General features: G+C 68.7%; 53 protein-coding genes (2 of these 53 only partly in view). 29 read left to right on the top strand and 24 right to left on the bottom strand.

The genetic code is table 11. The features are described from left to right. Together DXZ73_RS39020 and DXZ73_RS01185 are read left to right on the top strand one after the other, a co-directional pair. Positions 1-368: the 3' portion of a hypothetical protein gene (locus DXZ73_RS39020; RefSeq protein ID WP_240351053.1), read on the top strand. 304 nt of this gene lie to the left of the window's left edge; 368 of the gene's 672 nt are visible here — the last part of the coding sequence; its start codon lies off the left edge, out of view; its stop codon occupies positions 366-368. Positions 369-370: 2 nt separating this feature from the next. Continuing rightward, positions 371-712 (top strand): nuclear transport factor 2 family protein, encoded by a 342-nt coding sequence (locus DXZ73_RS01185; RefSeq protein ID WP_162889939.1) that lies wholly within the window; start codon positions 371-373, stop codon positions 710-712. A gap of 1,008 nt (positions 713-1,720) precedes the next feature. Here DXZ73_RS01185 and DXZ73_RS01180 read toward each other — a convergent pair. Further along, entirely contained in the window at positions 1,721-2,917 is a 1,197-nt protein-coding gene (locus DXZ73_RS01180) for a hypothetical protein (protein WP_116209202.1), read from the bottom strand. Between the two features lie 405 nt (positions 2,918-3,322). After that, entirely contained in the window at positions 3,323-4,558 is a 1,236-nt protein-coding gene (locus tag DXZ73_RS01170) for an IS4 family transposase (protein ID WP_116209201.1), read from the bottom strand. 159 nt (positions 4,559-4,717) lie between these two features. Here DXZ73_RS01170 and DXZ73_RS01165 point away from each other — a divergent pair, with 159 nt between their 5' ends. Next, the gene (locus DXZ73_RS01165) at positions 4,718-6,373 is read left to right on the top strand and encodes an IS1182 family transposase (RefSeq protein ID WP_275898559.1); all 1,656 of its coding nucleotides are present in this window, start codon (positions 4,718-4,720) and stop codon (positions 6,371-6,373) included. Positions 6,374-6,409: 36 nt separating this feature from the next. Here DXZ73_RS01165 and DXZ73_RS01160 read toward each other — a convergent pair whose 3' ends face one another. Then, positions 6,410-7,321: a helix-turn-helix transcriptional regulator gene (locus tag DXZ73_RS01160; protein ID WP_116209199.1), complete on the bottom strand. Its 912-nt coding sequence runs from the start codon at positions 7,319-7,321 to the stop codon at positions 6,410-6,412. Positions 7,322-7,493: 172 nt separating this feature from the next. Here DXZ73_RS01160 and DXZ73_RS01155 point away from each other — a divergent pair, with 172 nt between their 5' ends. Further along, positions 7,494-8,474, top strand: coding sequence for an aldo/keto reductase (locus DXZ73_RS01155; protein WP_116209198.1), 981 nt, complete (start codon positions 7,494-7,496; stop codon positions 8,472-8,474). Between the two features lie 595 nt (positions 8,475-9,069). Here the strand turns inward: DXZ73_RS01155 and DXZ73_RS01145 are convergent. Together DXZ73_RS01145 and DXZ73_RS01140 are read right to left on the bottom strand one after the other, a co-directional pair. Further along, entirely contained in the window at positions 9,070-9,399 is a 330-nt protein-coding gene (locus tag DXZ73_RS01145) for a hypothetical protein (RefSeq protein WP_162889937.1), read from the bottom strand. A gap of 297 nt (positions 9,400-9,696) precedes the next feature. Continuing rightward, entirely contained in the window at positions 9,697-10,986 is a 1,290-nt protein-coding gene (locus tag DXZ73_RS01140) for a sensor histidine kinase (protein WP_162889936.1), read from the bottom strand. Between the two features lie 646 nt (positions 10,987-11,632). Between DXZ73_RS01140 and DXZ73_RS01135 the strand changes: the two genes are divergently transcribed. Continuing rightward, positions 11,633-13,222: an alanine/glycine:cation symporter family protein gene (locus tag DXZ73_RS01135; RefSeq protein WP_116209194.1), complete on the top strand. Its 1,590-nt coding sequence runs from the start codon at positions 11,633-11,635 to the stop codon at positions 13,220-13,222. A 312-nt stretch (positions 13,223-13,534) separates the two neighbouring features. Here DXZ73_RS01135 and DXZ73_RS01130 read toward each other — a convergent pair whose 3' ends face one another. The 3 genes from DXZ73_RS01130 to DXZ73_RS01120 form a co-directional block, all read right to left on the bottom strand. After that, positions 13,535-13,945, bottom strand: a complete 411-nt coding sequence (locus DXZ73_RS01130; RefSeq protein WP_116209193.1) for a hypothetical protein — start codon at positions 13,943-13,945, stop codon at positions 13,535-13,537. 14 nt (positions 13,946-13,959) lie between these two features. After that, positions 13,960-14,550, bottom strand: coding sequence for a MarR family transcriptional regulator (locus DXZ73_RS01125; protein ID WP_162889935.1), 591 nt, complete (start codon positions 14,548-14,550; stop codon positions 13,960-13,962). A 581-nt stretch (positions 14,551-15,131) separates the two neighbouring features. Beyond that, positions 15,132-15,563: an OsmC family peroxiredoxin gene (locus DXZ73_RS01120; RefSeq protein WP_116209191.1), complete on the bottom strand. Its 432-nt coding sequence runs from the start codon at positions 15,561-15,563 to the stop codon at positions 15,132-15,134. A 964-nt stretch (positions 15,564-16,527) separates the two neighbouring features. On the opposite strand from DXZ73_RS01120, the gene DXZ73_RS01115 reads away from it, so the two are divergent. The 3 genes from DXZ73_RS01115 to DXZ73_RS01105 all read left to right on the top strand — a co-directional run bounded on the left by DXZ73_RS01115 (position 16,528) and on the right by DXZ73_RS01105 (position 20,215). After that, on the top strand, positions 16,528-18,762 hold the full coding sequence (locus DXZ73_RS01115; RefSeq protein ID WP_162889934.1) for a nitrate- and nitrite sensing domain-containing protein: 2,235 nt from the start codon (positions 16,528-16,530) through the stop codon (positions 18,760-18,762). Continuing rightward, the gene (locus DXZ73_RS01110; protein ID WP_116209189.1) at positions 18,755-19,204 is read left to right on the top strand and encodes a roadblock/LC7 domain-containing protein; all 450 of its coding nucleotides are present in this window, start codon (positions 18,755-18,757) and stop codon (positions 19,202-19,204) included. The genes DXZ73_RS01115 and DXZ73_RS01110 overlap by 8 nt, the downstream gene beginning before the upstream one ends. 72 nt (positions 19,205-19,276) lie before the next feature. After that, a complete protein-coding gene (locus DXZ73_RS01105) occupies positions 19,277-20,215 on the top strand; it encodes an ABC transporter substrate-binding protein (RefSeq protein ID WP_338059103.1) in 939 nt (312 codons plus the stop codon). Between the two features lie 59 nt (positions 20,216-20,274). Here DXZ73_RS01105 and DXZ73_RS01100 read toward each other — a convergent pair whose 3' ends face one another. The 4 genes from DXZ73_RS01100 to DXZ73_RS01085 form a co-directional block, all read right to left on the bottom strand. Beyond that, entirely contained in the window at positions 20,275-21,183 is a 909-nt protein-coding gene (locus DXZ73_RS01100) for a LysR family transcriptional regulator (RefSeq protein WP_116209187.1), read from the bottom strand. A gap of 4 nt (positions 21,184-21,187) precedes the next feature. After that, positions 21,188-22,381: a glycine C-acetyltransferase gene (locus DXZ73_RS01095; protein WP_116209186.1), complete on the bottom strand. Its 1,194-nt coding sequence runs from the start codon at positions 22,379-22,381 to the stop codon at positions 21,188-21,190. A 47-nt stretch (positions 22,382-22,428) separates the two neighbouring features. Then, on the bottom strand, positions 22,429-23,457 hold the full coding sequence (gene tdh / locus DXZ73_RS01090) for an L-threonine 3-dehydrogenase (protein ID WP_116209185.1): 1,029 nt from the start codon (positions 23,455-23,457) through the stop codon (positions 22,429-22,431). A gap of 195 nt (positions 23,458-23,652) precedes the next feature. Beyond that, positions 23,653-25,404 carry an alpha/beta hydrolase family protein gene (locus DXZ73_RS01085; protein ID WP_116209184.1) on the bottom strand — a complete coding sequence of 584 codons (1,752 nt, stop codon included), beginning with the start codon at positions 25,402-25,404 and terminating at the stop codon, positions 23,653-23,655. 205 nt (positions 25,405-25,609) lie between these two features. Here DXZ73_RS01085 and DXZ73_RS01080 point away from each other — a divergent pair, with 205 nt between their 5' ends. From DXZ73_RS01080 to DXZ73_RS01065, 4 genes are read left to right on the top strand one after another with little or no spacing between them, the layout of a single operon-like run. Beyond that, positions 25,610-26,233: a hypothetical protein gene (locus tag DXZ73_RS01080; RefSeq protein ID WP_116209183.1), complete on the top strand. Its 624-nt coding sequence runs from the start codon at positions 25,610-25,612 to the stop codon at positions 26,231-26,233. Beyond that, positions 26,230-27,315, top strand: a complete 1,086-nt coding sequence (locus DXZ73_RS01075; protein ID WP_116209182.1) for a peptidoglycan-binding protein — start codon at positions 26,230-26,232, stop codon at positions 27,313-27,315. The genes DXZ73_RS01080 and DXZ73_RS01075 overlap by 4 nt, the downstream gene beginning before the upstream one ends. Further along, the gene (locus DXZ73_RS01070; RefSeq protein WP_116209181.1) at positions 27,312-28,001 is read left to right on the top strand and encodes an ABC transporter ATP-binding protein; all 690 of its coding nucleotides are present in this window, start codon (positions 27,312-27,314) and stop codon (positions 27,999-28,001) included. Before DXZ73_RS01075 ends, DXZ73_RS01070 begins: the two co-directional genes overlap by 4 nt. Next, on the top strand, positions 27,998-29,200 hold the full coding sequence (locus DXZ73_RS01065; RefSeq protein ID WP_116209180.1) for an ABC transporter permease: 1,203 nt from the start codon (positions 27,998-28,000) through the stop codon (positions 29,198-29,200). Before DXZ73_RS01070 ends, DXZ73_RS01065 begins: the two co-directional genes overlap by 4 nt. Here DXZ73_RS01065 and DXZ73_RS01060 read toward each other — a convergent pair. From DXZ73_RS01060 to DXZ73_RS01040, 5 genes are read right to left on the bottom strand one after another with little or no spacing between them, the layout of a single operon-like run. Beyond that, positions 29,192-29,719, bottom strand: coding sequence for a GerMN domain-containing protein (locus DXZ73_RS01060; protein WP_162889932.1), 528 nt, complete (start codon positions 29,717-29,719; stop codon positions 29,192-29,194). The two genes, DXZ73_RS01065 and DXZ73_RS01060, sit on opposite strands and share 9 nt — an antisense overlap. Then, entirely contained in the window at positions 29,716-31,128 is a 1,413-nt protein-coding gene (locus DXZ73_RS01055) for a sensor histidine kinase (protein WP_240351050.1), read from the bottom strand. Before DXZ73_RS01055 ends, DXZ73_RS01060 begins: the two co-directional genes overlap by 4 nt. Positions 31,129-31,169: 41 nt before the next feature. Next, on the bottom strand, positions 31,170-31,847 hold the full coding sequence (locus DXZ73_RS01050) for a response regulator transcription factor (RefSeq protein WP_116209177.1): 678 nt from the start codon (positions 31,845-31,847) through the stop codon (positions 31,170-31,172). Positions 31,848-31,854: 7 nt separating this feature from the next. Further along, positions 31,855-32,997: a sensor histidine kinase gene (locus tag DXZ73_RS01045; protein ID WP_116215343.1), complete on the bottom strand. Its 1,143-nt coding sequence runs from the start codon at positions 32,995-32,997 to the stop codon at positions 31,855-31,857. Positions 32,998-33,038: 41 nt separating this feature from the next. Continuing rightward, entirely contained in the window at positions 33,039-33,704 is a 666-nt protein-coding gene (locus DXZ73_RS01040; RefSeq protein ID WP_116209176.1) for a response regulator transcription factor, read from the bottom strand. A 124-nt stretch (positions 33,705-33,828) separates the two neighbouring features. Between DXZ73_RS01040 and DXZ73_RS01035 the strand changes: the two genes are divergently transcribed. From DXZ73_RS01035 to DXZ73_RS01020, 4 genes are read left to right on the top strand one after another with little or no spacing between them, the layout of a single operon-like run. Beyond that, the gene (locus DXZ73_RS01035) at positions 33,829-34,314 is read left to right on the top strand and encodes a hypothetical protein (protein ID WP_116209175.1); all 486 of its coding nucleotides are present in this window, start codon (positions 33,829-33,831) and stop codon (positions 34,312-34,314) included. Then, complete coding sequence (locus DXZ73_RS01030; protein ID WP_116209174.1) at positions 34,304-35,395, top strand: peptidoglycan-binding protein; 1,092 nt, start codon at positions 34,304-34,306, stop codon at positions 35,393-35,395. Before DXZ73_RS01035 ends, DXZ73_RS01030 begins: the two co-directional genes overlap by 11 nt. Then, complete coding sequence (locus tag DXZ73_RS01025) at positions 35,392-36,129, top strand: ABC transporter ATP-binding protein (protein ID WP_116209173.1); 738 nt, start codon at positions 35,392-35,394, stop codon at positions 36,127-36,129. Before DXZ73_RS01030 ends, DXZ73_RS01025 begins: the two co-directional genes overlap by 4 nt. Further along, complete coding sequence (locus tag DXZ73_RS01020) at positions 36,126-37,325, top strand: ABC transporter permease (protein ID WP_116209172.1); 1,200 nt, start codon at positions 36,126-36,128, stop codon at positions 37,323-37,325. Before DXZ73_RS01025 ends, DXZ73_RS01020 begins: the two co-directional genes overlap by 4 nt. A gap of 219 nt (positions 37,326-37,544) precedes the next feature. Here DXZ73_RS01020 and tgmC read toward each other — a convergent pair whose 3' ends face one another. From tgmC to DXZ73_RS01005, 3 genes are read right to left on the bottom strand one after another with little or no spacing between them, the layout of a single operon-like run. Further along, the gene (tgmC, locus tag DXZ73_RS01015) at positions 37,545-38,744 is read right to left on the bottom strand and encodes an ATP-grasp peptide maturase system methyltransferase (protein ID WP_116209171.1); all 1,200 of its coding nucleotides are present in this window, start codon (positions 38,742-38,744) and stop codon (positions 37,545-37,547) included. Then, positions 38,741-39,718 (bottom strand): ATP-grasp ribosomal peptide maturase, encoded by a 978-nt coding sequence (tgmB, locus tag DXZ73_RS01010; RefSeq protein ID WP_116209170.1) that lies wholly within the window; start codon positions 39,716-39,718, stop codon positions 38,741-38,743. Before tgmB ends, tgmC begins: the two co-directional genes overlap by 4 nt. Before the next feature lie 6 nt (positions 39,719-39,724). Continuing rightward, positions 39,725-39,991 carry a putative ATP-grasp-modified RiPP gene (locus DXZ73_RS01005; RefSeq protein ID WP_240351049.1) on the bottom strand — a complete coding sequence of 89 codons (267 nt, stop codon included), beginning with the start codon at positions 39,989-39,991 and terminating at the stop codon, positions 39,725-39,727. 158 nt (positions 39,992-40,149) lie between these two features. Between DXZ73_RS01005 and DXZ73_RS01000 the strand changes: the two genes are divergently transcribed. Next, positions 40,150-41,736, top strand: coding sequence for a DUF6087 family protein (locus DXZ73_RS01000; protein WP_240351047.1), 1,587 nt, complete (start codon positions 40,150-40,152; stop codon positions 41,734-41,736). A gap of 9 nt (positions 41,737-41,745) precedes the next feature. Next, positions 41,746-41,889 (top strand): hypothetical protein, encoded by a 144-nt coding sequence (locus DXZ73_RS37785; protein WP_162889931.1) that lies wholly within the window; start codon positions 41,746-41,748, stop codon positions 41,887-41,889. A 268-nt stretch (positions 41,890-42,157) separates the two neighbouring features. Here the strand turns inward: DXZ73_RS37785 and DXZ73_RS00990 are convergent, their stop codons facing one another. Further along, entirely contained in the window at positions 42,158-42,841 is a 684-nt protein-coding gene (locus tag DXZ73_RS00990; RefSeq protein ID WP_116209168.1) for an ABC transporter ATP-binding protein, read from the bottom strand. A gap of 3 nt (positions 42,842-42,844) precedes the next feature. After that, positions 42,845-44,308 carry an ABC transporter permease gene (locus DXZ73_RS00985; protein ID WP_116209167.1) on the bottom strand — a complete coding sequence of 488 codons (1,464 nt, stop codon included), beginning with the start codon at positions 44,306-44,308 and terminating at the stop codon, positions 42,845-42,847. 237 nt (positions 44,309-44,545) lie between these two features. Between DXZ73_RS00985 and DXZ73_RS00980 the strand changes: the two genes are divergently transcribed. From DXZ73_RS00980 to DXZ73_RS00930, 11 genes are all read left to right on the top strand, one after another. After that, positions 44,546-45,208 (top strand): response regulator transcription factor, encoded by a 663-nt coding sequence (locus DXZ73_RS00980; RefSeq protein WP_116209166.1) that lies wholly within the window; start codon positions 44,546-44,548, stop codon positions 45,206-45,208. Further along, positions 45,205-46,461: an ATP-binding protein gene (locus DXZ73_RS00975; RefSeq protein WP_240351045.1), complete on the top strand. Its 1,257-nt coding sequence runs from the start codon at positions 45,205-45,207 to the stop codon at positions 46,459-46,461. Before DXZ73_RS00980 ends, DXZ73_RS00975 begins: the two co-directional genes overlap by 4 nt. A 243-nt stretch (positions 46,462-46,704) precedes the next feature. Next, entirely contained in the window at positions 46,705-48,243 is a 1,539-nt protein-coding gene (locus DXZ73_RS00970) for a peptide MFS transporter (RefSeq protein ID WP_116209165.1), read from the top strand. Positions 48,244-48,331: 88 nt separating this feature from the next. Beyond that, positions 48,332-49,099: a GntR family transcriptional regulator gene (locus tag DXZ73_RS00965; protein WP_116209164.1), complete on the top strand. Its 768-nt coding sequence runs from the start codon at positions 48,332-48,334 to the stop codon at positions 49,097-49,099. A 118-nt stretch (positions 49,100-49,217) separates the two neighbouring features. Continuing rightward, a complete protein-coding gene (locus DXZ73_RS00960; RefSeq protein WP_116209163.1) occupies positions 49,218-50,339 on the top strand; it encodes a TIGR03364 family FAD-dependent oxidoreductase in 1,122 nt (373 codons plus the stop codon). A gap of 5 nt (positions 50,340-50,344) precedes the next feature. After that, entirely contained in the window at positions 50,345-51,031 is a 687-nt protein-coding gene (locus DXZ73_RS00955) for a phosphonatase-like hydrolase (protein ID WP_425315805.1), read from the top strand. Position 51,032: 1 nt separating this feature from the next. Further along, positions 51,033-52,100, top strand: coding sequence for an ABC transporter ATP-binding protein (locus DXZ73_RS00950; protein ID WP_116209161.1), 1,068 nt, complete (start codon positions 51,033-51,035; stop codon positions 52,098-52,100). Then, entirely contained in the window at positions 52,093-53,067 is a 975-nt protein-coding gene (locus DXZ73_RS00945) for a 2-aminoethylphosphonate ABC transporter permease subunit (protein ID WP_116209160.1), read from the top strand. Before DXZ73_RS00950 ends, DXZ73_RS00945 begins: the two co-directional genes overlap by 8 nt. Then, a complete protein-coding gene (locus DXZ73_RS00940; protein ID WP_116209159.1) occupies positions 53,054-53,851 on the top strand; it encodes an ABC transporter permease in 798 nt (265 codons plus the stop codon). The genes DXZ73_RS00945 and DXZ73_RS00940 overlap by 14 nt, the downstream gene beginning before the upstream one ends. 38 nt (positions 53,852-53,889) lie before the next feature. Further along, positions 53,890-54,951, top strand: a complete 1,062-nt coding sequence (locus DXZ73_RS00935; RefSeq protein WP_116215340.1) for a 2-aminoethylphosphonate ABC transporter substrate-binding protein — start codon at positions 53,890-53,892, stop codon at positions 54,949-54,951. A 99-nt stretch (positions 54,952-55,050) separates the two neighbouring features. After that, positions 55,051-55,452: a hypothetical protein gene (locus tag DXZ73_RS00930; protein WP_162889930.1), complete on the top strand. Its 402-nt coding sequence runs from the start codon at positions 55,051-55,053 to the stop codon at positions 55,450-55,452. A 111-nt stretch (positions 55,453-55,563) separates the two neighbouring features. On the opposite strand, the gene DXZ73_RS00925 is transcribed toward DXZ73_RS00930, so the two are convergent. Beyond that, complete coding sequence (locus tag DXZ73_RS00925) at positions 55,564-56,115, bottom strand: phosphonate degradation HD-domain oxygenase (protein ID WP_240351042.1); 552 nt, start codon at positions 56,113-56,115, stop codon at positions 55,564-55,566. A gap of 117 nt (positions 56,116-56,232) precedes the next feature. Then, positions 56,233-56,285, bottom strand: partial view of a serine hydrolase gene (locus tag DXZ73_RS00920; RefSeq protein WP_425315804.1) — the end only. 820 nt of this gene lie beyond the right edge of the window; only the last 53 of its 873 coding nucleotides appear in the window; the start codon falls outside the window, past its right edge; it ends in the stop codon at positions 56,233-56,235.

The following is a 56,285-nucleotide window of genomic DNA, read 5'->3' as shown; positions in this document are numbered from 1 at the left end:
ACGTGGCCGACGGCCTCGTCGGCGATGTCTCCGGCGTGGTGTCGGACTTCATGGCCAGCGGCAAGCCCTATGCCGTGACCGACTCCGCCGGGCTCGGCACCGAGCTGTTCCGGCTGCGGAACACCACGGCACGGGCCGCGACGGTGCTCACTCCCGAGGCTTCGCAGATCAGCGAACTCCTCGAAGCGATGGCGCCGGACGGCGCCGACCTGTTCGCCGCTGACCGGCAGGAGCTCAAGGAATACCTGTTCGACCCCGGCCGACCGGGCTCTCTCGACCGCTTCGACGCGGCCATCCGCAAACTCGTTGCCGCATCAGGGCGTTGGAACCGCAAGGCCGATGATGTCTTCGCCATGAATAGGGGCTGACTGTGACCACTTCCGAGCTTGTCTCCGCTTACCTGGCGGCATTGGAGCGGGCCGATGCCGATGCCGTACTGAAGCTCTTCACCTCCGATGCACTGGTCCACTCACCGCTGTACGGCCCCCAACCAGCTGCCGAGTTCTACCCTCAACTCTTCGCCGACACCAGTCGGTCGCTCCTGACTCTGCTCGGAGTGATGGACGGCAACAGTCAACAGGGCACCGCGTTGGTCTCGTTCTGGTTCCACTTCGAATGGTGCTTCCCCTCCGGCGCCGCTGCCCCATTCACCGTGATGGACATCGCCGAGCTCACCGACGACGGGCGGATCGCCACGTTGTACATCGTGTAGGGAGTGTGAATGGAACGGCCCTGTCTTAAAGATCGAACCGACGGCGGGCCTGCTCCAACCGAGTGAATGCAGTCACTCACACGAGGGTGGCCGGTCAACGAGTATGGACCGAGAACGGCGCGAGTGAGACAACGGCTGTACATGCCTTCCCGGAGCTGAGTCACCTCACCCCGCGGCTGAAAGGAGTCGACATGCGTCGTATTGCTGTCGCTGTTTCCACGGCTCTTCTCGGTATCTCCCTAGCGGGACTTGCGGGAACAGCTGTGGCCGCACCCGAAGTCGTCACGGCTAACCAGTGCAGGTTGGGGGGCGGACAGGTCGTCGTGCTCTCACCCGGCGTGAATGTCTGTGTTGGTGGCACATTCGATGGCCAGACTGTTGTTGGCTGATAGTTGTGTCGTAGATAATGCGGCGCGCTAACCCGACCTGTCGCTCCGCATTATTTATGACGCAACAGGGATGTAGTGGAGGATTCGTGCTCCTGCCTTCAGCCTCGAAGTTTCATGATGGCCCGCCGGTCCGGCGGGCCATCCGCGAAGGCGATCACCAGCATCGCCGCCACCCTCATCTGCTACCGCCGACTCACCAAGTGAGATGACCTCAAGTCGTCCCGGAAGCATGACGTCACCGCGAAGGCTTCCTCCGGAACAGCGGCATGCAGCAGATTTACCCTCACGGCCTTCGTCGTGGTCAGTGCACCTTGCTCGGAGCACGTGATCAAACGAAGGCCGCCTCAGCGTCCGGCGAATGCCCAGCCAGGCGGCCTGGAGCGTGTTCGTAGTTGCGATCACGAGTTGGTGGATTCGGCCGCGCTGTGTCCCGTGGTCTGGTAGGCCAGGGGCATGGAGCGTGGCGATCTGACGGATGATGAGTGGGCCCTGGTCGAGCCGCACCTCCCACCGCTGGGGGAGAGCGCGGAGGGGGTGGCGGTGCTGGGGCGGGTGGCGCGGCGGTCGGGGTGGCCGAGTGATTCCGGGGTTGGTGGGCCCCCGAACGGGTGAGCGGTGGTTATGGCCGCCAGATCACCGCGGTGCCCGTGGAGCTTCCCGGTGTCGGGAAGGTGATCCGGACGCCGACAGCCACGCCGGCGTTGTTGATGGACGTGGCGTAGGAGTTGCTGCCGTCCGGTGTCACGTTCAGTTCGGTCAGGCTCCCGTCGGCCTCGTAGCGGAGGGCGAAGCGGTGCTGATCGGACGGGACCTTGACCCCGGTGTACCCGACGGAGACACCGGCGTCGTTGACGGCGACGGCCGTGGTGTACTCGTACGCGGAGCCGATCACCGTGGCGGTGCCATCGGGACTCCAACTCGTGGCGGTGTAGTCGATGTTGTCCGCTCCGAGCTGCCGACCGACGACGGTGCCCGAAGCGTTGATGGCGTTCGCGCTGGAGTGCGGGCCCAGGTCCGTAACGGTGCCGTTGGCGCCCCAGGTCACGGAGCGGGACTGGTTGATCGTGCCACCGGTCGGCACGGCCCCCCGCGCGAGCACGGTGCCGGCGTCGTTGATCTGGACGACCCATGCGGTGGAGTAGGCCGAGGTCGGGTCGAGCGGGACGGGAGTGCCGTCCGGGTTCCACTTCACAGGGTGGTAGGCGTTGTAGTCCGAGAAGGACACACCGGCGACCGTGCCCGAGCTGTTGACCGAGAGGGCGAAGGTGAGGGTGTCACCCTTGAGCGGAGCGAGCTGGACGGCCTGGCCGTCCGGGCGCCACTTCACTGCGTGGTAGGTCCCGCCGAGCGCGGACTCTCCCACCGCGATACCGGTGCGGCTCATCGCACGGAAGCCGACGCTGGTGTCGCCGGGCAGCGGCTGCAGTTGGGTGACCGTGCCGTCAGGCGCCCAGCGCACCGTGTGGCTCCCCGACCAGCCAGCGGCGGTGCCGTCGTCACTGACGGCCTCGACATAGCCCATCGGGTCCCCGGGCAGCAGCGGGAGTGTCGTGGGGCTGAGGTCCGGGTTCCAACGGACCGGATACATCCGGTTGTTGGGACCATCGGTGTAGCCGACGATCACCCCGTTGTCGTTGATTGCGGCGGGGTAGCTCGAGGTGGCGCCGGGCGGGAGGGGCAGGTCGGCGGCCGCGTTGGCCGTCGGGCCGGTGTCGGCCGACGCGCTGCCGGCCGTGGCCAGCGTGAGGGTACAGGCGGTGGCCAGGGCGATGGTGGCGGCGCCCGCGGACCGCAGGGTTCTTATGCCTATGCTCATGACGTGCGTTCCTCGTCTCGTGGACTTCATCGGAATGGCACTGTGGTGATGCTGTGTCATGTTTCGTGTGGAGAGATCCTGTGCGCCACACTGTTCGATGCACAGGAACTTCACTCAATCTTCACGAAGTTCGGCGCGGGCGCAGCGGAATCCGGATGCCTGTGCGGGATCCGTCGGTGAAGCACGCATGACGCCCGATGACACCTAGAGCCAATACCGCTGTTTTAAGGGCTTTTCTGGCGTCTGCTGGTGGGTTTGGTGGGTGGGACCAGTGTGACTGTCGCGGCTGGTGGTCGGGGCGGGTTGCGATGGTGGGTGTGTTTGAGGTGCCAGTTGGACATCTTGCGTTTGATGACGCGGGGGCTGGCCCGTGGCCGTCGCGGTGGCAGGAGGCGTTCCAGCAGTTCACGGCCGGTGTGTATCAGTGCCTGCTTCAGTCGTGAGGGGGGAAAGTGCCGCCTGGCCGGTGACGTGGCGGCGGGCGGCGTTGAGGGTGCGGGTGAAGGAAATCCTGTCGGGGTCGAGTCCGGCTTGGTGGGCCGTGTGGTGCATGACATCTCTCAGCGCGTGGTGGACCAGGAGGAGTCCATAGATCTCCTGCTCGATGCCGTCCGGGTGGCGCGAGCGCAGGACGAGATGGTGCCCGCCCTGGTGGGTCTTGATCTCGTCGAGAGTGGTCTCGATCTCCCACCGCTGGTGGTACAGGGCGGCGAGCTCGGCCGCGGGGGCCTGGCCCGGGTCGTGAACGGTGGTGACGAGCCGGTAGACCGTCTCCTCACCGCCGTCGAGGGTGTATTCGATCACTCGGACCGGGACCGGGTCACGCCGTCGGAAGCGGTCATCAGTGGCGACGATCTCCGACAGGTAGGAACCGTCCTCGCAGTACTTCAGGACGGGCAGCACAATGTTCTTGCGGACCCGCCACAACAGGTCAGCGCCCGTGTCCGTGGCGGCCCGCCACAGCTCGAAGCCGGTGATGCCCCGGTCTGCGAGCACCAGCATGCCCGGCCCGAGGCGGTCCAGCAGTCCGGGGATCAGGTGCTGTTCGTGGACCGACAACGGCCCTGCCGCCGCGGCGAACACCGCGTGCGTGCCGCACTCGACCAGGGCAGCGACCCTCACCTGCGGATACGCGCTCCGCTGCTGTCCGCGGCCCGAGCCGGGCCTGCCGAAGAAATCCGCATTCGCGTCGGTGTCCGGGATATCGAAGACGGTGCCGTCCACCGCGACCAGCCGCCACTGCCGGTACCAGGCACCGGCAGTGTCCTGCCCGGCCACCGGCCGGCACACCCGCGCGAACAGCATTTTCAACGGCTCCGGCCCCAGCCGTGCCCGGGCCCGGCCGATCGCCCCGGTCGTCGGCACCCGCCACGGCTTCTCCCACCGCCGCGCGTGCTCCAGCCCCTGGGTCAGCAGCCTGGCGACCTCCTCATACCCCTGCCCGGAGAACAGGCACATCGCCAGCACGAAATACACCACCACCCGGGCCGGCAGCAGCCGCGACCGCTGTTCCACGCGCCCGCACTCAGCAACCACCTCATCCACCAACTCCGGCGGGAACACCCGCGTCAGCACCCCCAGAGCAACCCGATCCGACAGACGCTCACCCGACGACGACTTCACCTGACCAGGCCTCGGCACACCACACCCAACGACCCACGACAAGCAAAGTCACCGGTATTGCACCTAGAGCCAATGCCGTGACTCTGTTGGCGATCTTTCGGAAGGTGCTGACGGCGGGGTGGGTTGGTGCTTCGCTGGAAGGGTGCGGGGTGGCCTCGGGTTCCGGGGGTGGGTGCGATGTCGTTGCGGCCGAGGAGTTTTCAGCGGATCCCGGCCAGGACGGTGCGTACGGCGTGGGCGGCGTGTCCCAAGGGGACGCCGGTGATGCTCGTGCGGGACCGGCTGGATGTGCTCTTTGAGGATGAGGATCTCTTGGACCTCTACCCGCTCGATGGCAGGCCGGGGTTCTCGCCGGGGCAGTTGGCCCTGGTGTCGGTGCTGCAGTTTGCGGAGAACCTCTCGGACCGTGCGGCGGCGGATGCGGTGCGGACGAGGATCGACTTCAAGTACGCGCTCGGGCTGGAGCTGGAGGACCCGGGCTTCGATTACTCCGTGCTCAGCGAGTTCCGGGCCCGGCTGGCCGAGGGCGATGGTGCCGACCGGCTGCTGCGTGTGATGCTGGTGCGTCTGGTGGAGGCCGGGATGCTGAAAGCGGGAGGCCGTCAGCGTACGGATGCCACGCATGTGCTGGCGGCGGTCCGCACGCTCAGCCGGCTGGAGCTGGCCGGTGAGTCCCTGCGGGCCGCGCTGGAGGAGCTGGCGGAAGCCGACGGCAACTGGCTTCTTCCTTTGATCGGGCCGGAGTGGGACAAGCGCTACGGACGCAGGGTGGAGATCGGCAGGGTCCCTGGCGGGAAGGCCGGGGTCGCCGAGATGGCGGAGACATTCGGCCGGGACGGGCAGAGGGTCCTGGCCGCCGCCTGGGCGCCGGATGCCCCGTCCCGGCTGCGGGTGCTGCCGCAGGTGGAGATCCTGCGTCGGGTCTGGGTCCATCACTACTACTGGGACGCCGGAGGACAGTTGCGCTGGCGTGACGGCCATGCGCTGCCGCCGGCCTCCCTGCGGTTCGACTCGCCTTACGACACCGACGCGCACTACTGCGTCAAGCGGGGCACCGGCTGGAGCGGCTACCGGGTCCATCTCACAGAAACATGTGACACCGGACGGCCCGAGGTGGTGGTGCACGTGGCCACCACGATCGCCCCTGTCCAGGACGGCGAACTCACCGGGCAGATCCACGATGACCTGACGGCCGCCGCGCTGGCCCCGGGCGAGCACGTGGTCGATGCCGCCTACATCACCCCGGCCCGCGTCGAGCGCGCCCAACGGGTGCACGGCATCACCCTGCTCGGTCCCATCGTGCCCGACCACAGCCATCAGGCCAGGGACCGGGGCGGCTTCGACAAGTCCGCGTTTACCATCAACTGGGACACCCACAAGGCCATATGCCCCCAGGGCTCGGTCAGCAGGGAATGGAGGCCGCTGCGGATCAGCGGACACGACTACATCCAGGTCAAGTTCGCCAAGGCGGACTGTCTGTCCTGCCCGGTCCGCAGCCAGTGCACCAGCTCCGCTGACCGGCCCCGGGCCCTCGCGCTCCTGCCCACCCGCGAACTCCACGAGATCCAGGCCCTCAACCGGCTCGACCAGCAGAGCGAGGAATGGCAGCGACGCTATGCGATCCGGGCCGGCGCTGAGGCCACTCTCTCCCAGAACGTCCGCACCTGCGGACTGCACAGAACCCGTTACCGCGGTCTGCGCAAGACCCATGTCCAGCACGTCCTGACCGCGATGGCCTGCAACCTCACCCGCGTCGCCGACTGGATCGAGCCTCCCCCGACCACCCACCGCCGATCAACACGCTTCCACGCCCTCTGCACCACCGCAGCATGACTCCGGAAGATCACCAACAGAGTCCCGGCATTGGCTCTAGGCGGGGGTGCCGGGCCATCGGGTGGAGTTGGGATGAGTCTCCGGATCGGAGATGTTGTCCTGGTCGATGGTCGCCGCCCAGCTGGCCAGCAGGTTCAGGGCGTCGCATGTGGGTGTAGCGGGTTCGGTGCTGTAGGCCATGATGGTCAGTCCGGTGTCGGCGGGCAGTTCCAGGGCTTCGTAGCCGAGGGTGAGTTCGCCGACGACGGGGTGGTGGATTCTTTTGACGCCGCCGTGGTGCTGGAGGACGTTGTGGGTGGCCCAGCGGGTGCGGAACAGGTCGCTTTGGGTGGAGAGTTCTCCGACCAGGTCGATCAGGGCTTTGTCGTGGGGGTCGCGTCCGGCTTCGGCGCGCAGGATCGCGACGGTGCCGGCGGCCATGCGTTCCCAGTCGAGGTAGTACTCGGTGGCCGTGGGGTCCAGGAACATGAAGCGGGCTACGTTGGGCGGTTGGCGCGGGGCCGCGAGGATCGGGGCGAGGAGGGCCCTGCCGAGTTGGTTGGTGGCCAGAATGTCCAGTCGGCGGTTGCGTACGTAGGCCGGGGTGGTGGACATGGAGTCCAGGATGTGCTGGATACGGGGGCGCACATGAGGCTTGGGGGTCCGTGTGGGTGTCCGTGTGCTGGTGTTGGCGGCGGCGGCCAGGTCGAACAGGTGGGCGCGTTCGGCCTCGTCGAGTTGGAGGGCGCGGGAGAGGGCTTCCAGGACGCTGTCGGAGACGCCGCGGGCGTTGCCGCGTTCGAGCTTGATGTAGTAGTCGGCGCTGACTCCGGCCAGTAGTGCGACCTCCTCGCGACGCAGACCGGTCACCCGGCGGTTTCCCCCGTTGGCGGGTAGGCCGGCTTGTTCGGGGGTGATTTTGGCGCGGCGGGAGGTGAGGAAGTCGCGGAACTCGGTGCGGGCGTCCATGCCTACCACGATAGGTCCGTTTCTGCATGCGTGAGGGGTCCTGGCAGTACCTGTAACAGCAGGAACCCCCTGGTGGGAGGCCGTACGCGATAGTTCGTGCCACGGTGGGAGTGAGCGCAGCCGCCATCTGGAGCACGTACGGCAAGTCCACATTGTCGAGGAGGAATAGGCCATGGAGTACACGCGACTGGGAACGTCAGGACTCAAGATCAGCCGGATTGCCTTGGGCTGTATGAGCTTCGGCGACCCCGCCAAGAGGACGACCTGGGCGCTCGACGACAACGCGGCCGAGCCGATCTTCCGCCAGGCCATCGAGCTCGGCATCACGTTCTGGGACACCGCGAACATCTACAGCCTGGGCACCTCGGAGGAGATCGTCGGGCGCGCACTGCGCAAGTACGCCCAGCGTGAGGACATCGTTCTGGCCACCAAGCTGTGGGCGCCGATGCACCAGGGCCCCGGCGGGGCGGGCCTGTCCCGCAAAGCCGTCATGGAGCAGATCGACGCCTCGCTGCGGCGCCTGGACACCGACTTCGTCGACCTCTACCAGATCCACCGCTTCGACCCGCAGACACCGATCGAGGAGACGATGGAGGCGCTGCACGACGTGATCAAGGCAGGCAAGGCCCGCTATATCGGTGCCTCGTCGATGTGGGCCTGGCAGTTCGCCACGATGCAGCATGCCGCGCAGACCCACGGGTGGACCCGGTTCGTCTCCATGCAGGACCAGTACAGTCTGATCCACCGCGAGGAGGAACGCGAGATGTTCGGCCTGCTCGCTGACCAGGGTGTGGGAAGCATCCCGTGGAGCCCTCTGGGCGGGGGAACGGTCACGCGACCCTGGGACGAGCGCTCCACGCAGCGCGCGGAGCTCAACCGGACAGTCGACCAGCAGGACCGGCCAATCTTCCTCGACAGCGACCGCGCCATCGTCGAGGCCGTCCAGCGCATCGCCCTGGCCCGCGGCGTGTCGATGGCACAGGTCGCGATGGCCTGGGTGTTGAAAAACCCGGTGGTCTCCGCCCCGATCGTGGGCGCGACCAAGCCGCACCACCTCGCCGACGCCGTCGCCGCGCTCGACATCAAGCTCACCGCTGAGGAGATCGACTCCCTCGAAGACCCCTACGTCACGCGTCAGCCCACGTTCTTCTGACCCATGTTGAGGACTTCTACCAGACTCACCACATAGGACACTGTCTGAATCCTCTGGCCTGTGACGTGCGGTGAGCGCAGGCTGGGGAAGTTGCCCGGGAGGGATGCGGGCGCCGAGGCGCTCGTCGAGAGCGCACTGGATCACATCGCGGCGGTCGGTGTGTTTTTCGGAGCCGGCCCGGCGAGGGCGCCGGCGGACGCGACGGCGGTGACCGCGAGATTCGCGAGGAGTCGTGGCTGACGGCAACCACCTCGGCCACTTCGACTGCTGCTCCGGCAGTGGCCGGGTCACCCGCCGGTTCGACTTCACCGCCACCGTCGCGGGAGGGAAGAGAGACGGTCGCGCTCGCCGAGCACGACGCGCACCTATGAGGCGACCGCACTCAGCAGGACCAGGTCTCCAGTGCCATCCAGTTTGTCCTCGGCACCTGGAGCGACCAGGCAGTCTGACCAGCTGCCTGGCCATCCGCTGGGAACGACGCCTCGAACTCCACGACGGCCTCGTCTTACTCGCCTGCGGCCTCATCTGCTGGAGACGCCTCAACAACCCCAAACCATGATCGTGTTACGAGCTCTTGGGGACGTCTATCGTGGCGTCACGAGGGCTGGCCGGGCAGTCGGACGGAGTCCCGTGGGCCGGGGGAGAGGGGCAGCGCCACGAGCACCGCGGCGATCAGCACGAGGTTTTTGAGTATGTACTGCCCTTCCATGGTTCCGGTCAGCGGAGCTTTCCAGGTCAGCTCGGGGAAGAGTGCGAGCGGGGAGACGGTGCCGGCCATATGGCCGAGGAAGGCGAGCACCGTGAGCCGGGGGAACTGCCATGTCATCAGGCAGACTCCCAAGGTGACTTCGAAGGCGCCGACGGAGATGTGTGCCGCCGTTCCACTCAGCAGACCGAAGGTCAGTGCCTCCGTGGTCCTGACCACGAGTGTCTCCGCGGGGCTGAGTCCTGGCGCCAGTTTGAGAGCGCCGAACCAGATGAACACGACCCCGGTACAGCCCCGTAGCAGTGGCGCCGACCACTGGACAATGAAGGCGAGGGCGGCTTCCTCCGCCCGGTGAACGAGTGGGGTGCGCCGATGCCGCGCTCCATGCTTGACCGGAGGTTTCGGCTTATGGGAATGCCGTGCCACCCGTTGAGCATCCACCGACTTCAGGAGCCGGACCGGGGGCAAAGGTTGATGCTCCGGACCGGAAGGGGAGTTGAGGGCACTCGTTGAGCGTCACATGGTCGGGCGGGTTCTCTCGTTGGGGTGCTCTCCGGGCTGACGGGGGACCAGACCCGCTGTCCTTGCTCTCTGCGGGGGGACGGCTCCGTCGTTGTGACGGGGAGAGTCCTGCGGTGCGGGCAGCGTGATGTGCACCCTGAAGCCGCCGTCCTGGGTGGTGTGCGCCTCCAGGTGCCCTCCGGCCCGGGATGTCTGCTCCCGCATGCTGACCAGTCCGAGGCCGAGCCCCAGCCCCCCGGGGAGGCCGGCCGATGATGCGGTGCCCGGTCCGTTGACGACCTCCAGGCACACTTCCTGTTCGGTGAAGCGGAGTTGGAGGGAGATGGGCGCGCCGTGGCCGTGTTTCACGGCGTTGGTGAGTGCTTCGCGACCGCAGCTGCGGAGGACGTTGTCCGTGTCCGGCGCGAGGGGACGAGCCAGGCCGGACTGCTGGAAGGAGACGTCGATGTCGGCGGCGGTCAGGTTGGCCACGAGAGCGGCGGCGAACTGGGCGTAGGCCGGCCCCGTACGGCCCATGGGGTCGGACTGGCCGCGCAGGATGTCGAGAGTGTCGCGCAGGTCCCGGAGCATGCCCCTGGTCCCTTCTTCGACGGCCGAGGCCAGCGTGGTGGCCTTCTGCGGCATCTCCGGTGTGCGCCGCAGAGCTTCCGCCTGGAAGGTCAGGACGGTGGCCCGGTGTCCCAGGCCGTCGTGGATGTCGAAGGCGAGTCGTGTCCGTTCGTCGAGGACGGCTTGGCGCGCGGCTTGGTCGACGGCGTGCTCGACCGCCACCAGGCGTTGCTGGAGCAGCCAGTTGACCTCGCGTCGTCTACGTGTCAGCGCGCCCAGCGCGGCGGGGAAACAGACCTTCACGATCGTGTCGTACGCCATGGTGGACACGTCCGGCGAAGGTTCCACCCACTCCCGCGTGCCCACGTACAGGAAGCCGCTGAGGGCGATCCCGGCCCAGCGGCCGCTTTTGCCGTAACTGCCCACGGCGTACGCGGCGAAGATCAGTGGCGTGGCCTCGTCGGAGGCCAGTGTGCTCAGGAGGGCGGCCGCCATGGTCAGCATGGGAACCGTCCGCCGCAGCAGAAGTGCGGCGCAGGCCACGAACATGACCAGGACCGACCACCAGTAGGTGGGCACCAGGCCGCTTCGGTGGGACTGGTCCAAGGCGAGGAGCGAGGCCACACAGGCCGCGATGTAGGTGGCACCGTCGACAAGCCGGGGATGCCGGATGTCGCCGAGAGCGTTGACGGTGAAGAGGCGACGGGGATGCTCGCGTGACGCGAGAGGTCTCATGATCTGCTGCCGCTCGGGTCTCAGGTGGGTGAAGCGCGGAGGTGAAGCGCGCCTTCTGAATCCTCCATGAGCGGCGGCCGTGTGCCCCGTTCCAGCAGGATCCATTATTTTATGGCCCATAAACTGCTCGATTCCGGCACATGCCATGCCAGGATCGATGAAATCCTTCAGACGCCCGAGCTCGTGATGCATGCGGAGCGCGCCGGGACCGCCGTCGATGGTGCCGTCGGTCCGACCGTTCACTGTGTATGCGCGGGCGTGGTCGGTCCAGTGCACACATGCTCAAGATGCTGTCCAGCATGGGAATTTGGCGAGATCGCGAAGCGTATGTGACTGGGGTCACGTGAGCGTCTTCGGGGGTATTTCTCTCTTGCATCGGAAGGCGGAGAAGGGCCCGGGCTTATGGGTTCCGCCAAGAAGGCTCACCCTGGCCGAAGAATCAACCGCTGAGGTGCGGAAACGCCCCCGGGCGGCCCTTCGGGGCGCACCGTGGGCGGGACTTTAGTCCCTGGACCTCTCTTGGGGATTCCTTGACGATTCCTTGGGAAAGAGGGAGCGGTGGCACCGGCCCGTGGCCGGCACCGCGCCCGGACGTCCCGGCGGCGCCGTGAGGGCCAGCCGCCCGAGCGAGAGCCGGACCCGCCCTATGCAGCACCAGCTCACATCCGCCCATCAGATCCTCGCCTCCGAAGGCGCGGGCGGCATCGAGAAAACGATCAACGACTTCTTCAACCCCCTCACCGAGACCGTCTCGGGGGTGATCTTCGCCGAACTCACCGTGTTCGGCGTCACGTTCCCCTGGATCGTCGCGTGGCTCGTCGTCGCCGGCACGGTCTTCTCGCTGTACTTCGGCGCCGTCCAAGTCCGCGGATTCGTCCACGCCCTCAAGCTGGTACGCGCCAGCAGTCGCCGTGACGGCGACGCGGGTGACCCCGGCGAGGTGACTCCCTTCCGGGCTCTCACCGCGGCGGTCTCCGGCACCGTCGGACTCGGCAACATCGCCGGTGTCGCGGTCGCCGTCACCATCGGCGGTCCCGGAGCCACCTTCTGGATGATCCTGTGCGGCCTGCTCGGCATGGCCATCAAGTTCGTCGAGTGCACCCTGGCCGTGAAGTACCGCGAGGTCGACGAGGACGGCACCGTCCGTGGCGGGCCCATGCAGTACCTGCGCCGCGGACTCGCGGACCGCGGATTGCCCCGACTGGGCCGCTTCCTGGCCCCGCTCTTCGCCGCCATCATCGTGATCTTCGCCGTCCTCGGCGGCAACATGTTCCAGATCAACCAGACCCTCGCGCAGCTGCGTGCCGTCACCGGCGGCGAGAGCGGCTGGATGGGTGGCTCCGGCGCGGGCCTCGCCTTCGGCATCGTCACCGCGACGCTGATCGCCATCGTGCTGCTCGGCGGCATGAAGGTCATCGGCGCCGTCACCGCCCGACTGGTACCGGCCATGGCAGCCGTCTACATCGGCGCCTGTCTCATCGTCATCGGCGTCAACATCTCCTCGGTGCCCACCGCCGTGACCTCCATCGTCGAAGGTGCCTTCAACCCCTCCGGCGTCGCGGGCGGGTTCATCGGTGTCATGATCATCGGGTTCCAGCGGGCCGCGTTCTCCAACGAGGCGGGCCTGGGTTCCGCCCCGATGGCCCACGCGGCGGTGAAGACCAAGCACCCCGTCACCGAAGGATTCGTGGCCATGCTCGGCCCCTTCATCGACACCGTCATCGTCTGCACCATCACCGCGCTGACCATCATCATCGCCCGGCCCCAGAGCTGGCTCACCGCCCGCGAGGCGATCGCCAACGGCGAGGACGCGCCGGGCGGGGTGGCCCTCACCTCGGACGCGTTCGCCACCGTTCTGCCCTGGTTCCCCTACGTACTGACCGTCGCGGTCGTCCTCTTCGCCTTCTCCACCGTCATCACCTGGACGTACTACGGTGAGCAGGGCTGGGCCGACATCTTCGGCCGCGGCAAGAAGAGCCTGCTGACCTACAAGCTCGTCGTCTCCCTCTGCGCCATCGTCGGCGCGATGCTGACCCTGGGCTCGGTCCTCGACCTGGCCGACGCCCTCGTGTTCGTCCTGGCGCTCTTCAACGTCATCGGCCTCTACCTCATGGCGCCCATCGTCAAGAGGGAACTGACCTCCTACCGTGCCCATCTGCGAGCCAAGGCCGCCGCGCGCGAGGACGAGGCATCGCTGAGTGAATCCCCGGCGGAAACCGGTACCCAGACTCCCTGAGGCCCGGCGGCCGACCCCTCAGGTTCAAGAGCCAGGTTCGGCACAGCGCTTCGCCCGCCCACCCCACGTGCAGGGGCGGGCGGGCGAAGCGCTACGGTGCGAAAGGGACAGGGCGGAGAGTACGGGTGGGCCGGGCCGATTGCGCCGCACGGTGTCGCGTACGCCGGCCAGGGAGTCAGGGAGCAGGTTGTCGCCCTGGGCGGCGCGGGCCGGTTGACGGGTCGGCATGGAACGGCATACGTGACCCTGGCAGTGTTGAGCGGCGAATCCGCCGCCGTTCAGCCGGGATCGACGGACCGGGGGTGAACGAGGTCAACTGGCGACGGACACCAGATGCGGACCGCCTGCCCGGGAGCGCGGCGGCTTCTTCGCGTAGAGGGGAGCCTTGATATCGGGAAGGGCCCCTGCGGTGATGTCGCTCTGCGCCCGCAGGAACGCGCCGCGCATGGCCTCTTCCGACTCGTACTTGGCGATGAGCGGGTGGAGCCGGTGCCCCCGGCCCCTGCCACGGGGCAGCACGAGATTCCGTGATGTCAGCAGCTGCATTCCCCGGCTGACCGCCGATTCATGCAGACCGAGCTTCTCGGCGAGCTCCGCCTGGTTCAGATGTACCGCTCCGCCGAATTCCTGAAGGTGTGTCATCATGCCGAGCACTGCCAAGGAATTGGGGGTGAGGTGGAGCCGGTCGAGCATCCCCAGCAGTTTGGGGGACATGACATCCATAGAGCGTTCTCCTGCTATATCGCGTCGACGAACCCCGCCGGACCTATTCCATCGGGGAAAGTATTCTCCAGCAGTTCGGACCTTGTCGAGGTGACCACGTCGTTCTGCTTGTCCCCGTTCCCCCTGAAGCACAGACGGGGGTTGACCTGCCATCGCCCGTTCCGGACTTTTCTGACGTAGTTGAGCTCGCACAGCCGCTTCAGGGCCGCGTTCACGGTCGTCCTCGGCGCACCGATGTTGTCGGCCATCTGCTGCTGCGTCTGGTCGACGTAGCTGTCCTGCTGACAGCCCGCCAAATACAGGAAGACCGCGATCTGCGACGGGCTGATCTTGTGGGCGATGATGCAGCGCGCCATGATCTTTGCCAGGAACCAGTTGGACGTGAGTGAGTACCCGTCCGACCCGGCCATGTCGTGTGGTCGGCGAACCGACTTGTAACGAATGTTTATCTCTTCGACGGGGCGTGGGCGGGGAACCCGGGACGACACCACGGCGAGTTCGTCGGCAAGTGTTCCCACCAAGCTCTCGAACTCGGGCTCGGTGCGCGGGCCGCGGCGCTGCGCTCCCCATGCCGCCGGCATGTCACGTGCCTCGCGTGATGACACCGCATCTCCATTGCTGCTTCGGTGGACTGTGGCGGTCGGACCTTGCGGACTCCCCGAATTCGACTTGCGGGCGAGCGCAACTCGATGTCGATGATGTTGGCATGCTGTGCCGGTCTTGCTGACCGGCGAAAGTTGACTTGCATGTATCAGCAAGTTGATGTCTGGGGCCTCCGACACCCGTGAGCCGGCCCGGTCGACTTCCGGCTGCCCGTACGGGGACAGCACTTAAAGATCATGTACTTTCAGCTGTTGTGGGAGGTAATCCGCATGAGCATGCTGGAGGCGGTCGAATCCGACATCTGGCCGACCGGCTTACGGAATACAGTGCGGGAGGTTGTCCCAGTGGGCACGGAGGGGCATGGCCGCCCTTTTATCGAGATCGTCTACCGCGTGGCGAAGAGGTTCCTTCTACGTTCTCTGCGGAGAGCACTGGGGAGACCTTCGCCGGGCTGTTGACCGGTGCCGGGTGAATCGGGTCCACCGAATTTCCGCCCGGCGGACGGCAGTTCATCGGGGGAGCGGACACGAGAGGCCGGGCGGTCCGCGGGAACGGCACCGCCCGGCCTCGGCCCTCCGGGAAATCAGTGGGTGAGCAGCTTGGCCTCGAGAGTGATGACCTTGATGCCTGTCAACGCCTGACTGACAGGGCAGTTCTGCTTGGCCTCCTCGGCCGCGGCGTGGAAAACCTCCTCCGGCAGGCCCGGGACGCGGGCCTTGACCGCCAGAGTGATGCCGGTGATGCCCTCGCCGGGCTGGAAGGTCACATACGCCTTGGTGTCGACCGTGTCGACGGTGTAACCCTGCTCGGCCATGCCGTGCGTGAATGCCATGGAGTAGCAGGAGGCGTGGGCCGCGGCGATCAGCTCCTCAGGGCTGGTGGCGGCGTCGGGCCGCTCGGTGCGGGCAGGCCAGTTCACGTCGTACGTGGTTCCGGAGGACTCGAGGGTGACACTGCCCTTGCCCTTGATGAGGTTTCCTTCCCAATGGGCTTCGGCTGTTCGCATGGTTGCCATGGGCGCTGCACTCCTGTGGTTCGGCGAGAAGAGCTCTGATGTCCAAGCTAGGGAGGCCGGCCCGTCTCGTGTATCACCCTTCGGATACCCCGGCCCAACCAATGGTGATCCTGGAGAAGGGGTCACCACCCGCCACTCGTACCCTGCGCTGTTTTAGCGGGCTGTGCGGTCGGGCCTTGCGGATTCTGTGAATCCGGCTTGCCGGACACCGCAAGAAGATGTCGGTGGTGTCGGCATTGTCGGGGCCGTCTTGCCGACGAGCGGAAGTCTTCTTGTGGATACCCGCAAGAAGACGTCGGGGTTCATGGACGTCGGCGGTCGTGCAACGGGGGAACCTCGCGTTCCAGGGCCCGAGCTCAGGGAAGGGACTTGGCATCCGGATTCACCTGGACCACAGAACGGTGCGCCCCACCGGCGGGCACCGTGTCAATGAACGTGCGGAGGTACCCAGCGTTCCGGCCCCCAGGGCCGGCGCGCGGCACCGTCCACGACGCCAGGCACGCCTTCTGTTTTTGAGGGGCCGTTCTCCGGATGGCGGGTCGTGGGCCGACGAGCGTTCTTTGAGAAGAGGGTGTCGCTCAAGAAACGGCTTTGACCTGCAAGAACGCGGAGAGCCACGTCGAGGCGTCCCGACATTCCCGTCCTGAGGGTGTCACCTGATCTCCGACGATCGCGTAGGAATCTTGCGACTCGTCGCAAGTCGGGCGGGCCTCACCTTGCGGTCGGCTGCAAGAAGGGGCGCGGGCGCCGGGCGAAGAGGGACACGGAGTGGAGGGACGTGCATGGTCATCTTTCGGCAACGTTTGTAGACCTCTAGTGAGGCCTGGCGGGGGCATCCCGTTCGTAGCATCACGGAGTCCCGCGGTGTCGTCGGGGCACGAGGATCGCGGACCCGGGGCCACCACTGATCATGAAGAACAAGAAGAACCGTCCGGCAGCAGTCGGGAGAAGCCGTCTTTTCAGAATGGTGCTGCTGCCCCAGGACTGGAAGATCTCGACCCGCATGGCCATCGCGCTTCTCCTGCCCATCGCCCTGGCCCTGGCCCTGGCCGTGTCGGAGATCCGAGGTGCGCTCGAACGGGCCGAGCAGATGAGGACCGGCGAGGAATCCACGAAAATCGTCATCGCGGCGGTGCAGTTGGCACACGCCCTGGAGAACGAGCGGGACTTCGCGGCCCTCGCGGGGCAGGCCAAGGTCGATATGACACCGTATCGAGAGGAAACCGACAGGCTGCTCACCAAGTACCAGGGCCTGGGCTCGGCGGAACTGATGAACCAGGGGATGGTGCAGCGGGTCGCCGACACACAGAAGGGTCTGCAGGGCCTCGCCGAGGTACGGGTCAAGGCGTACACGAAGAACTTCGATTCGGTGGCCACCGACCTGGCGTACGCCAACATGATCACTCCGTTGCTCAGCCTGCCCATGGAGGTCGCCCGCAACGGAGGAAGCAACGCCGCCGACATCTGGGCCCTGAGCTCACTCTCCATCGGGAAGGCATCCATTTCGAGCCAGCGGGCCCTGCTGAACGCGGGCTTCTCGCGCAGGCAGGTCAAGAAGACCGAGCAGAAGGAAGCGGCGTCGCACGGCTGGCTCCAGAAGGTGACCTTCCGCGAGTTCCAGACGGCGGCCCAGCGGAAGGACCTGCAGAAGTTCAAGGAGGCCCTCGACGCCTCCTACATATCCGCGATGGTCGGCAGAGCAGGCACCATCAAGCCGCTGGAAATCGACGTGAACATCGTCAAGGACTGGAACACCTCCGCCACACGGATCATCGACAACCTGCACGAGATCGAGAAGCAGATAGCACTCCGCGTCGCGGACACCGCGGCACACGAGCGGTACGCGGCGCAGCGGACGGCATGGTGGAACGGCGGACTCGTGGCCTTCGCCCTGCTGCTCACCTTCCTGCTCGCGGTCTGGATCGTCCAGGCCACGGTCCGGCAGTTGAGCAGGCTGCGCCGTACCTCGCTGCGGGCGGCACGGCAGGAGCTGCCGGCCCTCGTCACGGCGGTGGCCGACGGCCGTGCCGCCAAGGAGGAGCTGCGCCCGGTGCCCTTGGACCTGGGGACGCGTGACGAGATCGGCGATGTGTCCCGGGCCTTCGAGCAGGTCTTCGGGGAGGCGGTCAAGCAGACCGCCGAACAGGCCGAACTCAGGGCGAGTGTGAACGCCATGCTCGCTTCGATGGCACGCCGCAACCAGGGGTTGGTCTATCGCCAGCTCGAAGTCATCACCGGGATGGAGAGTGAGGAGACGGACCCGGTCGTGCTCGGGAAACTGTTCCGCGTCGACCATCTGGCGACCCGGATGCGCCGGCACGGCGAGAACTTGCTCGTTCTTGCCGGGGAACGCCCTGGGCGAGTGCATCAGGAACCCGCGCCGCTGGTCGACATCATCCGGGCGGCCGCTTCGGAAGTGGAGCAGTTCACCAGGATCGAGATCGTGACGAGCGCCGATGTCTGGGTGAAAGCACAGGTCGTACACGATCTGACCCATCTGCTGGCCGAGTTGATGGACAACGCCACGCAGTACTCGGCCCCGTCCACTCAGGTGGCGGTGACCAGCCGTTCGACTCTGAGCGGCGATGTCCTGATCGAGGTGGAGGACAGCGGCGTGGGGATCGCGGAGGCGACGGTGGAGCGGCTCAACAAGAGCCTCACGCGGACCGCGGCCGTGGACGCCTCGGCGACGCGTCAGATGGGTCTGTACGTGGTCAGCCGGCTCGCCTCCGTCCACGGCATCAAGGCCCGCCTGAGCTCCATGGGCAGGGGCACCACCGCCTCCGTGGTGCTGCCGTCCTCCTGCGTCGCGGTCTCCCGGCCGATGCCGGACCTCGAGCCCGTCCCCGCGCCCGGCCTCGTGCCTGCCCCCGAACCCGCCGCCAAGCCCGTCCCCGCCTGGTCGCAGCAGGCTCCGGCGGCGGAACCGGAACCACGTACCCGGCCTTCCGAGGAACCGCAGGACGAGCCGGAAGCACCCGGCCCTCTTCCCCTCGAAGCGCCGCCGGCGCCGGGAGGACTCCCGCGGCGCACCCCCTTGGCAACACTGCTGGGGCGGAACACGCCGGTTCCGCCCCAGCCGGAAGAGGCGCACGCAAGGGACGCCGCCGAGCTCCGCCGCCGTCTGAGCGGCTTCTACACGGGAGCGAACCGCGCCCGACAAGACCACGACGGCAAGGAAGACCGAGCCGATGACTGACGAAGACGGGATCACGAACACCGTGAGCGGTACCCCCACCGACGTGAACTGGCTGATCGACGAATTCACCACCCGCACCCCGGGCGTGACCAGCACGATTCTTGTGTCGGCGGACGGCCTGACCCTCGCCGACTCCGGCTATCTGGCCGGGGAGAACCTCGATCGTCTCGCCGCCGTCGTCTCCGGAATCGTGGTCCTCGCCCGTGGCGCGGTGTCCATCCACGGCCGGGGCCGGATGAACCAGACGCTGGTGGACATGGACGCCGAGGGAGGGTTCCTCTGCATCATGACCGTCTCCGACGGCTCCGCGCTGGGCGTGCTGTGCGGATCCTCCTGCGACATCGGGCTGGTGGCGTACGAGGCCGCCCGCCTGGTGGACCGGGTGGGACCGGCCCTCACCCCCCAAGTGCGCGCGGGGCTGCGCCAGATGCTCCTCGACTGAGCGCCCGTGGCAAGGAGCGGAGGCCGTGGGCCCGCTCGACCGGACAGACGGAACAACACCTGGTAGTTGGACGTGCATATCTCATACTCCGGCGAGCCGGTACGGCGTCTTCACGTCGTCGCGCTCGCCTTCGCCTCCGTGCTTCTCACCGGCTGCCAGGCTTCCGGCCGGCCGACCGACGCCACAGAGCAGTCCGCCGGCTCTTCTAACCGGCAGGACGCCCCGTTGGCGGGACTGCTCCCCGACAAGTATCAGCGGACAGGTGTGATCCGCGTGGGGATCGACAGCGTTCCCCCGTTGGTCTATCCGGAAGGAGGCAGGACCGTGGGGGTGGAAGTGGACCTCACAGCAGCGCTGGGGAAACTGCTGGGAGTCACCTTCGAGTTCGAGCACGCCGACTTCTCCGAGTTGATCGGCGGGCTCCAGTCCCAGCGCTTCGACCTCGCCATGTCCGGCATCCACGACACGAGGCAGCGCCGTCAGGGAGTGGACGGCACGGGAGCCGATACCGGGCCCGGTATCGACTTCGTGCGCTACTTCACCGCCGGCACCTCGGTCGTCGTCCGCAAGGGACGTGGCCAGAGCATCGCCTCACCCTCTGACGTGTGCGGCCGGAAAGTCGCCGTCCAGCGGGGGACCACCGTCGAGGAGGCCGCCTTGAAACAGGGCCGGACATGCAAGGCCGTGGGCAAGCCGGACATCGTCATGGACAGGTACGAGACCCACAAGGAAGTACTCGAATCCCTGGAACGAGGCAGGGCCGATGCCGCGATGATGGACTACCCGAGCGCCTCTTACACCGCCAACCAGGCTCCCGGCAATGGTGCCTTCGAGGTGGCAGGCGGCCAGATGGACCCGAAACCGTACGGCATCGCCCTGCCCAAGGGTGCCGACAGGCTGCGGGAAGCCGTGCAGTCCGCCCTCAAGTCCGTCATCGACAGCGGTGAGTACACCAAGATCCTCAAGAAGTGGCGGGTCGCCGACGGCGCACTCCGGACCTCCGGCGGCTGACCCGCTCCTTTCTCCGGTCCGGTCAGCAGGAGCCGCCCTCGGGCGCATCGGACCGGACCTCACTTCTGCGGGACGGCCGCCTTCGCGAGAGCGGCCAGCACAGGCCGGAGCAGCGGGTGGGCCTCGGCGCCGCGGCGTACCGCCGCGAAGACACGGCGGGTCGGGGCCGTACCGTCGACCGGGCGGACCACCACGCCCGTGAGGTCCATCCCGCGCAGCGCCGAGCGGGGGACGAGCGCTACCCCCGCCGCGGCGGAGGCGAGGGCGACGACGGCGCGGAAGTCGTCGGAAGAATGCTCCAGAGAGGGTTCGAAGCCGGCGTACTCGCAGGCCAGCATCACCACGTCGTGACAGGGGTTGCCCGGGTACGGGCCGATCCACGGGTCCTTGACGAGGTCGGCCACCGCCACACGCGGTGAGCCGGTGAGCCGGTGGCCGACCGGGAGCACGGCGTCGAACGGCTCGGCGTAGAGGGGAACCCGGGTCAACCGCGGGTCGTCCTTGCCCGGGGCGCCCCGGTACTCGACGGCCACCGCCACGTCCACCTGCCGGTCGAGGACCATCATCAGGCTGGCATCACCCTCGGCGTCCCGGACGCGGACCCGGATGCCGGGCGAGGAGGCGGCGAGCTCCGTGATCGCGGGCGAGACGACCTGCGTGATGCCGGTCGCGAAGGCCGCGACGGTCACCGTGCCCGCCTCGCCCGCGCCGTACGCGGCCAGCTCCGACTCGGCCCGTTCCAGATGTGCCAGCACGGCGTTGGCGTGGGTGAGCAGGATCTCGCCCGCGGCGGTCAGCTGCGTGCCGCGGGCGCTGCGCTCCACCAGGCGGTGGCCGGTCTCCTGCTCGAGGGCGGCCAACTGCTGGGAGACCGCCGAAGGCGTGAGATGAAGCGCGGCGGCCGCGGCCGTGACGGTGCGGTGGTCAGCCACCGCACGCAGGATGTGCAGCCGCCGTGCTTCGATCATGGCCTCAGTTTCGCATGGCGGCCCTCGCGTCGACGAACGCGTCGACCGCGCGGTTGACGTCCTCGGTCGAGTGCGCCGCCGACAGCTGTACGCGGATCCGGGCCTGGCCCTGCGGGACCACCGGGTAGGAGAAGCCGATGACGTACACGCCGCGCTCCAGCAGCAGCTCCGCCAGGCGCGCCGCCTCCGCCGCGTCACCGATCATCACCGGCGCGATGGCGTGGTCGCCGGGGAGCACGTCGAAGCCCTCCTCGGTCATCCGGGTGCGGAACAGCGCGGTGTTGGCGTTGAGACGTTCGCGCAGGTCTCCCGCCGACTCCAGGAGGTCGAGCACCTTCAGCGAGGATGCCGCGATCACCGGGGCGAGCGAGTTGGAGAAGAGGTAGGGGCGCGAGCGCTGGCGCAGCAGGGCGACGATCTCGGCGCGGGCGGCGACATAGCCGCCGGAGGCGCCGCCGAGCGCCTTGCCGAGGGTGCCGGTGATGATGTCGACGCGGTCCATCACGCCGTGCAGCTCGGGGGTGCCCCGGCCGCCGGGGCCGACGAAGCCGACGGCGTGCGAGTCGTCGACCATCACCATGGCGCCGTAGCGCTCGGCCAGGTCGCAGATCTCCCGCAGCGGGGCGACATAGCCGTCCATGGAGAAGACGCCGTCGGTGACGATGAGCTTGCGGCGAGCCCCGTCCGCATCCTTCAGCTGCTGCTCCAGGTCCGCCATGTCGCGGTTGGCGTAGCGGAATCGGCGGGCCTTGGAGAGCCGGATGCCGTCGATGATGGAGGCGTGGTTGAGGGCATCGGAGATGACCGCGTCCTCCGCCCCGAGCAGCGTCTCGAAGACGCCTCCGTTGGCGTCGAAGCAGGAGGAGTAGAGGATCGTGTCCTCCTGGCCGAGGAAGTCGGAGATGCGCTGCTCCAGCTCCTTGTGGACCTCCTGGGTGCCGCAGATGAAGCGGACCGAGGCGAGTCCGTAGCCCCAGCGGTCGAGCGCCTCGTGGGCGGCGGCGACGATCTCGGGGTGGTCGGCGAGCCCCAGGTAGTTGTTGGCGCAGAAGTTGAGGACCTCGCCGGGGCGGCCGCCCGCGGTGACCGCGACGGAGGCGGACTGCGGGGTGCCGATCACGCGCTCGGGCTTGTGCAGCCCCGCGGCACGGATCTCGTCGAGGGTGCTGCGCAGCTCATCGCGAACGGAGTCGAACATGAAGGATTGTCTCCAGAAAACGTGGGAGGAGCGGACGGGGGTGAGGCTCAGGAGGTCCAGTCGAGGATGACCTTGCCGCCGAGGCCGCTCGCGGCGTCCTCGAAGGCGGCCTCGAAGTCCTGGTGCGCGTACCGGCCGGTGATCACCGGAGCGAGGTCGAGACCGCCTTCAAGCAGCACGGACATCGCGTACCAGGTCTCGAACATCTCCCGGCCGTAGATGCCCTTGATCGTGATCATCGAGGTGACGATCCGGGACCAGTCGACGGGGAACTCCTGGGTGGGCAGGCCGAGCATCGCGATGCGGCCGCCGTGCGTCATGTTGGCGATCATGTCGCGCATCGCCTCCGGCCGGCCGGACATCTCCAGGCCGATGTCGAAGCCCTCGCGCAGCCCCAGGAGGCGCTGGCCTTCGGCGATCGGGGTCTCGGCGACATTGAGGGCGAGGCTGACGCCGACCTTCCGGGCCAGCTCCAGGCGCGCCTCGCTGACGTCGGTGATCATCACCTTGCGGGCGCCCGCGTGCCGCGCGACGGTCGCGGCCATGATCCCGATGGGACCGGCGCCGGTGATCAGTACGTCCTCGCCGACCAGCGGGAAGGACAGGGCGGTGTGTACGGCGTTGCCGAACGGATCGAACACGGCGGCGACGTCGAGGTCGACGGGGATCCGGTGCACCCACACATTGGTGGCGGGCAGCGCCACGTACTCGGCGAACGCGCCGTCCCGCCCGACGCCGAGACCGACCGTGGCGCGGCACAGGTGGCGGCGGCCGGCCAGACAGTTGCGGCACGTCCCGCACACCAGGTGGCCCTCGCCGCTGACCAGGTCGCCTTCCTTGATGCCGGTGACGTCGCGGCCGATCTGCGCGACCTCGCCGACGAACTCGTGGCCGAGAGTCAGGGGAGTGTTGATGGTCTGCTGGGCCCAGCCGTCCCAGGCCCGGATGTGGAGGTCCGTGCCGCAGATGCCGGTGCGCAGCACCTTGATCAGGACGTCTGTCGGGCCGATGGCCGGCTCCGGTACGTCCATGAGCCACAGGCCGGGCTCGGACTTGTGCTTGACCAGTGCCTTCACGCGGCGGCTCCCGTGCCTCAAAGTGCTGTGACTTCCCGGGAGCCTCAGGCTTCCCGATCCCAGGTAGGAAGCCTTCCCTACATCGGGCCGCCCGGTCCATCGAGGATTTCTTAACAGCGGCCACAGCTTCCCTTCACGCTCCGCGAGCACCGGGTCGTCCGCCACCGTTCGCCGCCGGAGCCCGGCGCGATTCGCTCAGGGTGCGAGCCGGAGGTCCGCCAGGGCCACATGACCCCGGTCGGTGCGGTTGAAGTCGATCCGGACCTGCGCGATGTTCTTCGTGTCCACACCCTTGAACTGATCCAGCGGGACACGGATGTCATTGAGCATGAAGAGCTTCAGGCCCTCCGGGTCCGTGCTGGTCCAGGGGGCGTCAACGGCATGGCCGTACCGCGCGACGGACACCGAGGCGCTGCGGCCCTTGGTGTCGATCAGGCGCAGGGAGAAGTCCTGCTTCCCTTCTGCGGGATTGCGCGGGTCGCTGGGGTCGACGGCGGCGCGCAGCCGCAGCGTCGGGTAGGCGCTGAAGTCGCGGAACTTCGGCGGTATGTCATTGCACAGCGTTCCCCCGCGCTTGTCCCACGCGGCCTTCAGCATGGCGGGGCCTCCGCCCAGCACCGGCATGGTGTGACCGTAATGGACGTCGTACGCCGCGTCGTGCCCTCCGGCCAGGCAGCTCGGCCACTTCGACGGGTCCGGCTCCTCCTGGTCGATGTCCTCGAATCGGGGCTGCACACACATTTCGGCGTCCAGCCCGCCGGTCACCCCCACTCCGCCGCCGAACTGGTTGTCCGCCAGGCTCCGTCGGCCGGAGAACCTGTTGATGTCGCGCCGTTGCGCTTCCGGCGCCTGGTACGTGACCTGGACATCGCCTGCGGGGGCGTGGACCGGGGCCGCGCCGGTGAGTATCGCGTCCTGGCTCCTGTCGGCCTTGAGATGCCGTTCGAAGAAGGCGCCGACGTATTGGCCGGCGATTTCGCGCTGGCGGTTCTCGCTGAGCCGGATCGCCGCCCCGGGCTCGCAGCCGGATCCCGGCTCGGCGATGGACGCGTCGTCCTTGGCCCCGGGGAGCCGGCTGCTGGGGGACCACGTGGTGTTGAAGAAGTTGTGATTGCCGCCCGGCACGGTGAACACGTACTTCGGCCCGGGGCCGGACCGGTAGCGGCTCTTGTCGAAGGGCCGCATCCCGTTCAGGTCTTTGAGATCGCCGTCGCAGGTGGGCAGCATCACTGCCATGGGCTGTTCGACCGCGGCAGGTTCCCCCATGGATCCCGGCGCCATCAGGAAGAGAGCCTTGACGGGCGCCTTGATCTGCTCGATGTCCGAGCTTCCCGCCATTGCCAGGGCAACCGCCTCGCCGCCCTGGGAATGGCCGAACAGCCCGATGCGCTTCAGGTCAGCGGCACGGGCGAAGGCGCGATCGCCACTTGGGGTCTGCCACTTGCGCCACAGCGCGAGATGTTGATTGATCATCTTTCCGCCAAGTACCTCGGCCGCCCCGGTGGCCGTCAAACCGTTGATCCCGATCGACACCACCACATTGCCGCGCGCGGCCAGTTCCCTGCCCAGATAGTCGTAGCCGCGGTGGCTGGGGAGCGGCTGTGCACCCGTCGGACAGGGCCAGGCCACCGAGGACTCCTCTCCCGTCGCACAGGTGTCGTGACCGCCGTGCAGCATGACGATGACGGGAAACTTCCTGCCCGGCGCGCCTTCGGGGTAATACGCGACCCCTTGGATCTCGGCCTTGACGTCGCCTTCGAAGGCGGTCGGCCCCAGGTCGTAACTGTCCCGTGCGACGGGGTGGCGCTGGTCGGCACCAGGCCGTCCCGGGCCCGGCGCCGTAGGACCTGCCTGGCCCGCCTGGGCCGGCGCGGCGGTGCCGAGGACAGCTGTGACGCTCAGGAACGCAAGGACCGACCGGAGTGAGCGCAGAGCGGCAACGGACATGGGAACCTGCCTTTCGGACACGGGGGAGTATCGGTGGCCACACGCTGTCGCCGCCACATCGCGAGAACCTCATCGGTACTTCATGGCCGTGTAACAACCGCGTACCGAGGCCGGTTTGAGCGCCGAGGCCCGTTCTCCTCTGCCGGTGGGAGCGGCGGGGCTGTTACACGGCCATGAAGTACCGATGCGGTCGTCATGATCTGCGATGGCCAGGCTGCAGGGCATGCAGAAACTCACTCGTCCCCGGGCGGCCCGTCTGGGCGTGCTTGCCGTGCTTCCCATGATCTGCGTTGTCACCGCCTGCGGGGGTGGTGGCGCCTCCGACGACGGTGTGGCCACCGCACAGTCCTCACCGGCCAAGGGCAGCGAAAAGGACCGGCCCCGCACGGGCACCGACCAGGCGACACAGAAGAAGCTGGAGGATGCGTACCTTTCCTGCATGCGCAAGAACGGGATCAACCTGCCCGACATCAAGCCCGGGCAGGGGCTGGAAAAGCCGAGTGCGGATTCCGGGTATTACGATTCCGATGGCGAGAACGGCGTCTCCGAGCTGGGCCACAAGGCCAACAAGGCGTGCGAGCCCGATCGGGTCAAGTGGGCTGAGGCAAATGACAAGCTCGCTGCCGACCCGAAGGCACAGGCCGAGAGCAAGAAGAAGATCCAGGAGTACGCCGACTGCCTGCGCGACAAGGGCGTCAAGGTCAACGACCCCAAGGACGGCGGCGCACTGTTCGACGACGCGGGCAAGGCGCTGGAAGACCCCAAGTTCAAGGCCGCCGATCCGGTCTGCCGCCAGAAGGCATACGGCAATGACGGGGCGCAGGAATGACCAGACCTCCGCGCAAGGCGGTGCTGGGCGTGGCATCGGCGATGCTGGTGCTGGCCGCCGGGGGCGGCGCCTGTGCCGTGTACGGCACTGGTGGAGACGGGAAGCCTGCTGTGAACAACGCCCCGGTGACCACCGCGAAGGTGACGAGGTCCGATCTCGTCACCAGCACGTCGTTCTCCGGAACCCTCACCTATGCCTCGCAGCGAGATCTCAAGGCCGGTGCCGCAGGCACCGTCACCGCGCGGCCGCCGAAGGCCGGTGACACGATCCGCCGTAATCAGCCGCTGTACGAGGTGGACCGGGTGCCGGTGGTGCTCTTCTACGGCGAGGTGCCGATGTACCGGGAGTTGAAGAAGGGCGTGGACGGCATCGACGTCGTCCAGCTCACCGAGAACCTGCGGGCGCTGGGCTACGACGGCGTCTCCGGAGCGGGCAAGTTCGACGCCGGCACAGAAGCCGCTGTCAAGCGCTGGCAGAAACGACTGGGCGTCGAGCAGACCGGGGTGGTGAAGCCGGAGCACCTGGTCTTCCTGCCCGGTCAGGTTCGCGTGGCCGACGCCAAGGCACAGTCCGGCGACAGGATCGAGGCCAATGCTCCGGTGCTCACCCTGAGCTCGGCCAAGCGGGTCGTCACCGCGCAGGTCGAGGACGCGATGCGCGCCAAGCTGAAGCAGGGCTCGGCAGTGAAGGTTTCCGTTCCCGGTGCCGGCGAGAAGCCGGGCCGGATCACCAAGATCACGCTGGCTGCGGCCGAGAGCGGCGCCGACACTCCGTCCGGAGCGGCATCCGGGGGAAAGCCCAAGGCCACGGTCGAGATCACCCTCGACGGTACGGTCGGGGCGTCGGTGCAGGACCGACTGCCGGTCACGGTGGCTTTCGCCGACCAGGTGACCACGGACGCGCTGACCGTGCCGGTCGAAGCATTGGTAGCACTGAGCGAAGGCGGGTACGGCGTGCAGGTCGTCACCGGCTCGGCCAAGAAGACGGTGCAGGTCACACCCGGTACCTACGCCGACGGCAAGGTCGAGCTCACAGGCTCCGCCCTGACCGAGGGCACCCTGGTGGAGGTGCCCTCGAAATGACCCTCGAGCCGGTCATCAGCCTGTCCGACGTCGTGAAGTCCTACGGTGACCTCACCGTCCTGCACGGAGTGGATCTCCAGGTGCGACGCGGTGAGCTGGCGGCCATCGTCGGCCCCTCGGGATCGGGAAAGTCCACCCTGCTCAACTTGATCGGCACCCTGGACCGCGCCACCTCCGGCACGATCCGGGTGGCCGGGCAGGACGTGGGGGTACTCGACGACCAGCAGCTGTCCGCACTCCGTGCGCGGCACCTGGGTTTCATCTTCCAGCAGTACCACCTGGCACCGGGGCACAGCGCCCTCGACAACGTCGCCGACGGCATGCTCTACGCCGGACTCCCACAGCGTGAGCGCCGGAAACGGGCCGCGATCGCACTGGAACGCGTCGGGCTCGGCCACCGTGCCCGGCACCGGCCGTACGAACTGTCCGGTGGCGAGAAGCAGCGGGTGGCGGTGGCCAGAGCGGTGGTCGGCGAGCCCGATCTGATCCTGGCCGACGAGCCCACCGGCGCACTGGACACCAAGTCCGGGGAGTCCGTGATGGGCGTCCTGCGTGACCTGAACGCCGACGGGGCCACCATCGTGATCATCACGCATGACCAGGAGATCGCAGCCTCGCTGCCCCGTCAAGTGCGGGTCCGCGACGGTGAGATCGTCGACGACCGCGGACCGGTGATCGCGGCGTGAGTGACGTTTCGCTGCACCCCGCCCGGCTCGGCCCGCGTGACGTCCTGCGCGTCGGCGCGGTCGGGCTGCGTACCCGCCCGGTGCGCGTCTTCCTGTCGGCGCTGGGCATCGCGATCGGCATCGCCACCATGGTGGCCGTCGTCGGCATCTCCACTTCCAGCAAGGCCGACCTGATGGCCGAACTCGACCGCCTCGGCACCGACATGCTCACCGTCGAGGCGGGCGCGCCCCTGAACGGTGGCGACGGGGCACCGAAGCTGCCCAAGGAAGCGGTGGCGATGGTGTCCAGGATCGGACCCGTGCACAAGGTCAGTGCGATCGCGCTGCTCAAAGACACCACGATCCGCCGAAACGAGCTGGTTCCGCCCGAACGCAACGGCGGGATCAACGTGATGGCGACCGACCCGGACCTCCTGGGCGCGGTCAGCGGCGGCATGGCGCACGGCCGCTGGTTCACCTCCGCCACCGCCGCCTACCCCACAGTCGTCCTGGGCGCGTCGGCTGCGACGCGGCTGGGCGCCTCGCCCGGCGAACTGGTCTGGATCGGTGAGGACCGCTTCACCGTCATCGGGGTGATGCGGCCCCTCGAACTCGCCGTGGACCTCGACACGGCGGCCCTCGTCGGCTGGGGGGCGGCAGAGAAGCGCCTGAGTTTCGACGGGCATCCGACCCGGCTCTACGAACGCTCCAACGACGAGGCCGTCGCCTCGGTCCGCGCCGTCCTCACTCGCACGGTCAACCCCCAGGCACCCGAAACCGTCCAGGTCAGCCGCCCCTCCGACGCCCTCACGGCGAAGGAGGCCGCCTCCGGCTCCCTGACCGGCCTCATGCTGGGCCTGGGCGCGGTGGCGCTGCTCGTCGGTGGGGTCGGGGTCGCCAACACCATGGTCATCTCGGTACTCGAACGCCGTCAGGAAATCGGCCTCCGCCGCTCCATGGGGGCGACCCGCGGCCAGATCCGCATCCAGTTCCTCACCGAGGCCCTGCTGCTGTCCGGGCTGGGCGGGGCGGTCGGTGCCCTGCTCGGCGCCCTCGCCACCTTCGGCTTCGCGGCCGTCCAGGGCTGGCCGGCGGTGGTACCCGCCTGGGCGCTCGGAGGGGGGCTCGGTGCCACGGTCGTCATCGGCATGGCCGCCGGTCTCTATCCGGCCGTCCGGGCCTCGAGGCTCTCACCGACCGAGGCGCTAGGCTCAGGCTGACGGGCCCGGCGCGGTGGGATAGTCGGCGCAGCGGTGCGGACCGCTGCGCCGGCCACCGCCGCTGAGCGTCACCTCGATCTGGGCGATGTCCCCCCGCCGTACGGCCTCCGCGCTCCAGGCGGTGCATACCAGCTGGCCCACCGCGAGTTTCGACAACCGCGACACGTCATGAGGCAGTGTGAGGGTGAGCGGACCCTTGTCCTTCCCCTGAGCAGTCACTTCCGGGAGCTGCCCGGCCGTCATCTCGGGCAGGGCCGTATCCAGGTTGGTGGCACGTACGAGCTCGGTCGGCCCGGCGAGCAGCGACCGCACCGCCTGCTCGGCGGAGGGCTCCGAGGGCTGCTTGGCGTACTCGGCCCCCACGGAGGCGCGCAGCCGACCGTCGTGGGTGACCCAGTACAGCCGGGGGATCGCCGTCACCTCCGCGGGCGTACCGTCGAGCCTGTCGGGTCCGGCCGTACCGATTCCGCAGCCGGTCGCCAACAGGCCGCTGACCAGCGGAATCCAGAGTTTCCTCACGACCTTGACCCTTCGTCGTTCTGCTCCGGGCCCCGGGAAGGCAGCCGTACGGTGAATACCGCGCCGCCCTCCGGCCGGTTCGCGGCCGTCAGCTCGCCGCCGTGCAGCAGGACGTTCTCCCGCGCGATGGCAAGCCCCAGCCCGCTCCCCTCGGACCTCGACCGCGCGGTGTCCGCCTTGTAGAAGCGGTCGAAGAGATGCGGCAGCGCGTCCCCGGGAATACCGGGCCCGCTGTCGGCCACCTCGATCACCACGTCCTCCGCCTCGGACCGCAACGTCACCGTCACCGGCTCACCGCCGTGGCGCAGAGCGTTACCCACCAGGTTGGCCGTGATCACGTCCAGGCGGCGAGGATCCAGCCCGGCCCGTACCCCCTCCGGGAAACAGGTGCGTACGCGCTCCTGCCAGCCCCTGGACTGCACCGTGGCTGTGATCTGCCGGGCCACGTCCAGTTCCTTGCGCCGCAACTCGGCGGCCCCCGCGTCGAAGCGGGAGATCTCCATCAGATCCGAGACCAGCCGCACCAACCGCCGCGTCTCCGACCCCACCAGCCCGGCAGCCGTCGCGGCATCGCCCCGCATACTGGGCGCCTCCTCTTCCAGGACGTCCGTCACCGCGGTCATGACCGACAGCGGGGTACGCAGCTCGTGCGAGACATCGGCGGCGAACCGCCGTGCCTTGGCTTCCATGCCCCGCAGTTCCTCGACGGTGGACTCCAGTTCCCGCGCCGATTTGTTGAACGTACCTGCGAGATCGGCCAGCTCGTCCTTCCCCTTCACGGCCACCCGGGTATCCAGCCTCCCCTCGGCGAGATCCCGGGCCGCTCGTCCCAGGTCCCGCACCGGACGCAGTACCCGGCGCGCGGACAGCAGCGCGAGCAGGATCGCCGCCAGCGCCACCGGCAGCGCGCCGTTACGGGCCGCGTCCAGGACGGCTGTCGTGTCCTCCTGTTCGGTACGCAGCGATGCCGTCAGATACACCTCGACCGGCGCAGAGGCTTTCGCGCCCGTAGGCTGCTTCACCTTCACGGGCGCACCCACCACCAGCCAGGGAACACCGCCATCGACCACCCGCTGGTAGCCATAGCTGTTCTGACCGCGCACCCGGCCGCGCAGCTCATCCGGGACCGGCACCCCGGACGCCGACGCGTCACCCGCCAAGTGCGTCGTGCTCTGGACGACCCGCACGCTCGCCTGCCGGGTACGGGGGACGAGCCGATCCATGAAACGAGCCAGATCGGCCTCATTGGCGGGCCAGGACAGAGTGGGCGCGAGAGCGGCCACCTGATTGCGGAAATCGCTGGTGAGCGCCGACTGCGACCGGTCCAGGATGCTGCTGCGTGCCTGCCGGTAGGTGAGGACGGCTGTCGCCGTCGTGCTGAACGCAGCCAGCAGCACGAACGCGGTCACCAGCCGGGCCCGCAACCCCCGCGGCCTTCCCCACCAGGCGGTCACAGGGGCCCGAAGCGATAGCCGAAGCCACGGACGGTCTGCACATAGCGCGGTGTACCCGGCACATCCTCGATCTTGAGCCGCAGACGTTGGACGGCCGCATCGACAAGACGGTGTTCGGAGACCCGGTCGTAGCCCCAGACCACCTCGAGCAGTTCTTCCCGGCCGAAGACCCGGCCGGGGGTCGCACTGAGTGTCAGCAGCAGCCGCAGCTCGGTCGGCGGCAGCGCCATCTCCACACCACTCTTGCTGACCACCAGCGACGCACGGTCGATGACCACCTCACCGTGCTGCTCACTGTGCTCGCGGGGCATCGGATCGCTGCGCCGCAGCACCGCGCTGATGCGTGCCGACAGGACACGTGGCTGTACGGGTTTGACGACGTAGTCGTCGGCACCCGCTTCCAGGCCTGCGACCACGTCGATGTCGTCACCGCGTGCGGTGAGCATCAACAGCGGCACGGGCCCGGCCGCCCGGATCCGGCGGCACACCTCGAAGCCGTCCATCCCGGGCAGCATCAGGTCGAGCACGACGACTTCGATGCCGCCCGCGCCGAGACGCCGCAGCCCCTCCTCACCGGTGCCGCAGGCGGCCACCTCGTGTCCCATCCGGCGAAGAGCCATCTCCAGGCCGATGCGCAGGGCGGGGTCGTCTTCGATCAGGAGCACGTGAGACATGGGGCCATTATGGATATGCCCCAAAGGTGACGTGTACGGTCAGGCCGCCGCGGGGATTGGCTTCGGCTTCGGTCCGGGCGCCGTGCGCGCGGGCGATCGAGGCGACGATGGACAGTCCCAGCCCCGCACCCTCACCAGGTCCGCTCAGGCGTTCCCGGAGGCGCCGGAAAGGCTCGAAGAGGTAGGGGACGGTTTCCGGTGGGACGTGGGGGCCGGTGTTGGTGACGGTGAGGGTGCGGTCGTGGACGTCGACCTGGACGTGGCCGCTGTCGTGGTTGTGGCGGACGGCGTTGGAGACGAGGTTGCGGACCAGGTGGGCCAGGAGCACCGGGTCGCCGTCGACGCTGAGGGGTGCCGTCCGGGCCCGGACGGTGATGTCACGTGCGCGGGCGTCCTTCGAGGCGCCGCACTCGGTCGCGACGGTGCGGGCGAGTGCGGCGAGGTCGACGGGTTCCCGGCGCTCCAGGCCCTGGTCGGAGACGGAGAGCAGCAGAAGACCCTCGATGAGGCGCTCGCTGTCGTCGGCGACCTCGATGAGCTTCCGGCGGATGCGCGCGACGGCGGCCGGATCGCCGGTGTCCAGCCCGATCTCCGCCGCCGCCCGCTGGATCGCGAGGGGTGTGCGCAGCTCGTGCGCGGCGTTGGCGGCAAAGCGCTTCTGCGCGCCGACGAGCTGCTCCATGCGGTCGAGCATGTCGTCGAAGGTATCGGCGAGCTGTTTGAGCTCGCCCGCGGGGGCGTCCAGGGCGATGCGCTCGTGAAGGTTCTCGCCTGAGAGCCGCCGGGCCGTATGGGTGATCACCCCCACCGGTCGCAGCACGCGTCCCGCCATCCACCAGGCCAGTGCCACGGAGATGACGGCGAACACACCCAGGGCGATCAGCGAGACGGTCAGCAACCGGTTCTGGGCGGCCTGCTCGGCGGCCTGGGTGAAGGTCTCGATGCTCCGCGAGCGCACTTGGTCGCTGGGGTGGAGGGGCCCGGGATAGGCGGGGGCGGGTGAGGAGGAGGCGGCCGGTGCCGGGACGCCGCTCACGGGCCTGACGGCCACGGCCGTGCTGATCGAGGAGTACAAGCCCTCGCGGACGAGGAAGTTGACCAGGCCGATGAGCATGCCTCCGGCGAGCACGAGCAGCCCGCCGTAGAGCATGGTCAGCCGGGCCCGTTCCCCGCCGGGCAGCCGGATGCGCTTCACGCCGGGCCGCCCACGCGGTAGCCGTGGCCGGGCACCGTCTCGATGACCTGGGGCTCGCCGAGTTTGGCGCGGAGTTTGCTGAGGGCGACCCGTACGACGTTGGTGCCGTGGCCCGTGTGCTCCTCCCACACCTGGTCGATCACGTCGTCGCCGCCGACGACGGCGCCCTCGGCACGCATCAGTACCTCCAGCACTCCGAACTCCTTGCGGGACAAGGAGAGGTAGCGGCCGTCCCTGAAGGCCTGCCGGCGGGCCGTGTCCAAGGTGATGCCCGCGCGTTCGATGACCGGCGGCAGCGCGGGGTGGGTGCGCCTGCCGAGCGCCAGCACACGGGCGAGCAACTCCTCGTAGGCGAACGGTTTGGCGAGATAGTCGTCCGCGCCCAGGCCCAGGCCTTCGACGCGCTCCCGTACGGAACCGGCGGCGGTGAGCATCAGTACCCGGGTCAGCAGGCGCTGCTCGACGACGCGCCGGCACACCTCATCGCCGTGCAGGCCGGGCAGATCGCGGTCGAGGACGAGGACGTCGTAGCCGCCCTGGCACAGCCGTTCCCATGCCTTCCGGCCGTCGTGTACGACGTCCGCGGTCAGGGCATCGCGACGCAGCCCCTCGGCGATCATGTCTGCCAGGAACTCCTCGTCCTCCACGATCAGTATGCGCATGACGTCAGGTGTACCTGAAGGCGACCTTTCGTCGTTGTAAACCTCTCCGTTAAGAGAAACGAAATGCGGACGTGTGCCAGCCTCCGTGCTGTCGGTCTCCCATGTTCGGACACGGAGGAAATCCATGCGGAACGGCAAGTACGGCATAGCGGCATCGGTCCTGGCAGGGCTGGCGCTGTTCGCCACGGCCTGTGTCGGCGGTACCGAGAATTCGGGCAAGGACAGCAGTTCCAAGGGCTCGGACTCGTCCGGCAAGGACAATGAGGCCGATGCGGCGTACAAGTACCGTGACTGCCTGCGCAAGAACGGCGCGAAGGTGACGGAGCCCAAGGACGAAAAGCATGCCATGGGCATCGAGGGTGACCCCGAGAAGGTGAAGAAGGCGATGAAGGCGTGCGCCGACCTGCCCGGTGGGCCGGGCAAGGGTGAGATATCCCAGGCCGACAAGGACAAGGCCCTCAAGTTCGCCCAGTGCATGCGCAAGAACGGTATCGATATGCCGGACCCGAAGTTCGACGGCGGTGCGATGACATCGCAGCGTCTCCCGGAGAACGACAAGGGCAAGTTCGAGAAGGCGAACAAGGCGTGCAGTGATCAGAATGGCGAGTGAGGGCAAGAAGTCCCGCAAGAAGCCGGTGATCGTCTCGCTGATCGTGGCGACCGCGCTGGCGGGCGGGGCCATGGCAGTCTCGGCTTCCGGCGGTGACGGCACGAGCCAGGAGAACCGCACGGACGGCCTGCCGCAGAAGACCGACTCGGTCAAGCGGCAGGACCTGAGCAGCCGCACCCAGGTGGACGGAACCCTCGGCTACTCCAAGGAGCGCAAGCTCAACGGCGGGGCGCAAGGCACTCTCACCTGGCTCCCGGACACCGGCACGGTGATCAAACGCGATGAGCCCCTCTACGAGGCCGACGGCAACAAGGTCCGGCTCATGTACGGCGAGCGCCCCATGTACCGGAAGCTGAAGGCCGGGGACAAGGGCCCGGATGTCAAGCAACTGAAGGAGAACCTCCGCGACCTCGGCTACGGACAGGGCCTGTCCGTGGACGAGCAGTTCACCTCCGGCACCGCGGACGCGGTCAAGCGCTGGCAGAAGGCGCACGACCTGAAGCAGACCGGCGAGACCGGCCCGGATCAGATCGCCTTCGCACCCAGCTCCGTGCGGGTCAAGAAGAAGGAGGCGGCCGTCGGCGACCAGACCGGCCCCGGCCGCCCCGTCCTGACCACCACCGGATCCGAGCGCGAGGTGCAGATCAAGCTCGACGTGGCCGACGCCGATCTCGCCGAGCCCGGCACGCGGGTCGACATCACCCTGCCCGGCGGCGAGAAGGCCAAGGGCAAGGTGGCCTCCGTCGACCGCAACGTCAACAACGACGACAACAAGGAACAGGGCGGGCAGGACAAGGCGAAGGTCACCGCACGGGTGACCTTCGCCGACCCGGGGCAGGCCAAGGGCTTCGACCAGGCGCCGGTCTCCGTCGACATCGAGGGCGAGGTGCGCAAGGACGTGCTGACCGTGCCGGTCAACGCCCTGCTCGCACTGCCTGTCGGAGGCTTCGGCATCCAGGTGGTGGAGAACGGCAAGACCCGCGAAATCCCGGTGAAACTCGGCATGTTCGGGGAAGGCAGGGTCGAGATCAGCGGATCCGGCCTGACGGAGGGCATGAAGGTCGGAGTGCCCAAGACATGAGCACCGTCGTCGAACTGAACCAGGTCGCCAAGGAGTACCCGGGCGGAGTCGCGGCGCTGCGCGGGGTGGACCTGCGCATCGAACGCGAGGAACTGCTCGCGATCGTCGGCCCGTCCGGGTCGGGCAAGTCCACGCTGCTGCACATCGTCGGCACCCTGGACCGGCCCACCGCCGGCTCCGTCACCATCGCGGGCCACGACGTCGCGACCCTCTCCGACCGTCGGCTGTCCGCGCTGCGCGCCCGGCACATCGGCTTCGTCTTCCAGTCCTTCCACCTCGTGCCCGGAGTCAGCGCCCAGGACAACGTCGCCGAGGGGCTGCTCTACTCCGGCCTGCCCCGCGCCCAGCGCCGTGAGCGCGCGGCCCACGCTCTGGAGCGGGTCGGCCTCGCCGACCGGATGCACCACCGCCCGCACGAGCTCTCGGGCGGGCAGAAGCAGCGCGTGGCCATCGCGCGGGCGGTCGTCGGCGAGCCGGATCTGCTGCTGGCGGACGAGCCGACCGGCGCGCTGGACTCCGCCTCCGGCGAGGCGGTCATGGAACTGCTCCATGACCTCAACGCCGAGGGCGCCACCATCGCCGTGATCACCCACGACAGCGAGATCGCCGAGGCACTGCCCCGCCAGGTACGCATCCGCGACGGCGAGGTCGTCGCGGACCTGCGGGCGGGCAGCGATGCCAGGGCGGGAGGCGATACCTCGTCGGACGGGGCCGAACGGGGTGAGGGCCGATGAGCGACGACCGGCTGTCCTCCGCGCGGCTCAGCCCCCGCGACGTCTTCCACGTCGGGTCGGCGGGTCTGCGTACCCGGCCGATGAGGGTCGTGCTGTCCGCGCTGGGCATCGCCATCGGTATTGCCACCATGATCGCGGTGGTCGGCATCTCCGCCTCCAGCAAGGCCCAACTGCTGCAAGAGCTCGACAAACTGGGCACCAACATGCTGAAGGTCACGCCCGGCGAAGATCCGTTCAGTGGTGATTCGGTGAAGCTGCCCAAGGACGCGCCCGGCATGGTCGGCCGCATGCCCGGGGTCGAGCACGTCGGCGCGACCGGAGACCTGGAGCAGACCGTCCGGCGCAGCGAGAAGATCTCCAAGGACGAGACCGGCGGCATCACGGTGAAGGCCGGCACCGAGGACCTCCTCAAGGCCCTGCGCGGCACGGTCGGTTCGGGCACCTGGTTCAACGACGCCACCGGGCGCTACCCGTCGGTGGTGCTCGGACACGTCGCCGCCGAACGCCTGGGCATCACCACACCGGGTCAGCAAGTTCTCATCGGCAGCCAGTACTTCACCGTCATCGGCATCCTCGACCCGCTCCCGCTGGCCTCCGAGATCGAGCGGGCCGCCCTGGTGGGCTGGAAGGGCGCGGGCAAGCTGCTGGGCTTCGACGGACACCCCACCCAGATCTACGAGCGGTCCACGGACGCCTCGGTCGGCACGGTCCGCGGCCTGATCCCCCGTACCGTCGACCCCGAGAACCCGAACAACGTACGGGTCACCGACCCGTCCTCCGCCCTCCAGGCGAAGGCCGCGACCGAGGGGGCCTTCACCAACCTGCTGCTGGGACTGGGCGGAGTGGCACTGCTGGTCGGCGGTGTCGGAGTCGCCAACACCATGATCATCTCGGTGCTGGAGCGACGTCACGAGATCGGACTGCGCCGCTCCCTGGGCGCCACCCGGGGGCAGATCCGCATCCAGTTCGTCACCGAGTCGCTGCTGCTCTCCGGGCTCGGCGGGCTGGCCGGAGTGGTGCTGGGTTCCGTGGCCACGTATGTGTACGCCGTCTCGGGCGGCATGCCGTGGGTGGTGCCTCCATGGGCCGTCGCCGGAGGCTTCGCCGCCACGCTGTTCATCGGCACGGTGGCCGGCCTGTACCCGGCGGTCCGGGCCGCCCGCCTCTCCCCGACACTCGCCCTCCAGGCCGGTTAGGACGTACCTGATGGGCCGGTGAGGAGACGCGGGGCTGGCAGCTCCGCACTACTGCCGGCCCATCACCGGCCCTCACGAGGGATCGCCGCGCCGCCGACGTCCGGGCCGCCGAGTGCGGTGATCCCTGGCCCGCACCCCGCACTCCATGACCTGGTGCCCGGGCGGAGGCTGTCACGCTCCCCGCCCGGGCACCAGGAGACCGCAGCCCCTGACCGCCGGTCAGAGCCGGGGCAGCGGCAGGCCGGGCAGCTGCGGGTGCCGCAGCTGCTGCCCGCCGCCGTCCACGCGCAACGTGAACGTCTCCGGACCCGGCTGGCCTGCCTTGTCGTAGGCGTCCAGCACCGTCTCGATGCGCTCCCACAGCCGCACCGGGCCACCCTCGCGTACCTCCCACCGGCCGCCCGCCGGGGTGAGGGTCGCGGCGGAGCCTGTCGTCACGTCGACCAGGTGCATCACCTCGCCGACCGTGACCAGTTGCGCGTCGGGCACCGCGCATTGGGCGAGGAACCGACGATGGAACGTCTCCTCGGTCGCCGCCGTGATCCGCTCCGGGGAATGCCGGGCCGTACGGCCCTTCTCCGGCAGGCCCGCGGCCCAGTGGGCGGGGTTGCCGAAGGCGGGGGAGGCGTGGGTGCGGGCGGACATGAAGGAGACCGTGCCGGGCAGCAGCGGTCCGTCGGCGGTGTCGTCGCTGTGTACGGTGATCAGGACGCGAGCGTAGCCGTAGAGCCAACCGGAGAGGGTGAGCAGGATCTTCCCGCCCGGTCGGGTCTGGGCGAGGAGGGCGGGCGGGACGGCCCGGAAAGAGCAGGCGGCCACGATCCGGTCGAAGGGCGCCTCCGGCCAGTACCCGTACAGACCGTCGCCTACCGCCAGGGTGGGGGTGTACCCGCAGCCGTACAGCGCGCTCGCCGCCTGCTCCAGCCGTCGGCCGTCCACCTCGATGCTGGTGACGCCGGCGGATGATCCGAGCCGTTCGCAGGCCAGCGCGGTGGAGTAGCCGGTGCCGGTGCCGATCTCCAGCAGAGTGTGCCCTTCGTGGACGTCGGCGTCGGCCCACATCCGCACCACCAGCGACGGCAGGGTGGACGACGAGGTCGGGGCCCCGCCGTGCCGCGCCTGCGGGTTCTTCCAGTCGGGTTCGTCGCCGTCGAACTGGGTGATCAGCGTGGTGTCGCAGTACGCGGCGGCCAGCCACCGGGCGTAGTCCCTCTCGGCGGTAACCGGCTCCCACGTCGTCAGCCCTTGCTCGTCGCGCCGGTCGGCGGGCAGGTAGAAACCGGGCACGAAGCGGTGCCGCGGCACGGTTGCGACCGCCTGCCGCCAGGCCGGGTCGGCGAGCACGCTGTCCTCGGCCAGGGCCTTGGCCATCGCGCCGCGCAGCCGCGCGGCGTCCGCGTCGCTGGGCATCGTCGTCATGCCCGGCCTCTTTCGGGGGTGAGGATGTCGGCGAACGCCTCCGCGATGGCGTCGGCGTCGGGCAGCCACGCCCACTGGCCATTGGGGTTGCACTCGATGAACACCCAGTCCTCCCTGCTGTCGCCGGGCCCGGTGAGGGCGAAGTCGAAGCAGCCGAAGGCCAGACCGAAGGCCGTCAGGTACTCGTGCAGCGCCGCCTGGATAATGGCGGGGACGGCGATGGGGGTGTGCTCCAGCGCCTTCCAGTCGCCGCGGCGCCAGTCCAGCGCGCCGTCGGGGGAGCTGATCTGCTGGGCGAACACATGCTGGCCGACCACGGTGACCCGCACGTCGCTGGTCTTGGGGACCTCGGCCTGGAAGAGGTGGACGGTCACCGCGAGGGAGTCGTCGAGGGTGGCGGGGTCGATGCGCTGGGTCCAGATCGCCCCGGCGTGCCCGTCTTCGTCTTGGGGCAGGCCGCGGAAGGTCTTGTAGATGACCGGGCCATACTCGGCGGTGAACTTGGCCGCGGCCTCGGCGTCGTTGGTGATCAGCGTCTCGGGCACCGCGAGGCCGAGCCGGGCGGCCCTCTGGAGCTGGGCGGGCTTGAAGTCGGCGGCCGTCACCGCAAGCGGGTGGTTGACGTAGCGGACGCCGTGCAGATGGTTCAGGACGCCGCCGAGGCCGTGCCGGGCTTCGGCGGCGGCGAAGTCCCGGGCCTGGGGCGGCAGGTACGCGAAGCGGGTGATGTACGGGGTGGGGCGGCGGTAGTACACCGCCGCCACCTCCCCGAGCTCCACCTCGCGGCTGGCCGTGCGCAGCCGCCCGCCCCACACCGGGGCCCCGGCGCCGATGCGGGCGCTGAAGGACAGATCCGGTCCGATGTCAGCCACATCGACGCGGGCGACGGGCACCTCACGCTCGTTCAGCGTCTCGATCACCCAGTCCGCGGTGACGTCCTCCAGGGACGTGATGACCAGGACGAGGGGAGCCACGGCGTCTCAGTCCGACTCGTAGTCGGTGGTGACGTCGTCCTGCGTCTGCGGCTGCGGGTCCTTGCCGTCACCGCCGCCCGACATCGAGGCGGTGCCCTTGGTCTCCGAGCTCCCGTGCTTACCCATCTCGATGGCCTGACCGGCGGCGTCGGTGTAACGGGCCATCTGCGTGGCGGTGTCCAGCACGACCGCGGTGTACGGCAGCGGGGCCGCGGGCAGCCGGTTGGTCACCAGCCGCATCGCCCACGGCATTTGAGCGGTAGGAGTCGCCATAGTGCTCACCCTTCCCCTCTCAACGAAGCGGAAGCCCTTGCCTCCGCACGGGGAAGAATCCTCCCCGCGGGCCGGGCGCGGCCAGTACGGTAGATGCCGCGAACCGTGGCGAAAAAACCACGCTCCGTCACGCAAGAGTCGGGGAGGGCGAGACGGCGATGACCGGCAGATCCAGCAATCCGCACCTGGCACTGTGGGTCGCCGCCAGCGGTCTGTCCCACGGGGAGATCGCCCGCCGGATCGCTGCTGAGGCCGTCCGCCGAGGCCACCGGCAGATCACCCCCGACGCAACCCGCATCCGCCGCTGGGTCGATGGCGAGCGCCCCCGCCCGCCGGTGCCCGCCCTGCTCGCCGCCGTGCTTTCCGAAGCGGTCGGCCAGCCCCTTACTCCCGGTGATCTCGGCTTGACGGCCGCCGGGGCGGTGCTGGATACGATCGCCCTCCCGCTGCTGACCGAGGCAGCCGCCCAGACCCTGGCCGGATGGACGCAGATGGACCTCTTCCTGGACCGCCGCGACACCCTCAAACTCGCCCTCGGAGCCCCGCTGATCCTCGCCGCCGAACGCATGCTCGGCGGCACCGCCCACGCTATGGGCCACGGCACCAAGGGCTTCGACGCCGACACCGCCGCCGCGCTGGAGGAGGTGACCGCCTTCTTCACCACGGCGGACGCCGCCAGAGGCGGCGGGCTGTACCGCTCGGCGATCGTCGCCCAGCTCGCCGAGGCCGCCCGCCGCATCGAAAACGGCGTCCCGCCCTCCCTGAAGACCCGGGTCTTCGCCGCGACCGCCGACCTTGCGGCGCTCGGCGGATGGGTCAGCCACGACAGCGGCCGCTACGCGACCGCCCAGCGGTACTGGGCCTATGGCATCTACGCCGCCGGCGAGGCCGGTCAGCGCGACCGCGGGGTGGAAATCGTCACCCGCATGTCCCACCAGATGATCTACCTCGGCCACCCTCGCGATGCCCTCGGCCTGCTCGGCGTCGCGGCGAAGAAGGCGACCCTGCCCGCCACCAGGGCGCTGGTCGCCTCTCAGACCGGGCGGGTCCACGCGGCCCTCGGCGACGAGCGCAGTGCCGAACGGCACCTCGGCGCTGCCGACGACCTGGTCGCGGACGGCCTGGGCGACGCGCCGGACTGGGTGGCGTACTTCGACGCCGCCACTTCACCGATGCCCTCGCCCTGCGCAAACCCGGCTTCGACCGGGTCAAGGTCATGGACCATATCGGCCTGGCCGCCGCCCTCTTCGACGAGGGCGAAGCCGAGCAAGGCGCCACCGCGGCCCAGCAGGCCCTCGACGAGGCCGCGCGCGTCGACTCCACCCTCGTCGCCTCCCGCCTCAACACCCTGCTGGCCGCCGCCCGCCCGTACCGCACCGCCACGGTGGAGGACGTCCGCACCCGGGCGGCAGATCTCGCAGCTTCCCGTCCGACGACGGTCGCGGCCTGAGAGCATCGCCTCCATGGGCAAGCACTCCCGGCCCGGGCCGCCGAACCAGCTCTCCCGCGCTGTCCCCCGCCTCGACGCCGACGACCAGCTCGCGGCGTACAACAAGCGGCGCCGCCCGCCGCTGGACATCTACCGCCGCCACCGGCCGTTCCACGGCGGCGCCAGCCACCTCCGCCCCGACGAACCCAGGGCCCTGGAGCAGTGGGACGGGTTTTCCTTCGCCCCCGCCGGGACCGCGGCCGACCTCGCGGCGGCCCAGCAGTGGGTGAACGAAGTCAACTTGACCCGGCCGTAACGACCGGGTTTGGGGGTAGTGCCCAGCTGGCTGCTGGGTTGGCTCCTCCGTCCAGACACCCCGCCGTTCGCACTGAGCGACGCGCAGCCCATGGTGCGGGGAAAGATCCGCGAGTACGTCTCGCTGTACCGCCGCGCCCCGGGCGTACGGTGAACACATGGCCGCTCTCCGGCGCTGAGCTGGGCCGCCGTCGACGACGATGGTCAGTGCAACGGCCAGTCCACGGTGTGGCAGCACGGCCCGCGCCGGCTATGGGACGAAGCCGAGGCCGCTTGGACCTGGCACAGCACCAACGACCGCCCTGGACCGGGCCCGTTTGATCAGCGGTTTCCATCCCGTCGCTCACAAGGGTGAGGCCAGCACATCCGTCATCCGACGGTCGGGACAATCGCTTTCCGGCCAGGAGCGCCTCGTGGGTGGCTCAGCGCTGCGGGACGAGCCTGCCCGACTTCAGCTGAAGTATCTCGTCCGACGCCCCGGCGACCTCCCGGGAGTGGGTCACCACGATCACGCACTTGCCCTGGTCGTGGGCCAGCTTCCTGAACACTTCCACGATGTCGGCCGCGGTCTCGTGATCGAGGCTCCCGGTCGGCTCGTCCGCACACAGGATGTCCACCTCGCAGGCGAGCGCGCGGGCGATGGCCACCCGCTGCTGCTGGCCGCCGGAGAGCTGAAGGGTCCGGCGGTCGTGGTCCTGGGCCTCGATGCCCAGCAGATCGAGGAGCTCCCTGGCCCGCCGCTTCCTGTGGGTGCCCTTCACACCGGTGATCTCCATCGCCGAGGTGATGTTCTGGACCGCGGTCATGTACGTGAGCAGGTTCAGGGACTGGAAGACCGTCGCCACATGCCGGTTGCGGAAGCGGCCGAGGCCGAACCCGGCGATGTCTTCACCACGGAAGCGGACGGATCCGGACGTAGGGGTGTCGAGGCCGCTGGCCAGGGAGAGCAGGGTCGTCTTGCCGCTGCCGGACGCGCCGACGACCGCGTACATACGGCCCGCCTCGAAGGAGTGGGCCACGCCCTTGAGGATGGCGCGCTTGCCGTTACGGGTCGGGTAGGAGCGGGTGAGGCCGGTGAGTTCCAGCACGGGGGGCTGTGTGGCCATGGGTCAGTCTCCCTTCACGAGGATGTCGCGCGGGTTGAGGCGCAGGACGCGGATGCCGGGGATGAGGGTGGCCAGGGCGGCGATGCCGAGGCCGGTGGCGCCCACCTTGCCGATGTCGGCCATGCCGAGCTTGACGTCGATCTTGTCGATGGGAGCGGCTTCCGGCTCGCTGCCGGACGATCCGCCCTGCGGTGCGCCTCCGGATCCGGTGACGGCACTGTGGTCGGGGCCGCTGTTCGCGTCCGCGGCGGAGTCCTTGGCCGAGGACACCTCGCTCGCGAGAAGCCGGTCGCCGATGCCCTGGGACAGGAACTGGCTGCCCGCGGCGGCCAGTCCGATCGCCAGCAGCGCGCAAGCGACCACCTCCACGAGGTGCTGGCCGAGCAGCTTCGGTTTCTTCTCGCCCAGGGAGAGCAGGATGCCGAGTTCCTTGCGGCGTTCGCGCAGGGAGGAGGCGACGATGAGGGCGAGGATGACCGTGCCGGCCACCGCGACGAGCCAGACCGTGACGGTGGCGAAACCGGCGGTCTTGGTGATCGGGCCGACGAGGGTCTTGTACTGCTTGTCGTTGACGCTCAGGGGAAAGATCTTCAGGTCGGCCCCGGCCGCCTCGGCGTCCTTCTTCAACCGGTCGGCGTCCGCGGGGTCGTTCAGGGTGAACGTCGCCTGCTTGACCGTCGCGCCGCCGGCCCCCAGATCCTTGCCGAGCAGCTTCGTGGCGCCGTCCGGGGTGAGGTAGATCTGGTTGGCGGGGTCCATGATTGCCGGTACGTATTGCCCGCTGTCACCGGCATTGCTCTTGTAGATGCCGGCGATCGTGAACTCGAATTCGCTGGTGTTCCGCTTCTCGCCGGGCCCCGGCAGCGTTCCGACCTTGAGCTTGATCCGGTCGCCGACCTTGAGCTTGTTCTGCTTGGCCAGTCGTTCCTCGACGACGACCATGTCGGCCTTCGACCGGGGCCCGATACCGGAACCATCGACGATCTTCGAATCCCCGTTCCGGAACGCGCCGACGGAATTCAGATCGCGGACGCCGTCCGCCTTGAAGAAGTCGGTGCCGGCGGTGTCCTGACCGGCCGGCGGCGGGACCGGCTGGTAGAGCCTGGCGCTCTCGGTGGGTGAGGCACCGGATTCCGTCGTGTAGTTGCACTGCGTCACGACCGGCGATGCGCAGATCTTGTCCACGAGGCTGCGGTGCAGATCACCGGCGGTACCTATGAGGCCAGGCGTGGCCCCGCCGCCTCGGGACTCCATCTTTCCGGACTCCATGAGGGCATTGATGTCCAGCTGCATGGTGGCCACGGCCCCGACGCGCTGCTTGGCGTCGGCCGCGGCGCGTGCTGCCGCCGACTGGATCAGGAAGCCCGACAGGACCAGCGTGCAGATGACGAAGAACAGGCCGATCAGCATCAGGGCCTTTCCAGGATGGCCGCTGAGGCGCCACCACGCCCGTTTGAACAGATTCATTACATCTCCCGGTGAACGGACTCTCCTGAACAGCTATGCACGCTAGGCGAAGCGGGATTTGAGCGACTTTTGCGCCGTCCCGTACCGGAGCACCGGCTCATACACGGATCTAACGCGGTATCTGGTAGAGCTTCTGGGGATACCGAAAATCCCGGCCCCGGCCGGTCCGTCCCCGGAATTCACCCGCCCCACGGATCGGGTAATTCTCATCGAGATCTCAGGAAAAGGTTGTCGCCCGTGCGTGTGCTGGTGGTCGAGGACGAGGAGTACATGGCCCGGGTCCTGGAGATGGGGCTGCGGAGAGAGGCGATCTCGGTCGACACCGTGCACGACGGGGCGACGGCCCTGGAGCGGTTGGCGGTCTACGACTACGACATGGTGCTCCTCGACCGCGACGTGCCGGGTGTCCACGGCGACGAGGCCTGCCGCCGCGTCATCGCCATGGGGCTGAACTGCCGGATCCTGATGCTGACCGCCGCGGGCCGGCTCGGTGACAAGGTCGAGGGGCTCGGCCTGGGGGCCGACGACTACCTGGCCAAACCGTTCGACTTCCCCGAGCTGGTGGCCAGGCTGCGGGCGCTGTACCGGCGCAGCCCCATGGTCCACCCGCCCGTGCTCACCTTCGCCGACGTCAGCTTCGACACCCACCGTCGCCGCGTCGCCCGCGGGGGCTCCGAGGTCCGGCTGACGCCGAAGGAACTGGCCGTCCTGGAACTCCTGATGCGTGCCGACGGAGGCGTCCTGAGCGCCGAGCACCTCCTGGACAAGGCATGGGATGCCCAGGCCGGCCCCCACACCAACGTGGTACGGCTCGTCGTCCACACACTGCGCAGAAAACTCGGTGAGCCGCAGGTGGTGCACACGGCTGTCAACGCCGGCTACTACCTGGGGACCGGGTGAAGACGGCCGGACTGCGCGCAAGGCTGTGGCCGGGGCGACGTGAGAGGCGGGCCGGGCGCGGCGCACGGCGGCGGGCGCCCGGCATCCACGGACGGCTGTTCCTGTGGTTCGCCGGTGCTCTGGGTGCCTCCGGGATCCTGATGGTCACCGTCATCTACATCGGCATCCGCTTCGTCCCGACCTACGACCTGACCACCCCCGTCAACGCTCCCTCCGGTGACCACGGGCAGGCGTACGCGCAGCCGGTCCCGCCTGGTCAGCGGTCCGGGTTCGCAGCGGCCGACCAGGGCGGGAAGGTGCGTACCAAAGAGGACGTCTGGGCGACCGTGCTCGCCGTATCGGTCACCGGAATGCTGCTCGTGATGGCCGCGGGGCTGGCCGCGGTCTGGTTCCTCTCCCGGCGGCTGCTGGCTCCCCTGCACACCATCAGCCAGGCCGCGGCGAAGGCGAAGGACGGCGACCTGCGGTACCGCATCAACGCCGACGGCCCCGACGACGAACTCAAACGACTCGCCGACACCTTCGACGCGATGCTGGTCCGCATCGAGGGATCCTTCGCCGCTCACCAGCGCTTCGCCGCGAACGCCTCGCACGAACTACTCACCCCCCTGGCCACCACCCGCGCCATCCTCCAGGTCGCGGCCAACGACAGCACCGGCGAGGAGCTCGCCGAACTCGCCCCGATGCTGGTCGAGACAAACGAACGCAACATCACCATCGTCAAGGCGCTGCTCGAACTCGCCGAGGCCGACCACGCGCAGTTCGATCCCGGACCGGTCGACCTGGCGGCCCTCGCCGCCGGCGCCGTCGGCGAACGGGCTCCCCGGGCCGAGGCGGAGGAAGTCGGGCTCGGCCTCGAGACGGAGACCGAGGGCTGCGCCGTCAGCGGCAACAGCACGCTGCTGCGGCAACTGGTGCTCAACCTGCTCGACAACGCGCTCACCCACAACGTCCCCCAAGGATCGGTGCGCCTCGCGGTCCACCGGGACACCGCCGTGGTCCTGGAGGTCGGGAACACGGGGCCCAGGGTCGACGACGATCTCGTGGACCGGCTCTTCGAGCCCTTCTACCGGGTGCGTACGCGGCTGGCCGGTGGCCGTTCCGGCCACGGCCTCGGACTGGCCATCGTGCGCTCGATCGCCGTGGCCCACCACGGCTCCGTCACGGCCACCGCCAACCTTGACGGCGGGCTCACCGTCCGGGTCGAGCTTCCGCCGTTCGCGCGGCTCCCCGACGGGCCCGCGCGGCAGTAGCCGAGCCCCCCGAAACCCAAGGTCATCCATTTGTGTCAACCTTTGGCCCCGCTTTGAAGCCGAAGGTCCCTGTTGTGTACAGGGCAGAGGGCCTCACTCTGGAGCCCAGTCAATGACCTCTTGACCAGGTCCGCCGCTCGAAGCCCGAGTGGGGGCGTGGATCCCGGACGCTGCTGCTCCGGTGCTGGTCACCCATCGGACGCGCTGTCGCTCTCAGGCGTCCCGACCGTTCAAGGAACCCCTATGGCGTCCCTCCCCACCAAGGGCGCGGCCGAGCACAGCGGGCTGGAAGCCTCTGAGCAGAGCGGCAAGACCTTCTTCGGCCACCCACGCGGGCTGGCCGTACTTTTCATGACGGAACTGTGGGAGCGCTTCAGCTTCTACGGTATGCGAGCGCTCCTCGTGCTCTACCTGATCGCCGGTGGCCCGGACGCCAAGCCCGGCAGCCAGGGCGGCGGGCTGGAGATGCCCCAGGGCAGCGCCATCGCGATCTACTCCGTCTACCTGGCGATGGTCTACCTGCTGGCCCTGCCCGGTGGCTGGTTCGCCGACCGGGTCTGGGGGCCGCGCAGGACCGTGGCCGTCGGCGCGGGCGTCATCATCGCGGGCCACCTGTCGCTCGCGGTCCCCGGGCAGGCCATGTTCTTCGCGGGCCTGGCCCTGGTCGCGCTGGGCTCGGGCCTGCTCAAGGCCAACATCTCCACGATGGTCGGTCACCTCTACGACGGCCCGAAGGACCCGCGCCGCGACGGCGGCTTCACGATCTTCTACATGGGCATCAACCTCGGTGCCTTCATCGCTCCGCTGGTCATCGGCACCGTCGGCCAGACCGTCGGCTGGCACCTGGGCTTCACCCTCGCGGCGGTCGGCATGGCGCTGGGCCTGGCGGTGTTCCTGATCGGCACCCGCCACCTCAGCCCGCAGAGCAGCGTGGTCCCCACGCCGCTGCCGGCCCAGGAGCGCAACGCCTGGCTGGTCAAGGGGCTGATCTGGTTCGCGATCGCCGTCGTCTTCTACGGCGTGGTCGTGGGCACCGGGAACTTCACCCTCAACTGGGCGCTGGTGCCGATCACGCTGCTGGGCCTCATCCTCCCGGTCGCGGTCCTGGCGCGCATCAAGCGCGACAAGGAGCTGAGCGAGACCGAGCAGTCCAAGGTCAGCGGCTACCTCTGGTTCTTCGTGGCCGCGGCCGTCTTCTGGATGATCTACGACCAGGGCGGTTCGACGATGGCCGCCTTCGCCGAGACGAAGTCGGCGGACACGGTCTTCGGTCTGGGCTTCCCCTCCAGTTGGTTCCAGTCGCTCAACCCGCTGTTCGTCATGGCGCTGGCCCCGGTCTTCGCCTGGCTGTGGCTGTGGCTGTCCCGCAAGAACCGGGAACCGAACACCGTGGTCAAGTTCGCCATGGCGATGCTCCTCGTCGGCGGCTCGTTCTTCGTCTTCGTCGTCCCGATGGCCATGGCGTCCGACGGCACGAAGGTCAGCCCGATGTGGCTGGTCTCGATCTACCTGATCCAGACCGTGGGCGAGCTCTGCCTCTCCCCGGTCGGCCTCTCGGTGACCACGAAGATGGCGCCGCAGAAGTACGCGGGTCAGATGATGGGCGTGTGGTTCCTCGCGGTGACCGCGGGCGACTGCGTCACGGGTCTGCTCTCCCTGGCCGGTGTGGACCTCAGCGGCACCGGGGTCATCGCGGCCGAGGCGGCCCTCGCGGCCCTCGCCGGCTTCGCGGTCTTCATGTACCGCAAGAAGGTCACGGCTCTCATGGGCGACGTCCACTGACCTCGAGCGGGGTGTGCTCCGCACAGGCGTCGGCCGGTCCTGTCAGCGGACCGGCCGACTCCTATGCCCGGGGTGCGAATATGGCCCCGTGGACTACCTGAACGATCAGACACCTGGCGCACCGATCCGCTCCGGCATCCCCGAGCACGGACGCATCCCGAAGTACTACGCGGTGAAGGTCGAAATCGCCGCGCTGCTCGGCGAGTTGGGCGAAGGCGGGCTGCTGCCCACCGAGCGTGACCTGGCGCTGCGTTTCGAGGTCTCCCGGGAGACCGTGCGCCAAGCGCTGCGTGAACTGCTCCTGGAAGGGCGGGTGCGGAGGCTGGGGCGGGGCACGGTCGTGGCGGGCCCCAAGCTGGAGCAGCCGCTGTCGCTGGCGAGCTACACCGAGGGTGTGCGCAGGCAGGGGAAGCGGCCGGGGCGCCACCTGATCGGTCTGGACCGCTTCCCCTGCCCTCAGGCCCTCGCGAGTGAGCTGCAGCTTCATGTGGGGGATCCCGTATGGCACATGGAACGTGTACTGCTCGCCGATGACGAACGGGTCGGGCTGGAGAGCACCTATGTCGCCGTCGAGCGGGTGCCCCGGCTGGATTCCGATTTCGAGCCCAACTCGTCCTTCTACTCCTACCTCTACGAGCGGCTGGGTATCGGCTTCGGAGGTGCGGACGAGCGGCTGGAGACGGTGTTGGCCACACCGCGTGAGGCCCTGCTGATCGGGACGCCGCCCGCACTGCCGATGCTGCTGATCCACCGCAACTCGCGTGACACGCGAGGCCTGCCGCTGGAGCGGGTCAGGTCGCTGTACCGGGGCGACCGGTTCTCCTTCACCACGCAGCTGGGCGCCGCGCCCCGCTGAGGTGCCACTCGTTTGATAACGAAGCGATAACTGGTCTTTGCTGGTATTGCAGGCCTGTTCACCTTCTCGACTCCTTTGCCCCAGATCCAGTTCACGGGCTTCGTCGAGTGTCGAGGCCATGCGAGTCATAGTCGTCGGAGCCGGCGTGCTGGGAACCATGCACGCCTGGCAGGCAGTGGAACGTGGCCACGAAGTGGTCCACATCGAGCGCGAGACCGAGGCGCGAGGTGCCTCGGTCCGCAACTTCGGACAGATCTGGGTCAGCGGCCGCGCGGGCGGTGAGGAACTGGCAACGGCCCTGCGCGCCCGCGAACTGTGGGAGGACATCGGAACAAACCTCCCCGAGCTGGGCTTTCGCGCCATCGGTTCGCTCACCGTCGTCCGGAACGAGGCCGAGCGGGCCGTCGCCGAGGCCGCCACCCGGCGCCCCGACGCCACCGCCCGCGGCTGGGAACTCCTCGGCCCCGACGAGGTCCGGGAAATGAACCCCGCGCTGCGCGGCGACCATCTCGGCGCGCTGTGGTGCGAGCGGGACGCCGCCGTCGAACCGCGCACCGCCCAACGCGTCCTGAAGAAGGCGCTGTTGGCCTCCGGCCGCTACACCTACCTCGGCGGACGCGAAGTACGCGAGGTGGTGGGGGAGCGCGCCGTACGCGACGACCACGGCGAGGTCCACCACGGCGACGTGGTGGTGCTGTGCACCGGCGCATGGCTCGGCGGACTCGTCCGCGAGCTCGTCCCGGACCTGCCGGTACGACGCGTACGCCTCCAGATGATGCAGACCGACCCGCTCGGCGAGGCACTGACCACCTCCGTCGCCGACGCCGACAGCTTCCGCTACTACCCCGCCTACGCGAGCGAAGCGCTGGACACCCTGGCCGCGGCACAGGCCCAGACGCCGACCGCCGCCGAGCACAAGATGCAACTGCTGATGGTGCAGCGCACCGACGGCTCTCTCACCATCGGCGACACCCATGAATACGAGGCACCTTTCGCCTTCGACGTGGTCGAGGAGCCGTACGAGCACCTGCGCACCGTCGTCGAAGCGATCCTCGGCAGGCCCCTCCCCAGGATCCGCCACCGCTGGGCGGGCGTCTACGCGCAGTGCACCGACACCTCCCGCGTCGTCCACCGGCAGCAGGCCCGCGAAGGCGTATGGCTGGTCACCGGCCCCGGCGGCCGCGGGATGACCTGCTCCCCGGCGATAGCCGAGAAGACCGCGAACGAACTGGGATGGTGAGCGAGTTGAAGGAACGTATCTCCCTCGTGGTGCTGGACATGGCGGGCACCACCGTCGCCGACGGGGGCCTCGTCGAGCAGGCGTTCGGCGCCGCGGCCCAGCGCCTGGGCGTCGAACCGGGCAGCACCGACCACGCGGAGAAACTGGACTACGTCCGCGCCACCATGGGCGAATCCAAGATCTCCGTCTTCCGGCACCTCTTCGACGACGAGACGACGGCCCAGCGCGCCAACACCGCCTTCGAAGAGGCCTACGCGGAACTGGTCGATGGCGGCCGCATCGCCGCCATACCCGGAGCCCGTGAGGCCGTCGAGACGATGCGCGACGCCGGCCTGACCGTCGTGCTGACCACCGGCTTCGCCCGCGTCACACAGGACGCGATCCTCGACGCACTCGGCTGGCACGACCTGGCCGACCTGACCCTCTGCCCGGCCGACGCGGGCGGCCGCGGACGCCCCTACCCGGACATGGTCCTCACCGCGCTGCTGCGCACCGGCGCCGCGGACTCCGTCCGGCAGATCGCCGTCGCCGGGGACACGTCCTACGACATGCTCTCCGGAAGCCGCGCGGGATCGGGGATCGTGGCCGGAGTACTGACCGGGGCACACGCCGACCAGGCGCTGTGGCACGCCGGCGCCACCCACGTACTGGCCTCCGTGACCGAGCTTCCCTCCCTGATCGGAGGGGAGTGACATGGCCGGCGCGCCGGGAGCGGGCATCCGCTTCGAGGGCGTGTCGGTGGTCTACGGCAAGAACACCGTCCTGGACGACTTCGACCTGACCGTGGAGCCCGGCGAGGTGATGGCCCTGCTCGGGCCGTCCGGCTCGGGCAAGACCACCGCACTGCGGGCGGTCGCCGGATTCGTCCGGCCCGCCTCGGGAAGAGTCCTGATCGGCGGCCGGGACGTCACCGGACTGCCGCCGTACCAGCGCGGCATCGGCATGGTCGTCCAGCAATACGCGCTCTTCCCGCACATGCGGGTGGCCGACAACGTCGCCTTCGGACTGCGGGCCCGGAAGGCACCCCGGGGAGAGATCGCCGGACGGGTGGCCGAGGCCCTGGAGATGACCGGCATGGCCGACTACGCCAAGCGCTACCCGAGAGAGCTCTCCGGCGGACAGCAGCAGCGGGTCGCCATCGCCCGCGCCCTCGCCATCCGCCCGAAGGTCCTCCTCCTGGACGAACCGCTCTCCGCGCTCGACGCCCAGCTCCGCTCGGGCATGCTCGCCGAACTCGCCCGGCTGCACCGGGAACTGCCGGATGTGTCCATGCTGTACGTCACCCACGACCAGGTCGAGGCCCTGACACTCGCGGACCGCATCGCCGTCATGGACAAGGCGAGGCTGCGGGACTGCGGAACACCGCAGCAGCTTTACCGCAGCCCGCGCACCGAATTCACCGCGTCGTTCGTGGGCAACGCCAACCTCCTCCCCGTGACGGTGGGTTCCACGGGCACCGTGGACTTCGCGGGCACGCGGCTCTCGGTCACCACGGGCGAGGCCGCCCACGGGGCGAGCGCCACACTGTGCGTACGCCCGCACCTCGTCGGCCTCGGAGACGGCCCCAACGCCCTGCGCGGCACGATCACCGAGGTCCAGTGGCGCGGCTCCACCCACCGGCTGTACGTGGACGTGGCCGGCCGGCGTCTCAAGGCCGACCTGCGGGAACTGCGCGAGTCCCCCGCACCGGGCGACGAGGTCACCTTGAACTTCGCCGCCGAGGACGCCGTGCTGATCGGAGCGGGAGTCGCCCATGCCTAGCGCGGCGCACCCGACCCCCGCCACGGCAGAGCCGCGGTCAGCCTCCGTCCTCACCCGCGGCTCGTTGGTCCCCTTGGCGCGCGGTGGTGGGGAAGGGGCCGGCCGGGGGCCGCGGGAGACCGCCGGGACCGTACGCGCACCGGCCCGGTCGGTGCCCCGGTTCGTATGGGCGCTGCCGCCCGTCGCGGCCCTGGGACTGATCTTCCTTTATCCGCTCGCGCTGGTCGTCCAGCAGTCCTTCACCACCGCGGAGGGCGAGACCTCCCTCCAGCCCTACGGCACGGTCTTCGCCTCGGAGGCGTTCAGGGAAGCCCTCGGCACCACGGTGTGGCTGGCCGTGGGATCCACCGTCGGCTGCCTGCTGCTCGGCTTCGTCCTCGCCCTGATCATCGCCTTCGTGCCGTTCCCCGGAGGCAGGGCGGTCACCAAGTTCATCGATGTCTTCCTCTCCTTCCCCTCCTTCCTGATCACCCTCGCCCTGCTGTTCATCTACGGCACCGTGGGCATCGCCAACGGCCTGTGGACCGACGCCACGGGCGCCGCGAGCGGCCCCTTCCAGTTCCTGACCACACCGTGGGGCGTACTGCTCGCCGAGATCACGTACTTCACACCGTTCGTGATGCGGCCCTTGCTCGCCGCGTTCTCCCAGCTGGACACGGCGCAACTGGAAGCGGCGTCCTCACTCGGCGCACGGCCCGCACGGATCGTGCGCCAGGTGATCCTCCCCGAGGCGCTGCCGGCGCTGGCGGCGGGCGGAAGCCTGGTGCTCGTCCTGTGCCTGAATGAGTTCGGCATCGTGCTGTTCACCGGCGCCAAGGGCGTCACCACTCTGCCGATGCTCGTCTACAGCAAGGCCATGCTCGAATCCGACTACACGGCCGCCTGCGTCGTGGCAGTGGTCAACATCGCGATCTCCGTGGGTCTGTACGGCCTCTACAGGATGGTGAGCCGACGTGTTGGTGCATAGCCGTAGGGGCCGCTGGGCCTCCTGGGCCGTCTTCTTCGGCCTCGCCCTGCCGGTCTTCGCACTGCCCCTGGGAGTCATCGCGGCGGCGTCCTTCGCCACACACTGGTCCGGTGTCTTCCCCTCGGGGCCGACCCTGGACAACTACTCCTCCGCCACACGGGGCGAGTCGTTGCAGGCGCTGATCACGAGCCTGGTCACCGCGGCCGGCGCCAGTCTGCTGGCGCTGACGCTGGGAGGCTGGGCCGCTCTGTCGGCGGCCGCGCTCGGCAAACGAGGCCGGAGAACACTGGAGGCGCTGTTCGTGCTGCCGGTCGCCGTCCCGTCGGTGGCCGTCGGCCTGGCCGTACTGGTCGCATTCAGCAAGCCACCGATCCTGCTCAACGGCACCCCCTGGATCGTGCTCATCGCCCACACCGTGCTGGTCACCGCCTTCGCCTACCAATCCGTATCCGCCGCCGTCCGACGGCTGGACCCGGCGTACGAGCAGGCCGCGGCCAGCCTCGGGGCCCGCCCCTGGTATGTGCTGTGGCGGGTCAGGATCCCACTGCTGCTGCCCTCGCTCAACGCCGCGGCGGGCCTGTGCTTCGCCCTGTCCATGGGCGAGTTGAGCGCCACGATGATGCTCTACCCCCCGGACTGGGTCCCCCTCCCGGTCCAGATCTTCACGGCCACCGACCGGGGGGCGCTGTTCACCGGCTCCGCCGTCGCGGTCGTGCTGATGGGAACGACGATGCTCGTACTGCTCGCCGTCTCCCGCATCCGCACCAGAGCCACCTACAGATGATCACCGGGCAACTTGCCATGCGAGAGAAGGACACCGCCATGAAGCGCTCCATCAAGATCGCCGTCGCTGTCACCGGCAGCCTCGCCCTCGTCGGTACCCTCGCCGCCTGCGGAGGCGGCTCCCTGACCGGCTCCGACTCGAAGTCCGTCACCGTCTACAGCGCCGACGGACTCAAGGGCGAGAACGGCGACGGTTTCTACGACAAGGTCTTCAAGGACTTCGAGAAGCAGACCGGAATCAAGGTCAAGTACGTGGAGGGCGGCTCCGGGGAGATGGTGCAGCGCGTCGCCCGCGAGAAGACCAACACCCAGGCCGACGTGCTGGTCACCCTGCCCCCCTTCATCCAGCAGGCCGACGGCAAGGGTCTGCTGGAGAAGTACGAGCCCAAGAACGCCGACAAGGTGGACAGCTCGGGCCGGGCACCGGACGGCAAGTGGACGTCGGTCGTCAACAACTACTTCGGCTTCGTCTACAACAAGAAGGAGCTCTCGGAGGCGCCCAAGACCTGGGAGGACCTCCTGGACAAGAAGTTCAAGGGCAAGCTCCAGTACTCCACGCCGGGCGTCGCAGGTGACGGCACGGCCGTCCTCATCAAGGCCATGCACGACTTCGGCGGCAAGGAAGCGGCCATGGAGTACCTCAAGAAGCTCCAGGCCAACAACGTCGGCCCTTCCTCCTCCACCAGCAAGCTCGCGCCCAAGACCGACAAGGGCGAGCTGCTGGTCGCCAACGGCGATGTCCAGATGAACTTCGCCCAGTCCAAGTCCATGCCGAACCTCGGCATCTGGTTCCCGGCCAAGGGCGACGGCAAGCCCACCTCCTTCGCCCTCCCGTACGCGGCCGGGCTGGTCCACGGCGCCCCCAACAGCGAGAACGGCAAGAAGCTGCTGGATTACCTGCTGACGGAGGAGGTCCAGAAGCAGGCCAGCGAGGTCAGCGGCGGCTTCCCGGCCCGTACCGACGTCAAGGCGACCGACGAGAACGCCACCAAGCTCGCCGACATCATGAAGGGCGTGGACATCTTTACCCCGGACTGGTCGGACATCGACAAGAACCTCAAGTCCTACACAGACGCCTGGAAGTCCGCGACCGGCAGCTGACGATTCACCGAGACATCGGGGAAACATGGGTTCAGGTGAACTGGGCCGTATCGGAGAGGTTCGCGAGAGAGCCTCCTCCTTTACGAGAGGAACACCACGATGAAGCCCATTCGTATGCCGCGTCGGAAGTCCCTCCTTGTCGCCGTGGCCGCGGCCGCATTCGGAACAGTCGCGGCGGGCAGCACGGCCTTCGCCGCCGGGACGGACTCCGGCAGCGCTTCCAAGCCGCCGACCTGCAACGTGAAATACACCCAGGCGGACGGCAAGAGCGGCACCGGCGCTCCCGCTGCTGCCGGATCCACTGGCGAAAAGCCTGCTCACAAGGCCGGGGACAAGGTCGAGCGCAAGCCCGTCGTCTCGGACGACAAGGCCGTGGGCAAGGTCACCGCCTCGGACGGCAAGACCGAGGTCAAGACCATCACCCTGGACAGCAAGGCCGATGTGTCCTGCACCAGCGTCGACCTCACCGATGCCGAGCCCGCCAAGAAGAAGACCGGCTGACGGACCCCGGCGCAGTCGGCCGGGGAACGCGAACAACATCGCAGGCCCATCGGGGGCCGGATGGGCCCCCGGCCGACTCAGGGCCCTCACACCGGATACCAGGGCACCGCCTCACGAGCGGGTGAGCAGCGATTCGAGCAGCGGGCGGAAATGCTCGAAGCCCGGGGTCGCGAACTCCGGATCCTTCGCCTGCTCGTCCCAGCGGCGCACGGCGACCGCATCCCGGGAGCCGGGCAACGCCGCGAACTCCCGCGCCTGATCGGGCGACATGGGCCCGCCCTGCACCTTGAGCGTGTGCACGGACGCCTCCGAGAGGAGCTCGAAATAGCCGGGCTCCATCGCGCACAGGTACCGCTTGGCCGCCACGTGCAGCCGTACGGGCCCGGTCACCTCGGGGCCGAAATGCTCGTCGAGCCAGTCGGCGCCCGTATGGCTGTGCCGGTTGTCCTGACCGCCCTCCATCAGGTCCCGGCCGGTGACGGCTCCGTGGAAGTGCCCGATGTCGTGCAGCAGGGCGGCCGCGACGAGGTGCGGCGGGGCGCCGGCGGCCTCGGCGAGCGCCCCGGCCTGGAGCATGTGCTCGGCCTGAGTGACGGCTTCACCGAAGTATTCGGCGCCGCCCTCTCCGTCGAAGAGTTCGGCGAGCAGGTCGATGGGGTTCACGCGTCGGTTCCTATGCATCGAGGACGGCTGGAGCGAAGCCGGAGCCGAGAGCGGCGGGCAGATCGGTGAAGCCTGGCAGCCGGGAATGAAGCCCGGGTTACAAAAGGGTGGAATCCACTACAGGGCGCGCAGTGCGTCGACAGCGATACGGGCCGTGGTGCCGATGACGG

The organism is Streptoverticillium olivoreticuli subsp. olivoreticuli, assembly GCF_003391135.1.
Classification (GTDB): domain Bacteria; phylum Actinomycetota; class Actinomycetes; order Streptomycetales; family Streptomycetaceae; genus Streptomyces; species Streptomyces blastmyceticus.
This window is presented reverse-complemented; position numbering and strand designations above follow the sequence as displayed.

Bases quoted from the DNA above. Each gene is read 5' to 3' on its own strand.
- DXZ73_RS01140 (WP_162889936.1), bottom strand. From the start codon at position 10,986: ATGAGACCTCTCGCGTCACGCGAGCATCCCCGTCGCCTCTTCACCGTC.
- DXZ73_RS01130 (WP_116209193.1), bottom strand. From the start codon at position 13,945: ATGGATGTCATGTCCCCCAAACTGCTGGGGATGCTCGACCGGCTCCAC.
- DXZ73_RS00990 (WP_116209168.1), bottom strand. From the start codon at position 42,841: ATGGCCACACAGCCCCCCGTGCTGGAACTCACCGGCCTCACCCGCTCC.
- DXZ73_RS01035 (WP_116209175.1), top strand. From the start codon at position 33,829: ATGCGGAACGGCAAGTACGGCATAGCGGCATCGGTCCTGGCAGGGCTG.
- DXZ73_RS00935 (WP_116215340.1), top strand. From the start codon at position 53,890: ATGAAGCGCTCCATCAAGATCGCCGTCGCTGTCACCGGCAGCCTCGCC.
- DXZ73_RS01020 (WP_116209172.1), top strand. From the start codon at position 36,126: ATGAGCGACGACCGGCTGTCCTCCGCGCGGCTCAGCCCCCGCGACGTC.
- DXZ73_RS01110 (WP_116209189.1), top strand. From the start codon at position 18,755: ATGACTGACGAAGACGGGATCACGAACACCGTGAGCGGTACCCCCACC.
- DXZ73_RS01070 (WP_116209181.1), top strand. From the start codon at position 27,312: ATGACCCTCGAGCCGGTCATCAGCCTGTCCGACGTCGTGAAGTCCTAC.
- DXZ73_RS00985 (WP_116209167.1), bottom strand. From the start codon at position 44,308: ATGAATCTGTTCAAACGGGCGTGGTGGCGCCTCAGCGGCCATCCTGGA.
- DXZ73_RS01135 (WP_116209194.1), top strand. From the start codon at position 11,633: ATGCAGCACCAGCTCACATCCGCCCATCAGATCCTCGCCTCCGAAGGC.
- DXZ73_RS01115 (WP_162889934.1), top strand. From the start codon at position 16,528: ATGGTGCTGCTGCCCCAGGACTGGAAGATCTCGACCCGCATGGCCATC.
- DXZ73_RS01120 (WP_116209191.1), bottom strand. From the start codon at position 15,563: ATGGCAACCATGCGAACAGCCGAAGCCCATTGGGAAGGAAACCTCATC.
- DXZ73_RS01155 (WP_116209198.1), top strand. From the start codon at position 7,494: ATGGAGTACACGCGACTGGGAACGTCAGGACTCAAGATCAGCCGGATT.
- DXZ73_RS01180 (WP_116209202.1), bottom strand. From the start codon at position 2,917: ATGAGCATAGGCATAAGAACCCTGCGGTCCGCGGGCGCCGCCACCATC.
- DXZ73_RS00945 (WP_116209160.1), top strand. From the start codon at position 52,093: ATGCCTAGCGCGGCGCACCCGACCCCCGCCACGGCAGAGCCGCGGTCA.
- tgmC (WP_116209171.1), bottom strand. From the start codon at position 38,744: ATGACGACGATGCCCAGCGACGCGGACGCCGCGCGGCTGCGCGGCGCG.
- DXZ73_RS01160 (WP_116209199.1), bottom strand. From the start codon at position 7,321: ATGGACGCCCGCACCGAGTTCCGCGACTTCCTCACCTCCCGCCGCGCC.
- DXZ73_RS01000 (WP_240351047.1), top strand. From the start codon at position 40,150: ATGACCGGCAGATCCAGCAATCCGCACCTGGCACTGTGGGTCGCCGCC.
- DXZ73_RS01030 (WP_116209174.1), top strand. From the start codon at position 34,304: ATGGCGAGTGAGGGCAAGAAGTCCCGCAAGAAGCCGGTGATCGTCTCG.
- DXZ73_RS01100 (WP_116209187.1), bottom strand. From the start codon at position 21,183: ATGATCGAAGCACGGCGGCTGCACATCCTGCGTGCGGTGGCTGACCAC.
- DXZ73_RS01005 (WP_240351049.1), bottom strand. From the start codon at position 39,991: ATGGCGACTCCTACCGCTCAAATGCCGTGGGCGATGCGGCTGGTGACC.
- DXZ73_RS01050 (WP_116209177.1), bottom strand. From the start codon at position 31,847: ATGTCTCACGTGCTCCTGATCGAAGACGACCCCGCCCTGCGCATCGGC.
- DXZ73_RS01025 (WP_116209173.1), top strand. From the start codon at position 35,392: ATGAGCACCGTCGTCGAACTGAACCAGGTCGCCAAGGAGTACCCGGGC.
- DXZ73_RS00970 (WP_116209165.1), top strand. From the start codon at position 46,705: ATGGCGTCCCTCCCCACCAAGGGCGCGGCCGAGCACAGCGGGCTGGAA.
- DXZ73_RS01095 (WP_116209186.1), bottom strand. From the start codon at position 22,381: ATGTTCGACTCCGTTCGCGATGAGCTGCGCAGCACCCTCGACGAGATC.
- DXZ73_RS00960 (WP_116209163.1), top strand. From the start codon at position 49,218: ATGCGAGTCATAGTCGTCGGAGCCGGCGTGCTGGGAACCATGCACGCC.
- DXZ73_RS01165 (WP_275898559.1), top strand. From the start codon at position 4,718: ATGTCGTTGCGGCCGAGGAGTTTTCAGCGGATCCCGGCCAGGACGGTG.
- DXZ73_RS01040 (WP_116209176.1), bottom strand. From the start codon at position 33,704: ATGCGCATACTGATCGTGGAGGACGAGGAGTTCCTGGCAGACATGATC.
- DXZ73_RS00930 (WP_162889930.1), top strand. From the start codon at position 55,051: ATGAAGCCCATTCGTATGCCGCGTCGGAAGTCCCTCCTTGTCGCCGTG.
- DXZ73_RS01080 (WP_116209183.1), top strand. From the start codon at position 25,610: ATGGCCAGGCTGCAGGGCATGCAGAAACTCACTCGTCCCCGGGCGGCC.
- DXZ73_RS01075 (WP_116209182.1), top strand. From the start codon at position 26,230: ATGACCAGACCTCCGCGCAAGGCGGTGCTGGGCGTGGCATCGGCGATG.
- DXZ73_RS01085 (WP_116209184.1), bottom strand. From the start codon at position 25,404: ATGTCCGTTGCCGCTCTGCGCTCACTCCGGTCGGTCCTTGCGTTCCTG.
- DXZ73_RS00950 (WP_116209161.1), top strand. From the start codon at position 51,033: ATGGCCGGCGCGCCGGGAGCGGGCATCCGCTTCGAGGGCGTGTCGGTG.
- DXZ73_RS01045 (WP_116215343.1), bottom strand. From the start codon at position 32,997: ATGCTCTACGGCGGGCTGCTCGTGCTCGCCGGAGGCATGCTCATCGGC.